Consider the following 56370-nt stretch of genomic DNA (forward strand, 5'->3'; position numbering starts at 1 on the left):
AAACAGCTCGCTGGCAGTGGCCAAAATACGCGGTTTGGCCTTCATCGGACGCCCCGGTTGCCGGTTATTCATGGTGAACTCACTCCTGCCACGCAAAGATCATGTCGAAAGGATTATTTTTTGCTTTTTAATCGTGCCAGCCCTTGTTTCACCAGCACAAAAAACAGCGGTACAAATAACAAGGCCAACAGTGTGCCAGAAATCATGCCGCCGATCACCGCAATCCCTATCTCACGTCGGCTGGCGGCTCCGGCCCCCACCGAAAGTGCCAGCGGGATCACCCCGGCGACGAAGGCCAGCGACGTCATCACAATGGGCCGCAAACGCAGACGCGCCCCCTCCAAAGTCGCCGCCAACAGTGCTTGCCCAGATTTCATCTGCGACTCGGCAAATTCAATAATCAGGATGGCATTTTTGGCGGAGAGGCCGATCGTGGTCAGCATACCGACCTGGAAATAAATGTCGTTTTCGTAACCGGCCAGCCGCGTAGCGACCACCGCACCCACAATGCCCAAAGGAATAATCAGCATCACCGCGAGGGGGATTGACCAGCTTTCATACAATGCCGCCAGGCACAGAAAAATAAACAGCACGGAGGCCAGATAAACCCACAGCGTTTGCCCCGCGGCCACCTGTTCCTGGTAGGACAACCCGCTCCACTCAAGGCCAAACCCGGCGACGTCCTGGATAATGTTTTGCATCTGGGTCATCGCCGTGCCCGAACTTTCGCCCAGCACCGCCGCCCCTTGCAGCTGCGTCGCCGAAAGTCCGTTAAAGCGTTGCAGCATTTGCGGCCCGGAAAGCCAGCGTGTGGTAGCGAAGCTCGCAAATGAAGCCATGCTGCCGCTGCTGCCGCGAACGAACCACTGGTTGATGTCATCAGGTGCCGAGCGCGAGGAGGAATCCCCCTGCATGTAAACGCGCTTCACCCGGCCGCGGTCGATAAAATCATTAATGTAAGCCCCGCCCCAGGCAGCAGACAGCGTGTCGTTAATGTCCGACTGCTGTAGCCCTTGCGCACTGGCCTTCTGCTGATCGATATCCACCTGAAGCTGCGCTTTGTCTTCCAGACCGTTAACCCGCACCGCCGTCAATAATGGGTCATCGCTCGCCGCGGCAATCACCTGCTGCTGCGCCAACTGCAATGCATCGTGACCGGCATTGCTTTGATCCTGCAGCCATAGCTCAAAGCCGCTGGATTGCCCCAGGCCACGTACGGCTGGCGGTGACAGTACGTTGACTTGCACATCACGACTGCCTTTAAAGTGCTGATTGGCGCGAGCAATGATCGCCTGCGCCGTATTTTCACTGCCGTCGCGCAAATCCCAATTTTTTAACTCCGCAAATGCCATACCGACATTCTGCCCGCTGCCGGCATTGTTGCGTCCGACCACCATAAAGATCACGCTCAGGTTTTCTTTTTCTTCGGTCATAAAGTAGTCGGCAATGGCGTCGGCGGTTTCCTGGGTTTTCGCCATTGGGGTGCCGGGCGGCATGGAGAACTGCACCATGACTGACCCCTGATCCTCTACCGGTAAAAAACCCGTTGGCATGCGGATATATTGCCATGCCATCAAGCCGGTAATCAGCAGTGCAACCAGGCTATAAAACCCTTTGCGCGCCAGAATATGCGTCAGCCAACGGCTGTAGCCCTGCTGACTGCGATCAACCGTGCGGTTAAAGCGGGTGAAAAACCATCCCCGTTTGCCGTGACCTCTTGGGCGAAGCAAACCGGCGCATAATGCCGGCGTCAGCGTCAATGCCACCACTACGGACAGCACCATGGATGAAACGATAGTGATGGAAAACTGACGATAAATAATGCCGGTCGATCCGCCCAAAAACGCCATCGGGATAAACACCGCGGACAGCACCAGAGCGATGCCAATCAGCGCGCTGTTGATCTCACCCATCGAGCGCAGCGTTGCCTCCTTAGGGGGCAATCCTTCCTCCTCCATGACCCTTTCCACGTTTTCTACCACCACTATTGCGTCATCCACCAACAGACCTATAGCTAACACCATGGCAAATAACGTCAGGGTATTAATGCTGTACCCCAGCAGCGCCAAAATGCCAAAGGTCCCCAACAGCACCACCGGTACGGTGATCGCCGGGATCAGCGTGGCTCGCCAGTTCTGCAAGAACAGATACATCACCACCACCACCAGGATAATGGCCTCGATCAGCGTCTGTACTACGCCCTCAATGGACACTGTGACAAAAGGCGTGCTGTCGCGTGGATAAGCCACTTTTAACCCATCGGGAAACTGGGGGCTCATGCGTTCAACCTCAGCCCGCACACTTTCCGCCACCGCCAGCGCGTTTGCGCCCGAGGCCAACTGAATTGAAATCCCGGCCGCCGGGTAACCATTCAGCCGGGTTTGGTTCTGATAATTCTCTGCACCAATTTCCACCCGAGCGACATCCCGTAAATACACAGCGGAACCGTCGGTGTTGGTGCGTAAAATGATGTTGCTGAACTGCTCGGGCGTTTGCAGCCTCGACTGCGCGGTAACAGTCGCATTCATGGCCTGACCGGGTTCTGTCGGCAGCGACCCCAGCTCGCCGCTGGTCACCTGGGCATTTTGCGCCTCAACCGCCGCTTGAACGTCGGACGGCATCAGGCCGTAACTGGTCAAACGTAAAGGATCCAGCCAAATGCGCATCGCATATTGCGCGCCGAATACCGTCGTCTCGCCAACGCCGTCGACCCTGCTCAGCGGATCCTGCAGTGAGCTGACCAGAAAGTCATTGATATCAACATTGTCCATACGCCCACTGGTATCGTACAGCGCCACCACCATCAGGCTGTCTCCCTGAGACTTGGTGACGGTAATGCCCTGCTGTTGCACTTCCTGCGGCAGCCGCGAGTTAGCCTGATTGACCGCATTTTGTACCTGAACCTGAGCGATATCCGGATCGGTCTGTTGATCGAAGCTCAGGCTGATGCGCGCCTGCCCGGCAGAACTGCTGGTCGAGGAGAAGTACAGCAGGCCATCGATCCCTTTGATTTGCTGTTCGATCACCTGAGTTACGCTGTCCTCTACCGTTTTGGCCGCGGCCCCAGGATAGTTGGCGGTAACGGTAACGCCGGGCGGAGCAATATCCGGATACTGCTCCACCGGCAGCGTCAGCAATGCCAAAACACCCGCCGCCATAATGCAAATAGCCAACACGGCGGCGAATACCGGTCGAAATACAAAGAAATGCGCCAGCATCGCTTACCCTCCTCTCTGAATGAAGGGGATATGGCACATCGATATACACAGATGGCCCGCTGGCTTTGGGTCGCTTTTCATTGAGAACCTCGTGACTCGCCTTAGTTTATTTACTTTACAGTAAAGTAAATAAACTAAGGAAACAAGCGAACGAATCCATCCGGTTTTATCCGTATTGCATGAAAGGAGTTGGGATCGGGTGTCCGCACGACGGGCCACCCTGTGGACTTAGACGCCGGGCTTGATCGGTTCCACGTGCCCTACCGCCCGCGATATGCTGGGATAAAGGGCGCGCAACTGACGTTCAATGCTGTCCACCGCAGCATGCGCCGACACAATAGAAGCCGCCGGGGAAACCCGACAATGAAAGTTAACGATAACGCCGTCCGCCGTTTTGCGGGCACGAACGTTATGCACATCCTGCACCATCTCGCCGTTCTCCACTGCCGTCTGCAACAACTGGCGAATGTTCGCCAGCTCGTCCAATGCCACATCTTCGCTGGCGATCCAGTGATGTGTCTGGGGTTCCAAGTGAGTTTCGATCTCCGTTTCCTCGCCAATCGCTTCTCGCAGCAGCGTTTCTATCTCGCTGGCGATATCGTGGGCCTGCGCCACGCTGGCACTGGCCGGTACCGCCAGATCCATGCTGATCGACATACGTTCAGGCAGTTGCTGCAGCGCCAAGTTTTGCACTACCGCCCCGTGGTTGGCGGCGATCACCCGGATGCGGGTCGCCATGTCTTCATCGCTACGGGTTTGCGGGTTGGCAATCACCGTGGCCTCGGCATTGGCATACTGCTGTTCCAGGCGTTCGGCAATGGCCTTTTTCAGCGTGTTGATACGCTCCAGCGGCAAGGTACGACAGACGGCGACGGTGACTTCAATAAACAGAATGGCGCCGGCGTTGCGGATGCGAATATTCTCGGTGGCCAGTATCGCGGGGAAGCTGTCGAGCAAGGCGCTGATTTCTTCCTTGGCCCCGGCGGGCGCGGTATCCATCAGCGAATCGAATGAACGTTTACCCAATTTCAGCGCTGCCACGATGATAAAGCAGGCCACAATCAATGCCGCGATGGCGTCTGCACGGGTGAACCCCAGCATGACGAACACCATCCCCAGCAACACCACGGCGGAAGCGAGCATATCGGAAAAGAAGTGCAGTGCATCAGCCTCCAGCGCCGCACTGTCGGTAGCCTTGGCCACGCGGTTCAGCGCCCTGACCCGGAAAAAGTCGACCACAATCGAGATCAGCAGCACCGCGATCACCACCGGTGCCGCGACAATTTCATGCGCTTCCCCCAGCAGGCTTTTTCCGGCTTCATAAAAAATCCAGCCTGCGGCTGCCAACAACAGCAGCACTTCAAACAACGCCGCCAGGTTTTCGACCTTACCGTGCCCAAAATGGTGGTCATCATCGGCCGGTTTATCGCTGATGCGCACCGCCAGCCAGGTAATGCTGGTGGCGATAAAATCGGTGAAAGAGTGGATCCCTTCAGAAATAAGACCAATACTGCCGGTAAAAATACCGGCAATAAATTTCCCGCTCGCCAATAGCCCGCTGGCTATCATGGAATTTCTGGCAACGGATTGTTTTTCATTTTGCATATTACGGCTCACATTCAAAGGGGCATTCATTTCTTTATTTTAGTTGAGTATTGCCAGGCTAAAGCAACCAGCAGCATACTACCCGAGAATGTCAGCATTAAACTAGAAAGAAATTCTGATTTTCCGGTTGAATAAAAATAAATCTCATTCACACCAACGGCAATCATCAAAATGGCATAGAGCAGACCAAGAATAGAAATAATCATTATCCCATACTCCCCAAAGCCGCATTAAGCGGTCAGAGTTTAATCGCATCCTCCCCGTCGCAAATAAACCACTTCGGGGAGGATGCATCCAGGCGGATCTTTAGCGTTCATTAATCATCCCATTTAGTGCTCATATAGGCGGCTAACAGGCCCAGCGAGCTGACAATGCTCAGGAATCCTACAAAAAGTGTCATATTTCCCATTATTTTTTCCTCAGTTAACGGTTATCGATAGAAACCTCTTTAATTAAAAAACGGATTAATTTCGTGTTCATGGATATTTACCTACCTCCTGTACAGTGAGCGTTAATTCCCATTCCGGCAGCGACACGGAGCGGAGAGCCTTTTATATTCCCAGTACGTACTGGGCAATTTTGAAGTAAATAATCAAACCGGTACCGTCAATAAAGGTGGCGATAAAGGGGGCCGACACCACTGCCGGATCAATACCCAACCGCTTAAGCAACATCGGGATAATCGATGAGACAATGGCACTCCAGACGGTAATCGCCACCAGCGACAGACTGACCACCAGGGTGACGTCCATGCCCACGCCCATGATCCAGGCGCGTACCCAGGCGGCGACGCCGATGGTCACGGCTATCAGCAACGAGGTCGAGACCTCTTTGCGGATCACTGCCCCCAGGTTACGCAGGCTGACCTCACCCAGCGCCATGGCACGAACCAGCGTCGAGGTGATTTGGGTGCCGCTGTTACCCCCGGTACCGATCAGCAACGGAATGAAGAACGCCAGTGCGATCGCCGCTTCCAGCTGCTCTTCGAATGCTTTGAGCACATTGCCGGTATAAGCTTCGGCGACAAACAACATCAGCAACCACACAGAGCGCTTTCGCCATAAGGCCCAGGGGCTGGTCTCCAGATAAGGTTTGTCCAGCGGCAGGCTCGCACCCTGACGCTGAGCATCCTCGGTATTTTCGTCTTCAATCAACCGGGCGATTTCTCTTTCCCCCAGCACGCCCACCAGTGTTTTATTCACCACCACCGGTACCACGTCCAGCCCGCCCTTGCTCAACAAATGGGCCACGTCATTGCGATCGTCATCGGGAGAAACCTGGAAATAGCTGTGATTGATCATCACCCCAACGGCTTTATCATCGTCTTCGCATTGCAATAATTTTTTAACCGACAGCGTACCACGCAGATGATAATCATCGGCGGTGACAAACAGCTGCGCGGGAATTTCATCTGTTTTTAGTTGAGAAAGAAAATATTCCTTGGCTTTATTCACCGTCATATTTCCAGGGACGGTAATAAAATTGGCGTTCATATAGCTTGCGACCGAGGACTCATCCAGAGTTTCGGTGTGGGCCAGCGCCGGGGATAAGTGATTTTGATGTGACTTCATTATGTTAGTCCCTATTTCTGTTTAAACTTCAACAGCGAATCGCATAGGGGCGTTAACCACAGAGGGAGTGCAGAAAGCCTATCTCCGCGTCCAGGTTTTAGCACTATACAACGTATCTGATGTGTACATCAGAAGTTACTTTGGGCTGAACCTTAATCCGATAAAGCCTGTCTTAACCTTGGGCATCTCTCGATGTCGTCAGATCAGTAACCTGTGTTTGTATAGGAGCCTCGCCAAACGAGATACTGCATATAAACTACGGGAGGCAGTATAGGCGTGGTTTTTTATCCTCGGGTGAAAATCTGGCTCGTCGTTGATGAAACATTTAGAAAAAACATTTCGCCAGAAAATAATAAAACGTGGGCCAGAACAATCCTAACCCACCTTATTCACCCTCAATGTGCGAGGATATGCACACGATTTTGTCAGCAATCCCGATGGCAAACATCGCCAAATCGCGGAGTCACTGACCAACTGGCCGGCGGCGGAAAGAACATGCCCATGCGCCCTGCCAATCAAGCCACCATCAACCATCCGTCGATTTTGTTAATTCTTCCCATTGGGCGATCTCCTGACTCAACGCGGCAAGCTTTTGCTGCACCAGGTTTAGCGCATCGCTTCCTAGCAACAAATGCGTCGGTGGATTATGGCTTTCAATCAACCTCAACATAGCCTGGGCTGCTTTAACCGGGTCGCCGAGTTGTTTACCACTTTTTTCCTCACGAGCCTGGCGAATGGGATCGAATAACGCATCATAGTCCGTGATACTACGAGAGCTGCGTATCATCGAACGACCGGCCCAGTCGGTGCGAAACGATCCCGGAGCCACCGCAGTCACATGAATGTTAAAGGGTTCAAGCTCTTTGCTTAATGTCTCCGATATCCCTTCCAGTGCAAATTTACTGCCGCAGTAATAGCTGATGCCGGGCATGGTAATGTAACCGCCCATTGAGGTGATATTGATAATATGGCCGCGACGTCGCTGTCGCATAAAGGGTAATAACGCCTTGATCATCGCTACAGCCCCGAAGACATTCACGTCAAACTGACGGCGCATTTCATCCAACGGGGATTCTTCCATTACGCCTTCATACCCGTAACCGGCATTATTGACCAGTACATCAATCGGCCCGATTTGAGTCTCGGCATCGGAAACCACGTCATCCATGTCAACGTAATGAGTGACATCCAGTACGTAGGCAAAGGCATTATTCGGATGTAAAGCTTCGAACGCCGTTTTCGCCGAGGCGGTACGCACTGTGCCGATGACCCGATAGCCATCGGCCAGCGCCGCCTGCGCCAGTGCACGACCTAATCCACTGGATACCCCGGTAATTAATATCGTTTTTGAATCAGCCATTTACTGCTCTCCGCGAATATATATGAAATGACATAATATTCTCGACACTAAAGAGTTTTAAGGCCTTATAATCTGTATTTATTGCCCAATATTATGAGTTTTAAGTTTTATGAGCAGAGAAAAATCACAACAGAAAATGGTGCAATTGCTGCAAGCCTTAGCCCCGCAGGAAGGCTACAACCTTACCGCACTACCCGATGTACGCATCTTGCGATCCGATCGTCCACTGGCACGTACGCCAGTACTGTATGACCCTGGGATCGTCATTGTATGCCAGGGGACGAAGCGCGGTTTTTTCGGTGATCAAATCTATGTTTACGATCAACAGCATTACCTGGCGGTGTCAGTGCCGGTCCCCTTTACCATGGAATCCAGCGGATCGGCGGAACATCCGCTGCTGGCGATCTATATGCATCTTGATTTCAATATTGCGACACAATTAATGTTGCAACTGGAACAGCAGGCGGTTCCTTTTGAAGCCCGGGCGGCGCAGAGCATGATGTCGAGCTCAGTCGATGCCTGTTTAGGTGACGCCATACTGCGTTTTCTTAACGTGCTGAACCATCCACTTGATGCAGTGATACTCGGCAAGTCACTGGTGCGTGAGATTTATTATCGCGTATTGACCGGCCCGCAGGGCAGCGCATTACGGGCGGCTCTGACATTACAGGGGAAATTCGGCAAAATAGGGAGAGCCTTGAGCCATATACATTCGCACTATGCGCAGCCGCTAACCTTGGGTCAGCTTGCAGCGATAGCCAGTATGAGCGTACCGACGTTTCACACTCATTTTAAAACCATCACCAACCAGTCTCCGATGCAATATGTGAAATCTGTGCGTTTGCATCAGGCACGCATATTAATGGTGCGTCAGGAAATGACGGCCGTCGCAGCCTGTTACGCTGTCGGCTATCAAAGCGCCTCGCAGTTTAACCGTGAGTTCAAACGCTTGTTTGGTTTGCCACCGGCAGAAGAAATCAAACGCATGCAATGTCATTTCGCGGTGCCGCCTGCGCAGCCGGCATCTGTCTATGTTTCGTCACATTAGTCCCGCTTTACTGGAGTGGCGTAATGGAAGCGGAACCGCGAACCACAACGATAAAACCTATCGCAACCATCGTTAAGTAAAAACCCCTTCATCAACTACGATTAGTGGGTGACCGGTGCAATCATTCACCCGTCCGGAGATAACCCACAGAGGATTATCATAATTATTCATACTGTTTAAAGCCGCCCTTCTTTAATGCGGCTAAGAAAGGTTAATTATGGCACGTACTACCCCCCTCGAACGCTACCGCAATATCGGCATCTCGGCGCACATCGATGCCGGCAAAACCACCACCACCGAGCGGATTTTGTTTTATACCGGGGTCAGTCACAAGCTGGGCGAAGTGCACGACGGCGCCGCCGCCATGGACTGGATGGCACAGGAGCAGGAACGCGGTATTACCATTACCTCCGCGGCGACCACCTGTTTCTGGAACGGCATGCAGCATAATTATCCGCAGCACCGCATCAATATTATCGATACCCCCGGGCACGTGGACTTTACCATTGAGGTTGAGCGTTCCATGCGCGTACTCGATGGCGCGGTCATGGTCTACGACTCGGTGGGCGGCGTGCAGCCGCAGTCGGAAACCGTCTGGCGTCAGGCCAATAAATACAAGGTGCCGCGGCTGGCGTTCGTCAACAAAATGGACCGCGTCGGCGCCGACTTCTTCCGCGTGCGCAAAATGATGATCGAGCGTCTTAAGGCCAATCCGGTGCCGATCGTCATCCCGATTGGCGCCGAGGACCACTTCACCGGCGTGGTGGATTTGGTGAGCATGAAAGCCATTTTGTGGGACGAAGCGACCCAGGGCATGAGTTTCAGCTTTGAGGAGATCCCGGCTGACCTGCGCGATTTGGCGCAAGAGTGGCGGGATAAAATGATCGAAGCCGCCGCCGAAGGCTCGGAAGAGCTGATGGACAAATACCTCAATCAGCTACCGCTAAGCGAAGAAGAGATCGTTCGCGGTCTGCGCCTGCGTACCGTGGCCGGTGAAATTCAGCCGATGCTGTGCGGCTCGGCATTCCGCAATAAAGGGGTGCAACGCATGCTGGACGCGGTGATTGAGCTGATGCCCTCGCCGCTCGACGTTCCGCCAATGGAGGGCCATGACGAGCGCGACAATATCGTGATCCGCCGGGCGTCTGACGATGAGAAATTCTCGGCGCTGGCGTTCAAGTTGATGACCGACCCCTTCGTCGGTCAATTGACCTTTGTGCGGGTGTATTCCGGCGTCTTGGCCAAAGGCAGCAGCGTCTACAACCCGGTGAAAGGCAAAAAAGAGCGTATTGGGCGCATCGTGCAGATGCACGCCAACGATCGCAAGGATGTCGAAGAACTGCACGCCGGCGATATCGCCGCCTGTGTGGGCCTGAAAGACGTGACCACCGGTGACACCCTGTGCGATCCCAACGCCATTATCACGCTGGAAAAAATGGTGTTCCCGGAACCGGTGATCGCCCAGGCGATTGAACCGAAAACCAAAGCCGACCAGGAACGAATGGGCATCGCGCTGCAACGTCTCTCTTCCGAGGATCCGTCATTCCGCGTGCGTACCGATGAAGAGTCGGGTCAGACCATTATTTACGGCATGGGCGAGCTGCATTTGGAGATTATCGTCGACCGTATGCGCCGTGAGTTTGGCGTGGCGACCACCACCGGCAAACCGCAGGTGTCTTACCGCGAGACTATCCGCAAGCGTGTCACCGACGTGGAAGGCAAGTTCGTGCGTCAGTCCGGCGGTAAGGGCCAATACGGCCACGTGGTGTTTACGGTGGAACCGAACGAACCGGGCAAAGGCTTTGAATTTTTCGATGAGATCAAAGGCGGCGTGATCCCCGGCGAGTTCATCCCGGCGGTGAAAAAAGGCGTGCTGGAAGCGCTGAATAATGGCGTGCTGGCGGGGTATCAGGTGGTGGATGTCAAAGTGCATCTGACCTTCGGCTCTTACCACGACGTCGACTCCTCGGAACAAGCCTTCCGCATGGCCGCCATCTTCGGCTTTAAAGAGGCCTGCCGTCAGGCGGATCCGGTGATCCTCGAACCTATCATGTCAGTAGAGGTGGAGACGCCGGAGGATTATGCCGGTAGCGTGATGGGAGATTTGTCGTCACGACGCGGTCTGGTGCAAGGAATGGAAGATATCGCGGGCGGCGGCGGCAAGGAAATTCACGCCAAGGTGCCGCTGTCCGAAATGTTCGGCTATTCAACCACCCTGCGCTCGATGTCGCAGGGCCGCGCCACCTACACCATGGAATTCAGCCACTACGCAGAGGCACCGCGTAACGTGGCCGAAGAGATCATTCACCACAGTAAAAAGTAAGCCCAAGGCCTGCCGCGCTCAGCGGCAGGCATCACTCCTTGGCTCCCACGCTGATCACCACCGGCTGCGGCTTGATCCGCATTGCATACACCACCCCAATGATCAGGCAGGCAATACCGCCCAGCGTCAACAGTGGCGGCCAGGCCTGACGCAGCATAAAGGTGTAAGCCAAGCCCGCCAGAATTTCGAACACGATCAGCGGCCCCACCAACACCGTCGGCAGGCGCTGGCTCGCCTCATTCCAGCACAGTGCACCAATCCACGAACACAGCATGCCAATAGCTATCATCAATGGAATGAACACTTGCGGTCGTGGCCCGAACGGCAACGCAAACTCCGGCTGGGTAAAAGCCAATTGGCCACACACCACCAGATAGCCGAGCAGCGCCAGCGGCAGCGTCACCAGGCCCTGCGCGGTAGCCCAGGTGGCGGGCCTTTGGCTCGGATTTTCCCGCAACCAACGGGCATTGCGCAGTGGAAACCAGGTCCAGCAGGCCACCGCCAACAGCGCCAGACCCAGGCCGCTGGTATAGCGCCAGACATCGACCGGCCCCGCGTTGCCCTGCAGTTCGGCAACGTTGACCAACGCCAGCCCGCAGGCAATCAGCACCAGCGCCGGTGCCAGTTTACGCCAGGAAAGCCGGCCATCGTGTCGGCTGTAAAACAGGTTGGCGGTGACCGAGATAACGACCGGCAGCGTGCCGATAATCATGGTGGACACCGGTGCGCCGGTGCGTTGAATGGCGCTGGCCAGGCACAGGTAATACAACAGGTTACCAATTGCCGTCAGTTTTAACGCCTCCCGCCAATCGTTACGATGTAACTTTTTCAGGCGACGGCGATCAAACCACGCCAACGGCAAGGCAATCAGGCCAAAAGCCAGGTAACGACCGGTAGACTGCAGGGCCGCAGGGTATTCAGGGATCAACACCGGGCCGACAAAAATCAGCCCCCACATCAGCCCGGCAGACAAGGCAAATAACACGCCAACAAACATAGTGACTCCATCAGAACCCGTGATTAAAACCTGAGGTCAGGCTCAAGTCCCCTCTCCTTTGGGAGAGGGAGACACCCAACTGGCAGGCGTTAGAGATCAGGCTAGCCGACTTTGGTGGAGGAATATTGTAGCAGCTTGCTGTTTTAGCGGGGGATGACCTGTTTTTGATAACGCACCGGCGTGACGCCGTAACGATTAGCGAAAGCGCGTGTCAAATGGGCCTGATCGGTCAACCCCGCGGCGGCGGCCACCTGCGCCGCGGGCATACCGCGCCCCAGCATCAATTTCGCCTGCGACAGACGAATGGCCATCAGCATTTGCTGCGGGGAGACGTGGTATTGGGCTTTGAATTTACGCAAGAAATGATAAGGACTGAGCGAAACCAGCGCCGCCAGCTGATCCAGCGTGATGGCGGAGGCAAAGTTATCGTGCAGATAGCTTTTGACGATATCAAAACGGTGCGCCGGTTCCGCTTTCAGCGGCCGGGCCGCCTGGATATGCGGACGGAAGATGGCGATGACCTGCATCAGCAAATCGTCAATGGTCAGCGGATCACGGGCTTGCCACAGCGCGGCCAACGTTGCGGACAATTGCTGCGCCGCCTGCGGATCCTCACGCACCGCATCGGTGAACCAGAACCCCTGCTCGCCGGACAGCAACTCCAGCGTGTCCGGCTCCAGATACAGCATCCGGTAGTTCCAGCCACCGGCGGTTTCCGCCTCGCCGGTGTGCAACTCGTCCGGGTTCATTAATACCAGTGAACCCGGTGCAGCCAGATGTTGCGCGCCCCGGTAGCGAAAACGCTCGGCACCAAAATCGACGGTGCCGATGGCGAAGGCATTGTGCGTGTGTGGCTCAAAAGCATAGCGCTCAATATGGGCATGATAAAGCTCAACGCCCGGCACCTGCGGCAAATGCCGAAACTGCGCGCTGTCTTTTTCAAAGGGAAACTGTTGTGGAACACCCTGCACCGTACCGCCCTGCTTCTTTGCCGCTGGTGCCGATATGATAGTCAAAGTCGCCGGTTTTGAGTAGTGCGCCACGGGGTTCTCTGGCCGCTGATGCCCATTCAGCGTAGGGTATTTTACTCGGAGTTCGGTGTCTGCAAACCAGTACCGGCGTCTTGATTATCCCGCCGCAGAATGGGAAGCCCATCTTTAACCACTTGAAAGTAAAAGGAAACAATGTCTCTATGGTCAAGTTATAGTCATACCTCTCACTGAGGGGGCGTGAAAAGTATTGCCCGATCAGTTTTCTCAAGGACCAGCAGACTGCCAGTCCAATGGAGGGATTATTTCAGTTCCAGTGCGCTTATCACCCTGGCAATATCCGCGATATTATCCGCCGACAGTGGCTGAAGAGGTCGAGGTAAACAATCCGTATCGGTCAGTCCAAGCACGCCGGCGGCAGCGGCAATAACGCGAATACTTCTGCCATGTTTACGGAACAGCGCCCACAACGGTTCCAGTCGTGTTGTCAGTGCCGTGACACGGGCATGATCCTGTGCAGCGGCTGCCTCCGTGATCTGTTTTGCTGTTTCCGGGAACAAACCTCCGCACACGGAGTACCAGACCTCACAGCCTGCATTTAATCCCAACCCGGCATAAGCATCTCCACTGATACCGATTGTCACTCCCGGACGAAGATGTTTGCGTAGCGCATCCACCCGTTCAGTGGCCGTTGCCGGGCTGCCAGGGACGCCCGGGATCTTAATAGAACGAACCCCATCCAGTGATGACAGTAGACCATGCAGTTCATCCGTAAAGGTAAAATGCGTGGTGCCCGGATTATCATAGACACAAACCGGAACAGACGCGTGCCGTGTCACCGTCTCAAAAAGTGCGAAGACCTCTTCATCACGGAGTGGCTGATAGCTGATGGCCGGAAGCAACAGGGCATCCGCGCCAGCTGCCTGCGCATCCTCTGCCAGATGCAGGATGGCATCGGTACTGACCGCCCCCACACACACCATCACAGGGATATCTCCAGCAAGCTGTTTTGCCAGAGTAGCGATGCGATTGCGCTGCTCCCGGGTCAGATACGCATAGCTTCCGGTTGAACCCAGAATGCCCATCGAATCAACACGGGCCGCCGTAAGGCGGGCCAGAATCTTACTGAACCCTTGTTCGTCGACGCCGCTGGCGGTGATCGGGGTTAACGGAAAAGAAGACAAGCCAGTGAACATTGTGTTTCTCCTGAATGATATTACTGGCATTGCTCTTCGATGAGAGCCACATCAAACCACAGACCGGGCATCATTTTTTCAAGGCCGTCGGTCAGCATCTTCCCGGCTTCGTGAAGCTTCTCCAGCGGCATCTGCGGCAGACTCTCCAGAATGAACCACATTTGCTGAGCTTTCACATCCAGGCGGGTTCTGATCCCCTGCCGCCAGTTCCAGCGGCGGCAAGTCACGCCGGTATCATCACACCAGATAACTTCGCCTGGCGAAGGATATTCAGCGGCGGTTTCACCTTCTTTTACGGTATCAAAAGGCTCAGTGCCTTTTGCCACAACCAGACGTGGTGCCCCCTGATAGGCAGCTATGTTTTCGCCACCAACCGGAACGGCGTAGCGGAGACTAACGGCATTATAAAGATCAACAATGGGATCCAGCGCTGGCATCGTTCCATCACGTAATACGCGCTTACGTAACGCATCAGCTGAACAAGGTGTGCGTTTGGGTTTAGCGCCAAACTTTTGAAAAACCTCAGCCCATGCGGCCAGATGAGATTCCGTCCATTCAGGCTCACCGGCCAGAACTGCTTCACATGCTTCTCGCAGCGCCGTGTCTCCAATACCAGGGTTCAGCACCGGCGCGGCTTTTACGTAAATACTGAGTGCCCGAAAGCCGGGAGCGATACGATAAATTTCAGGGGCAATTGACGGAGATACTGTTAACACGTGATAATCCTTTAATGACCAATTTACTCCATGATAATGACCGATGACCAAAAAAGTCAATTTAATGACCGATGCAAACACAATTGTCAGCACGGTGAATGAAGCCGTATCTCAGCGGATTAAGCTGTATCGTAAGCAAAAGAAAATATCACTCGATGAGCTGTCTCGTCGGGCGGGCGTCAGCAAGGGGGCGCTGGTTGAGATTGAGGGATGCAGGGCGAATCCGAGCATTGCCCTGCTATGTCGCCTGGCTGCCGCGATGGGAGTTTCAGTGGCTGATTTTGTGGATGTCAGTTCAAAACCAACTGTGCATCTTATTGCTGAAGATGAGATCCCAGAATTGTGGGAAGGCGAAAAAGGCGGGCGAGCAAGGCTGCTCGCAGGATCTGGTGGCCCCGATATGACGGAACTCTGGATGTGGGAAATGCAGCCGGGGGAAAAGTTTGCTTCACCTGGCCACACGGAAGGGACGCTCGAATTATTTTATGTTCAGACGGGCACGCTCACACTGGGCGTAAAGGACCACCTGTATTTGGTGAAAACCGGTTGTTCGGCAACGGCCAGAACTGACATTCCTCATTTCTATGAAAACCGGGGGGAGAACCCACTGGTATTTATCATGACAGTACATGAAAAAGCATCCTGAGTGTTGCCCAGTATATTGATATCGAAACGGTCAGGTCATCCATTCAGCACAGCCTTTGAGTAGTGCGCTACGCGGTTTTCTGGACGCTGGTGCGCATTCAGCGTAGGGTATTTTACTCGGCGTTCGGTGTCTGCAAACCAGTACCGGCGTCTTGATTATCCCGCCGCAGAACGGGAAACCCATTTTTAACCCCTTGAAAGTAAGAGGCAACATGTATCCAGATACTCAACTCTATATCGATGGACAATGGCGCAACGCGGTCGCCGGCAAAACCACGCCGGTCACCAACCCCGCTACCGATGAGGTGATCGGCAGCGTGGCGCATGCCGCCGCCGCCGATCTTGATCTGGCACTGGCCGCGACCGAACGCGGTTTTAAAGTCTGGCGCGAAACCTCCGCTTATCAGCGTGCAAACCTGATGCGCAAGGCCGCAGCGTTGTTGCGTGAGCGTGCAGAGAAGATCGCCGCCATCATGAGCCAGGAACAAGGCAAACCTGTGGCGCAGGCCAAGGTTGAAATTCTTAACTCGGCGGACGTGATCGACTGGTTTGCCGGCGAAGCCAGCCGCACCTACGGCCAAATTATCCCGTCCCGCAGCCGCGATGTTCAGCAGCAAACCCTGAAACTGCCGGTTGGACCTGTTGCCGCGTTTACCCCGTGGAACTTCCCGATTAATCAGATTGTACGCAAGCTGTCTGCCGCGCTGGCAGCAGGCTGTTCGATCATTGTGAAAGGCCCGGAAGAAACCCCTGCCTCACCGGCAGAGCTGATCAGAGCCTTTGCCGATGCCGGCGTCCCAGCCGGCGTGATCGCGCTGGTGTACGGTACCCCGGCGGAGATCTCCGAGTACCTGATCCCGCACCCGACCATTCGCAAAATCTCATTCACCGGTTCCACCCGCGTGGGTAAACATCTGGCGGCGCTGGCCGGTCAGCACATGAAGAAAGCCACCATGGAACTGGGCGGCCACGCGCCGGTGTTGGTTTTTGACGACGCCGATCTCGACGCCGCCGCCAAAGAGCTGGCGTTGGCCAAGTTCCGCAACGCCGGTCAGGTTTGTATCGCCCCAACCCGCTTTCTGATCCAGCAAGGCGTTTATGAAGCCTTTGTCGAGAAATTCACCGCCGCCGTGCGCGACATCAAGCTGGGCAACGGCTTGCAGGAAGGTGTAACCATGGGCCCGATGGTGCTGCAGCGCAGCGTTGAAGCCATTGATGCCTTTGTGAAGGATGCAATTGCTCAGGGTGCCAAAGCCACGACCGGCGGCAACCGCGTGGCGGGCGTCGGCAATTTCTTTGAACCGACGGTATTGCGCGACGTCCCCCTGAGTGCCCGTGCGATGTCTGAAGAACCCTTTGGTCCGGTGGCCCTGCTGCGTCCGTTCGCCACCTATGAGGAAGCCATCGCCGAGGCTAACCGCCTGCCTTACGGTCTGGCGGCCTACGCCTACAGCCGCAGCATCGCTACGGTGACGGCGTTGGGACGCGATGTGGAAAGCGGCATGCTCAGCATCAACCATATCGGTTTCGGCTTGCCTGAAACGCCGTTTGGCGGGGTAAAAGACTCCGGTCACGGCACCGAAGGCGGCAGCGAAGCGATCGAATCCTATCTGGAAACCCGCTTTGTTACCGTCGCCGGCCGTTGATTATCCTGCGGTGAAAAACGTGCGAACTGACCTTAGTTTGCATTAAGCGCGGCCAATGAGGCCCGAGTTCGGTACCCCACTGGACTCGGGCTTTTTCATGTCAACCGAACCCACATCAGTTCATCAAACCTGTCCAGCCGTGGAACCCCATGTAGATCCCCACGGCGGCAATCAGAATGCTTGAAAAGTAAGGGGCGCGGCGAGCCAAGGTGTTGAAGCCGCTCCAGCGCTTTGTCGCCTGCCTGACGCTATAAGCGGCAGCGACGCCCACCACCACCAGAGTGATTGCCAAACCTATGCTGAAACAGAGCACCAATGCCGCGCCCAAGGTGAATGCCTTCACCTGAATGCACAGCAGCAGGACGGTGATTGCCGCAGGGCATGGGATCAACCCACCGGTCAAGCCAAAGAGAATAATCTGGCCGGTGGTCACATTCTGATTGGCAAAGCGACGTTTGATATCGTTGGCATGCGCTTTTTCATGGGCATCCTGATATTCCTGCGAAGAGACGTCCAATCCTTCCAACGCCGAATGATCGTGATCGTGGTGATGGTCATGTTCTTTGAATTCAAGATCATAGTCGTGGGAATGCCCACCGTGGCCTAACGATAAGCGTGCCGTGAAGTTATGCGGCTCGGGAATAGCATGCACGGATTGCAGGAAGCCGTCTTTTTCCTCGAAGGCAAAAATCTGCGCCAAGCCCTTCTCGCGTAAAGTGGTCACCGTGACCGATTTCGCGCCCCAGTGTTGCCCAGCGACATTTTTCAGACGCCAATGCGGCGGCATGCCTGTTTCAAAAATCGACAGTTCGACGCGTCCATGGCCCGTATCAATCAGGTGTGATTCGTCATGCCCCTGATGCTCATGCTCGTAAGCTTGTTCGGCTTTCCACTGCTGTTCACCACGCCAGGTACGCCAAAACATCCAAAGTGCGGTGCCCAGAATAATCACAGCGGAAACCAGTTGAAAATAAGGCTCCGTCGCCTCTGCGGTAAACTGACGGCTCAAATACATGCCGCCAAAAGCTATCAACCACACTATCGCCGTATGCGAGACAGTCGCAGCCAGCCCCAACAGAACCGCCTGTTTCATCGTGCCGCGAATGGCCACAATGAAAGCGGCCATCATGGTTTTGGAGTGTCCGGGTTCAAGGCCGTGCAGAGCGCCAAGCAAAATAGCGCTGGGGACGAACAGCCAGGCGTTACCCATGCCTTGTTGCAAGAGAGCAGAAAAGTCGGTCATGGTTAATCTCAAAGATACTTGGTGATCTCTTTAAACTCACGGATGACATCCGGAGACACTTCCCCATCAGCCTTTACGGCATGGTCCAGGCAGTGATCAAGATGGTCGTGAATCAGCGTTTTTTTGGCATTGACCACGGCTTTTTCAACCGCCTGAAGCTGCTGGGCAATATCAAGACATGTCCTGCCACTTTCGAGCATGCCAATAACGCTGGCCAGATGGCCGGTCGCGCGTTTTAAGCGCTTGATGATGTCAGGGTGTGTCTCATGCATGTGCATAGCTATATCCTATCGGGGGGGATAGGATGATAGTAGATAATTTCATCCGCGACTGCACTGCCTTTCTGTCATTTTTGAGGCAAATAGAGGGGACGTGCGGCAACTTTGGCCAGGCTTCGCGGGTATACCCCCTCCGCAGAGGGGGTTGTGTCGTTAACCCGCCCGTTCGAACAACATTCGCGCGGCCGGGGTTAAACCCAGCATATGAATGCAGGCATGCACCATGCCCGGGAGCCGCTCACAACGCACTTCGACGCCCGCTTCCCGTAACCGCAGCGCATAATGATCGGCTTCATCGCGCAACGGATCGTATTCGCAACTCAGAATGGTCGCGGGGGGCAACTGCTGTAACCTTGGGGCATGCAGTGGCTCTGCGTAAGGATCCGGTTGCTCATTCGCCGTGCCCAGATACATGTTCCAACAAAACGCCATCACTTCCCGCGTCAAAAAGTACCCTTGCGCGTACTCCTGGTAGCTGGCGGACTCCATCGCCCGGCTCAATGCCGGATACAGCAACAGTTGATGCTCAATCAGAGGGCCTTTTCGGTCGCGCGCCAATAACGCCACGGCCGCCGCCAGGTTGCCGCCGGCGCTATCGCCCCCTACCGCAATACGCGCCGCGTCAATGCCCCACTCATCGGCCTGCTCAACCACGCCGCACAGTGCCTGATACACGTCCTCAAGCGGCCGTGGATAGGGATGTTCCGGTGCCAGGCGATAATCCACCGACAGGATCCGCCGCCCGGTAGCATTGGCCAATGCCTGACAAGGCCGGTCATACAACGCCAGGGATCCCAGGCACCAGCCGCCGCCGTGGGCGTACAGCATGGCGGGCAAAGGTTCACCCGGCACCGCGTCCAACGGCGTATAGGCGCGAATGGCGACAAGTTGGCCGTCGTCGGCAATCACCCCGCCATCCCGAACTTCACCACCGGCTTCCGCTTCACCCTGCAGCGCCAACAGCCCGGCCTGCGCTGCGGCCCGCATTTCACTCAGGGATCCGGGCACGGCCGCCCCCGCCGTTTCCGCCAGAAAACGGGCAATCTGCGGATCAAGCGGCATTAACCTGGCTCCCCTGCAAAAAAGGGATCACCAGCGCGATAAATTCCTCGTGGCATTCCTCGGTAATGAAATGGCCGCAGCCGGCAACGGTTTCGCCACGCAGGTCAACGGCGTTATCGCGCAGCGTGACAAAGGGGGCATCGCCGGTAGCATGTTCTGCACCAATGGTCATCACCGGCATGCTGAGCCGGGTCGCTGCTCGCCGCTGGTTTTGTCGGATGGTTTCCGGAATGGCGCGATAGTAATCAAAACCGGCTCGCAGGCTACCCGGGGCCGAATAGGCAGCGATATAGGTCTCCGCCGCCACCCGATCGCGGCGATAGGACCAGCGGTTAAAGATATAGCTGAGATATTCCCTTTCGCGGCCCAGCGTCAACGCCTCCGGCAGATCCGCCAGTTGATTGAACATGAAGTGCCACAGGAAAATATTTTGATCTGCCGGGACAAAAATCGGTGGTGCCGGGGCCAGACCAGGAATAACCGCCTCCGTCAGCACCAAGCCGGTGACCGCCTGCGGAAAATCGCTCGCCATCGCATAGCCAATCCACATGCCGATGTCATGGCCGACCAGTTGATAACGTTCATGCCCCAATTGCAGCATGGTCTGGTGCAGCGTCGCGGCAATGCTGCCGGTGTCATAACCTCCGATCGGCTTGTCCGAATCGCCAATCCCTGGCGGGTCTACCGCTATCGCTTTAAAACCGGCCGCCGCCAGCGCCGGCATCACGTGACGCCAGGTAAACCAGGTCTGTGGCCAACCCGGGATCAGCAACACCGGCGGCCCTTCGCCCAACGTGACGCAGTGAATGCGGTTGCCGTTTACCCGCGCATAGACGTGTTCCGGCTCAGGTCCATTTGGCATGGGCCCGTTATTTTGCAGTGTCATGGGTGTTCTCCGTGGTGGAATAGCCTGGCTCAGCGCAGGCCAAGCAAGGTATTGATTTGCTGCTGGTCAACCGGCGCACCGGCAAAATCATCAAACACCTTGTCGGTGACGTTGATGATGTGGTCACGAATAAAGGCGGCACCTTCGCGGGCCCCGTCCTGCGGGTGCTTCAGGCAGCACTCCCATTCCAGCGTCGCCCAGCCTGCATAGCCATGCTGTGTCAGCCGGGAAAAGATGCCCTTAAAATCCACCTGACCGTCACCCAATGAGCGGAAACGCCCGGCGCGGTCGGCCCACGACTGGTAGCCGCCGTAAATACCCTGCCGTCCGGTCGGATTGAATTCGGCGTCCTTGACGTGGAACATGCGAATGAAGTCCTTATAAATATCGAGGTAATCCAGGTAGTTCAGCTGTTGCAGCACGAAATGGCTCGGGTCGAACAGGATCTGGCAGCGCGGATGACCGCCCACACGCTGATGAAACATTTCAAAGGTCACGCCATCATGCAGATCTTCGCTGGGATGGATTTCATAACACAGGTTCACTCCCTGTTCGTCGCAGGCATTGAGCACCGGCAACCAGCGTTTGGCCAACTCATCGAAAGCCGTTTCGATCAGCCCCGCCGGGCGCTGTGGGAACGGGAATAAATAAGGCCAGGCCAACGAACCGGAAAAGGTGCCCATGTCAGTCAGCCCCAGCCGCGCAGAGGCTTTGGCGCCAGCAACAGTTGCTGATGCGCCCACTCGCTGCGCGCCCGCGGGTTGCCGCGAAGTGCTGGTGGCGCAAAGCTGTCGCACAGCGCGTCATAAGCCGGGTGCACCGCCATTAACTGCCCGAAAATATGGGTGGTCAATTCGCTGATCACCAACCCCTGTTCCGCCAACATACCGATCAGATCGTCGCAATAGGTTTGGCTTTCTGCCGCAGTGGCCAGATCAAACAGGCGGCTGTCCCATGCCGGGATTTGCAGGGCTTTAAAACCGGTTTCCGCCGCCCACCGGGCCATCGTCGGCAGGCTGTTGAACGGGGCCGCTTCGTCACTGAATTGGGCGAGGTGCAGGCTTGGACCTTTCAGGGTTTTCATCGTAAACTCCTATTGTTTGTCGATTGACAAACAATAGGCTCAAATGAATGCTTCAGCAAGCGAATTTTAAAAACTCGTTGGTATTACAAGGGATTTAAGCGATCCTGTTTCGCTGAACGACAGGTAACCAGGAATTGAACAATGGCAGGCAGACCGCGCGAATTCGACCGTGAACAGGCGTTACTGAAGGCACGAGACTTATTTTGGCGTCAGGGGTATGAAGGCACCTCGATGTCGGATTTGGTGGCCGAGCTGGGTATTGCCTCCGCGCGTATTTATAAAGCGTTCGGCTCGAAAGAGTTGCTGTTCCGCGAAGCCATCGCCTGCTACGAGAGTCACGAGGGTGGATTTGCCGAACGCGCTTTCAGTGAGGAAAACAGCGTGCGCGCAGCGATAAAACGCCTGCTGGACGAAGCGGTCACGCTCTACAGCCGTGCAGATCTGCCGCAAGGATGCATGGTGGTTTCTTCCGCCGCCAGCGTCAGCGATGAAAACAGCGGGATCAAAACCTGGCTGGCGGAACACCGCCTGCTGCGCACCCAAGGCATTATTGACCGGCTGCACGCCGCCGTAGCCAGTGGCGAACTGCCGCCCGATACCGATGCCGACGCTCTTGGCGACTATTTTGCCGCCTTCCTGCACGGTTTGTCGGTCCAGGCGCGCGATGGCGTCAGCCGGGCAAGATTAGCGGCGGCGGTCAACATTGCGCTAACGGCGCTGGATTGATCACTCCGGCAAATCAAAAATCACCAAAGTGCCGTGGCTACCCGCCAGCACCCGATGCGGCACACCTGCAGCGGCCTGATACAGTTGCCCGGCGTTGACCGTAATGGCCTCGCCCTGCACTTCCAGCCGCAGCTGCCCGGCGATCACCAATAATCCCTCGTGATAGTCGTGGACCTCATCGGCAATCTCACGCTGATCCATCCGCAACACTTTAATGTTGGCCGCGCCCACCTGCCCAAGCACGCTGGAGCGCCAGGCCTGCGGCAAGTCGGCGGCCAGCGCAGTAAGATCGAATAATGACATAAGTCCTTCATCAGCAAGCAGCGCCCTTCGCTGCCACGGCAATTTACCCCTTTGCGCGCCAACGGTTAAATAACCATTGCTTTTAACCTATAGCCAAGCGGCTCAAACCGGTACCCGGCGGCTGATCTCCACCACTTGATCGCTGGGCAAATAATAATAATCGGTCACGTGCATGCCGTTGCGCACCATCAGGGCAAAAATGTTGCGCTGCCAGGCCGGTAACCGGCCGTTGGCCTCGCGGCGCACCACGGTTTCATGCCCCAGATAATAGGTGGCGTCGTCAAAGTTCAACCCGGTTTTCCGGGCTTCCGCATGCTGCAATAAGCGTGGAATATTGGGCCGCTCCATAAAGCCATAGCTGGCGACGGCACACCAGAACCCCGGTGACAGCTGGCGTATCACCAAGCGTTCGGCATTCTCCACCCGCGGTTCGTTAACAATCATGATATGCAGCGTCAATACATTGGCATGCAGCGAACCGTTGCGCTTAACGTGCCATTTCATCACCGGCGGCGTACCGCTCAACGTGCGGGTGAGGAAGATCGCCGTCCCCGGCACCCGCGGGATGTTACGTTCCTCCAGATGGGCCAGAAAATCCGGCAACGGCAGGCTCTTCTCCCCCAAAGTACGGGAGGCCGCGAGTACCCCACGGTGCCAGATTAACATCACGCCATACACCAGCGTGGCCAGCAGCAACGGGACATAGCCGCCCTGCATCACCTTGCTGAGATTCGCCACCAGGAAGCTGAGATCGACAATGAAGAAGCCTCCGGCAACCAGCAGGCTGGCGAAGGCTCCCCAGCGCCAGACCTCGCGCATCGCCACAAACAGCAACCCGGTGGTCATGATCATGGTGAGCGAAACCGCGATACCGTAAGCGGCGGCCAAATTATCGGAAGATTTAAAGAACACCGTCAAAAACACCGTGACCGCCATCAGCAACCAGTTAATCGCGCTGATGTAGATTTGCCCGTAGCTCTCTTCGGTGGTTTGCTTCACCCGCAGGCGCGGCAGCCAGCCAAGCTGGATTGCCTGACGGGTCATGGAAAAGGCGCCGCTGATGATCGCCTGGCTGGCGATGATGGTGGCCAAGGTCGCCAGGATCACCAGCGGGATTTGCAGCATCGGCGGGCACAGGCGGAAGAAGATGTTCTGCGTCACGTCGGCACCGGAGAGGATCAGCGCAGCCTGTCCGGCATAGTTCAGCAGCAGGCTGGGGAAGACGATGCCAAACCAGGCCAGCCAAATCGGTTTTTTGCCAAAGTGCCCCATGTCGGCATACAGCGCCTCCGCCCCGGTGACGCAGAGGAACACTCCGCCCAACACCAGAAAGCTGGTCAGCCCATTGGAAAACAAAAAATTAATGCCGTACAGCGGGTTCAAAGCCAGTAACACCGCCGGATGCTGGAGGATGCCCCAAATGCCCAGCACGGCGATAGAGAAAAACCACAGCGCCATGATCGGCCCGAAGACTTTGCCGATACGTGCCGTACCCAAGGGTTGAATGGCGAACAAACTCACCAGGATCAGCACTGCCGCCGGCAAAATATAGGGTTTCGATTCGGGCAGCACGATGTTCAGCCCTTCCAGCGCCGACAGCACCGAAATCGCCGGGGTAATCGCCCCGTCGCCGTAGATCAGCGCCGCCCCGAACAGGCCGGCAAACAGCACCATCGGCCGGGCCTTTTTCTTGCTGACCAGCAACGACATCAACGCCATAATGCCGCCTTCGCCGCGGTTATCGATGCGCATGGCAAACATGGCGTATTTCAGCGAGGTGACGATCACCAGCGTCCAGAAAATCAGCGACAGCAGGCCCAGGATCACCGGCGCGGACGGCGCATCGCCCGAGAGATACAGCACGGTTTTCAGGGTATACAGCGGGCTGGTGCCGATATCGCCGAACACTACCCCCAGCGCACCACCGGCCAGCAGCGGCAGGCTCATTTTCGGCGTCTGTTCCGATTCGTTCCCTGCGGTCATGGAAGTCTCCTGAATAATCCATCGCGGTCTATTCAGGATAGTCAGTTCAGGCGGTTAGCGCGTGCTCATCTTGGCGGGGAGCACTCAGTTCCCGGCCTCTTTAAGTAGCCAGCGTTGCAAATTCAACCCCTCCGGCGACAGTTCATTGTCTTGTCGCACGCACAGGTAATAGTCGCGGCCGTCGTCAATCGCCAGATCGAACAACTTAACCAGTTCGCCGCTGTTGAGATAGGGTTCGATCAGGGGCTCGCGCATCAGCGCACAGCCTAAGCCCGCCTGCACCGCCGCCAACGTCAGCAAGCCATCTTCAAACATCGGCCCGGTACTGCGCAGCGGTCGCTTGACGCCCGCTAACTGAAACCACTGCATCCAGGTCGCACGCTCTTCGTCGTGCAACAACGGCAGCGGCGAGAGCTGATCCGGCGTGTCCAGCAGCCCGTGCAGCTTGATAAAGCCACGGCTGCACACCGGTACCATTTTGCCGGACATCAGCTTTTCGCTGCGATAACCGCTCCATTGGCCCGAGCCGAAGCGGATCGAGATATCTGCGGCATCGCTGAGGTAATTGCGGTGGTTGGCGTACACCACGTTAATGTCGATATCGGGGTTTTCGCGCAGAAAGCCACGCAGGCGCGGAATGAACCAGCCCATGCCGAACAACGGGATCAGGCTGATGGTGACCTGCCGGGAAGCCGATTGCTCGCGTACCTGCTCCGTCGCCTGACGCAGCACGTTAAATGCCGAACGGATCGAACGGTAATAATCCCGCCCTTCGTTGCGCAGGATTAACCGGCGCCCCTGGCGCTCGGTCAATGGCATTTGCAAAAAGGCCTCCAGCGTTTTGAGCTGATGGCTGACTGCCGAAGGCGATATCGCCAGCTCCTGCGCGGCGGCACTAATACTGCCCAGGCGGGCGATAGCCTCAAATGCCCGTACCGCACGCAGCGGCGGATCGTTCGGCAACGACGCATCGTATTGTTCTGTTTTTTTCATATGTTGACTATTTTGCTGAAAAATTGGCGACGGTTAAAAATTAATATACAAATAAATCAAATAATTAAAAACACACATTTTCTGTATAAGAAATTATTTTTCCGTATTTTACAATTTTTTTTAATTCTCTACTGTGAGCTTCCTGAATCATCATTTTTCGGGACTCCCTCCTATGGATACGCTGGTACAGCAGACCGTCAACGGACTGATGCTCGGCAGCATTTATGCGCTGATCGCCCTGGGTTACACCATGGTGTACGGCATTCTGCGCATCATCAATTTTGCCCACGGCGATGTGCTGATGGTCGGTGCGTTGAGCGCCCTGTCCGCCATTGGCGTGTTGCAGCATCATTTTCCTGCGCTGTCGCCGTACGTCGTGCTGTTGCTGGCGGCGCTGGTTGCCATGGCGGTCTGCGCGCTGGTGTCGATGAGCATTGAGCGTCTGGCCTATCGTCGTCTGCGCCATGCCCCACGTCTGGCCCCGTTGATCAGCGGGATTGGCGTTTCGCTGCTGTTGCAAACGCTGGCGATGCTGATTTGGTCGCGCAATCCGTTGATGTTCCCGCAACTGCTGCCGATGGATCCTATCGCCCTGACCCAGGGCAGCGCCGACCACGCACCGGCGGTGATCACCGGCACGGGTATCGCCACGCTGGCGATTGCACTGCTGGTGATGGCCGGGTTGCTGTTATTGGTTGAACACTCACGCTTTGGTCGTGCCATGCGCGCCACGGCAGAAAACCCGCAGGTCGCCGGCCTGATGGGCATCGATCCCAACCGCATCATCGTCCTGACGTTCGCCCTCGGCGGTGCGCTGGCAGCAGTGGCAGGCATCATGATGGCCAGCAACTACGGCAATGCCGGTTTCTCCATGGGGTTCCTGCCGGGCATCAAAGCCTTCACCGCCGCCGTGTTGGGCGGGATCGGCAACCTGCGCGGCGCCATGCTCGGCGGTCTGCTGCTGGGGTTGTTCGAGTCGCTGGGCACCGGGTATCTCGGTGAACTGACCGGTGGCACCTTCGGCAGCAACTATCAGGACGTTTTTGCCTTCCTGATCTTGATCGCCGTGTTGGTATTTCGCCCATCCGGGCTATTGGGCGAACGCGTCGCCACCCGCGCCTGAGGACACAAGATGAGTATTCTGACCGCCATACAGCCCACCGATACCCCACGCCGCGCCAGACTGGGCGTGGCACTGTTTATGCTCGGCCTGCTGCTGGCCCCCTGGGTGGCCGGTGCCGCCGGCGGCAACTATTGGGTGCGGGTGATTGATTTCGCCTTGCTTTACCTGATGCTGGCACTGGGACTGAACATCGTGGTTGGCCTCACCGGTTTGCTGGACATGGGATTCATCGCCTTTTACGCGGTAGGCGCTTATCTGACCGCCTTGTTGTCGTCGCCGCACCTGACCGAGCAGTTTCCCCTGCTGCTGCAATGGTTCCCGGATGGGTTGCATTTGTCGATCCTGCTGCTGATCCCGCTGGCGGCAGTATTGGCGGCGCTGTGCGGCATTCTGTTGGGGGCACCGACGCTGCGACTGCGCGGCGACTATCTGGCGATCGTCACGCTGGGGTTCGGCGAAATCGTGCGTATTCTGATGCGCAATCTGGACCGGCCACTCAACATCACCAACGGCCCGAAGGGGATTTCCGGCATCGACCCGGTTTCGCTGTTCGGCCTGAAGTTCTCGGGTATGCACCAGTGGTTTGGCATCCGCTTTTCATCGCTGTATCTCTATTACTACCTGTTCGCCGCCCTGCTGCTGCTGATCCTGTTTGTCTGCCTGCGCCTGCAGCATTCCAGGGTCGGCCGGGCCTGGACCGCCATTCGCGAAGATGAAGACGCGGCACGGGCGATGGGCATCAACACGCGTAATTTCAAGCTGTTGGCCTTTGCCATAGGGGCAACCTTTGGCGGCATTGCCGGGGCGCTGTTTGCCGCGTTCCAGGGTTTTGTCTCGCCGGAATCCTTCACGCTGCAAGAGTCGATCGCCGTGCTGGCGATGGTGGTGTTGGGCGGCATGGGCCATATCCCCGGCGTGATCCTCGGCGCGTTGCTGCTGGCCGCCCTGCCTGAACTGCTGCGCAGCACCATGGGGCCACTGCAACAGGCGCTGTTTGGCCAGGTGTGGATCGACCCGGAAATCATTCGCCAACTGTTCTACGGGCTGGCGCTGATCCTGGTGATGCTGTATCGCCCGGCGGGCCTGTGGCCGGCACGTCATCAACCAGGAGCCGCTTTATGACATCGCTACTCACACTCAGCCACGTCAGTAAACGCTTTGGCGGCTTAACCGCGGTGGACGACGTCAGCATCAGCATCCGTCAGGGCGAGATTTACGGCCTGATTGGGCCGAACGGCGCGGGAAAAACCACCTGCTTCAACCTGATTACCGGCCTGTACCGCGCCGACAGCGGTGAGTTTCGCCTGCTGGAACAACGCTACAAGCCGCAGGCTATCGACAAGGTGGTGCAGGCAGGCATCGCCCGCACCTTCCAGAATCTGCGCTTGTTCAATGAGATGAGCGTGCTGGAAAACGTGATGGTCGGCTGCCACCTGCGCACCCGCAACGGCCTGTGGGCGGCGATTTCACGCCACCGGCGTGCCCGGCAGGAAGAACAGGCCACGCGGGAAAAGTCCCACGCGCTGCTGGAGTACGTTGGCATCAGTCAGTTCGCCCATTATCGCGCCGGCGATCTGTCCTATGGCCATCAGCGACGGTTGGAAATTGCCCGGGCATTGGCCACCGACCCCAAATTGCTGGCGCTGGATGAACCCGCCGCCGGGATGAACGCCGCCGAGAAAGTGGCGCTGCGCGATCTGCTGCAACGCATCCGCGAAAGCGGCAAAACCCTGTTATTGATCGAACACGACGTCAAGTTGGTGATGGGCTTGTGCGACCGTCTGACGGTACTCGACTACGGCAAAGTCATCGCCGAAGGCGAACCGGCACAGGTACGGCGCGAGCCGGCGGTGATCCGCGCCTATCTGGGAGGGGCCGCCCATGTCTGAATCCTTGCTGACGGTCAAAGGGTTAAAAGTGTCTTACGGCGGCATCCATGCGGTGAAAGGCATCGATTTTTCCGTGAACAGCGGCGAACAGGTGACTTTGATCGGCGCCAACGGCGCAGGCAAAACCTCCAGCCTGCGCGCGCTGACCGGCCTGCAGCCGTTCGAAGGTGAAATCCTGTTCGACGGCCGTTCCATTCGCGGCGTGCCACCGCATCGCTTGCTGCAACAGGGGCTGGTGATGGTGCCGGAGGGCCGGGGAATTTTTGCCCGCATGACAGTATTGGAAAACCTGCAACTTGGCGCTTACTCACGCCGTGACAAACCGGCGGTACGACAGGATTTGGAGCAGGTGTGCACCCTTTTCCCTCGCTTGCGCGAACGGCTACGCCAGCAGGCCGGCTTACTCTCCGGCGGCGAACAGCAGATGGTGGCGATCGGTCGTGCACTCCTCAGCCGCCCGCGCCTGTTGGTGCTGGATGAGCCATCGATGGGGTTGGCGCCCATCGTGGTCGAGTCCATTTTCGAGGTGATAAAAAGCCTTTCACGTGACGGTGTCACCCTGCTGTTGGTGGAACAAAACGCCCGGCTGGCGCTGGCGTCGACCGATCGAGCCTACGTACTGGACAGCGGCAACCTGAGCCACTGCGGTCGCTCTGCCGATCTGCTGGACGATGAAAAAATCAAACAAGCCTATTTGGGCGAATAACCGTTTTTACTTTTAACCACACCGGGAGTTTTACATGCACAACATCACTCGCTTCAAGCCGCTGGCGCTGGCCGCCGCCGTTCTGGTCAGCCTGGGTGCCGCCTCGTCGGCGCTGGCCGATGAAACCATTCTGATCGGTCTGGCCGGCCCGCTCACCGGCCCTTCTGCCCGTATCGGCAAAGATTTGGAAAACGGCGCACAGTTGGCAATCGCCGATGCCAACGCCCAGAAACCGACGCTGAATGGCAAAGCGGTCACCTTTAAATTGTTGTCCGAGGATGACCAGTCCGATCCCCGCACCGCCGTCGCGGTGGCGCAACGCCTGGTGGACGAAGGCGTGGTCGGCGTCGTCGGCCATTGGAACACCGGCACCAGCATTCCGGCGGCGCGCATTTACCACGACGCCGGGATTGCCCAGGTCGCGCCGGTCGCCACCGGTCATGGCTATACTCAACAGGGGTTTGATACCAGTTTCCGCGTGATGGGCCATGACGACGATGGCGGCAATTACGCCGGGATCTATGCCGTCCAGCAGTTGAAAGCCAAGCGCATTGCGGTGATTGACGACCGTACCGCGTTCGGCCAGGGGTTGGCGGATGAGTTTATCAAGTCGCTGGCGGCTCAGGGCATACAGCCGGTAGCGCGCGAATATGTCGACGACAAGACCGTCGATTTTAGCGCGGTGCTGACCACCGTACGCAGCAAGAACGCCGATTTGATCTTCTTCGGTGGCGTCGACTCGCAGGCCGCACCGCTGGCCCGACGCATCAAGCAGTTGGGCATGAATACCCCATTGATGGGCGCCGGCGGGTTTGTCAGCCAGACCTTCCTGACGCTGGCGCAGAAAGAAGGTGAAGGCGTAGTGGCGCTGGAGCCCGGGCTGCCGCTGGAACAGATGCCCGGTGGCAAGGCCTTTGAGCAGGCTTACCGCGACCGCTACAAAACTCATATCGAACTGCATGCGCCGTTCGCCTACGACGCCACCCGGGTACTGATTGCCGCCATCGAACAGGCGGGGTCCGCCGATCCGGCCGATTACCTGCCGAAGCTGCGCGCCATTCATTATCAGGGCGTCACCGGCACCATTGCGTTCGATTCGCAGGGCAACCTGCAACAGCCGAGCTTCACCCTGTACCGGGTGGTTGACGGCAAATGGCAGCCGCAGACCGTACTGGGCGGCGCAAAAAAACCATAACAATCCGCAAGCAATGAGGAGCAAGGCGATGAGCGATGCAAAAAACGAGTTGGGCATTCTGGCCCGGCGCCGCATAGAGGCGGAAATCATCAAACCGATTTACCAGATCCTGGTGCGTGAGATCGGCAAACAGCGTGCGCAGGCGGTGATTGGCGAGGCTATCGAAAATGCCGCCATTGAAGCCGGCAAAAACTTCGCCGCGCAGGAGCCGAACGGCGCGGATTTGCAAAGTTTCGCCGCCTTGCAGTATCTGTGGGAAAAGGACGATGCGCTGCAGGTGAAGGTGATCTACCAGGACGAGCAGCATTTCGACTATAACGTCACCCGCTGTCGCTATGCCGAAATGTATCACCAGATGGGCCTGGGCGAAATCGGCCATCTGCTGTCCTGTGCGCGCGACAGCCAGTTTATCGTCGGCTATGCGCCAGAGGTCGAACTGCAACGCACCCAGACCATCATGTCCGGCGCGTCCTGCTGCGATTTCCGCTATGCAGCCAAAGCGCAGGGAGAGAAAAAATGACGCTTCGGGTCAAGGGTGAACGCCTGTGGCAAAGCCTGCTCGACATGGCGCAGTTCGGCGCTATCCCAAAAGACGGCGTGACCCGCCTGGCGCTGAGCGAAGAAGATCGCCAGGCGCGCGATCAACTGCGAGATTGGGCATTAGAGGCCGGTTGCCACGTGCGTATTGACCGCATGGGCAACATGTTTCTGCGCCGCGAAGGCACCCGCCCGGAGCTGGCGCCGGTGGTCACCGGTTCCCACGTCGATTCCCAGCCCAACGGCGGTCGTTTCGATGGCATTTATGGCGTGCTGGCCGGTCTGGAGGTGATCCGCACCCTTAACGATCGGCAAATCGCAACCGAACGTGCTGTGGAGGTCATCAACTGGACTAACGAGGAAGGGGCGCGCTTCGCCCCGGCGATGATTTCCTCCGGGGTGTTTGCCGGCGTGTTCGATCTGGAGTACGGCCTGTCGCGCCAGGATGCACAAGGCGTCAGTATTGACAAAGCCTTGCAGCAAATTGGCTACGCCGGCGAACATCCGGTGGGGAACACCCCGATCCACGCCGCCTTTGAGCTGCACATTGAACAAGGCCCGATCCTCGAAGCGGAAAATATCGAGATTGGCGTGGTGACGGCCGCGCAGGGTCAGCGTTGGTATGAACTGGAGATCACCGGTTTTAGCGCCCATGCCGGGACGACGCCGATGGATCGTCGTCGCGACGCCCTGCTCGGCTTTGCCGCCATGGTTAACGCGGTCAATGCTATCGGCAAGGATTTTATGCCGGACGCACGCGCCACGGTGGGCATGGCGCAAATCACCCCCAACTCTCGCAACGTGGTGCCGGGCAAAGTGTTCTTCAGCGTCGAGTTCCGCCACCCGCAAGAGGCGGTTTTGGCGCAGATGGAACAACGCTTGCTGGCCGCGGTGGCCGAGGTCGGTGTCGATGGGCTGAACGCCCGCGCCGAGCGCATTTTCGACTATCAGCCGATACGTTTTGATCAAGGCTGTATCGACAGGGTGCGACAGGCCGCGCAAACGCTGGGCTATTCACACCGCGATATGATTTCCGGTGCCGGTCATGACGCCTGTTACCTGAACCGGGTCGCCCCGACGGCGATGATCTTTATTCCCTGCGTAGAGGGGATCAGCCACAACGAGCTGGAAAACATCTCGCCGGACTGGTCGACCGCCGGGGCCAACGTGTTGCTCAATGCCATATTGGCGCAAACCCACGCCTGATCCCCCTGGCTCCGGCTGACCTGCCGGGGCCAGAAAAAAATATTCAACAAACTGGTTGAATATTGCCCCGCCTGTTCTATATTCAACCATATGGTTAAATTATCTTCCTCACAGCTGGACGCCATTTTCCATGCGCTTTCCGATCCGACGCGCCGCGCGATACTGCGTGCGCTGGCCGGCGGCGAGCACAGCATTGGCGAACTGGCCGCGCCGTTGCAGATGTCGTTTGCCGGCGCCTCCAAGCATATAAAAGCACTGGAGCTTGCTGGGCTGGTGCAGCGCACCGTGCAGGGAAGAAACCATATTTGCCGGCTCGAACCCGAGCCCATGGCACAGGCCATGCAATGGCTGCAAACCTACGAGCATTTCTGGACTGAGCGGCTGGACGCGCTGGAAATAGCGCTGCTGCAGCCCGAACCGAATCCTTCCAAGGAGTGAATAATGAACGACTACGGCATGATTATTGAAACCGGCACGCTGCGCATCCAGCGGCTGCTGCCCGGCCCGATTGAACGGGTCTGGGCCTATCTGACGGAATCCGACAAACGCGCCACCTGGCTGGCCGCCGGCGATATGAAGCTGGAAAACGGTGCCCAGGTGGAGCTGGTGTTCCGCAATTCCGATCTGACCGGCGAACACGAGCAAACCCCGGCCAAATACAAACACCTCAGCTGCAGCGTCAGCAACGTCGGCCATATCACCTGCCTGTTCCCGCCGCGGCTGCTGAGCTTTACCTGGGCGGAACAGGGCCAGAGTCGCCCTTCCGAGGTGACTTTTGAACTGACCGAACAGGGCAATGCGGTGCTGCTGACCGTCACCCACCGTCGCCTGGCCAACCGTGACGAAATGCTCAGCGTGGCCGGTGGCTGGCACACCCACCTGGATATCCTGGTCGATCGCCTGCACGATCGCCAACCGCAGCCGTTCTGGAGCACCCACGCCAGGCTGGAAGAGGAGTACCGGGCCAGACTGTAATCACCTCTCGTCCCGGCGTCTGAAGGCCAGATAACCGGTGACCAGCGTAAAACCGCCGACCAGCAACACCAGCAAGACAAAGCCGTGGTGATTGCTGGCCAGCGGGATCCCCCCCACGTTCATGCCGAAGAAACCGGCGACGATATTGATCGGCAACGCCAACACGGTGATCACCGTCAACGTATACAGCGTGCGGTTGTTCTGCTCCATCTGCTTGGCCCCGATCTCCTCTTGCAGCAAGCGAATGCGCTCGGTCAGGCTGGCGAGGTCGTTGAGCACCACCGTGAACTCTTCGGTGAACTGCCGCAGATCCTGCACCACGTCCCGGCTTAACCAGGTCGGCGGGCGATTTAACAGGCGAAACAGCGCCGCAGGTTCCGGCGCCAGCAGGCGTTGAAACCGCAACAGCATGCGGCGCATCCTCCCCAATTCGGTGCGGTTGCGTTTCACATGGTTGCTCAACAGGCGATCTTCGATGGTATCGACATACTGATTGGCCTGCCGTACCAGTTGTTCCAGCACCTCCTCCTGTTCTTCCAGCAGATGCGCCAACAGTTCGGTAGAAGACGCCAGTTGCAGCGGCCCCAGCCGACTCAGCAGCCGTTCGATCAACCGCAGCGGTTTGTGCCGTACCGTGACCACCAATCCGCTGCGGCAATACAGCCACAGCGTCGCTGTCTCCGGGTTGCTCTCTTTGGGGTGGAATATCACGTCATTGAGCACCGCAAACAGGTCGTCGCCCTGACGTTCTATGCGTGTGGTATGAGATCCGTGGCGGATTTCATCAAAGAAAAAGTCGGAAATCGCAAAGTGGTTCTTCAACCACTTTTCCGCCGCGGCATGATTCAGGTTGAGATGCAGCCAAAGAAATCCTTCCCCCGGTGACAGCGTCTGATAAGCCTGGCAGGCTTGCTGCGAAGAGACTCGCTGCGGCGGCGCTGCCGTACGAAAAACGTGACCGTAAATCAGCCCGGTGACTTCATCGTCAAAATCAAGTTTGTGTGCTTTTTCCGCAACCGTTTGAGCCATAAACCTTTGTCCTGAATAACCGCACTCATTAATCGATCAGCCTCAATCTTTATATCAACCTTTAAATGCCAACGTTAATTATTTTCACTGTTCCCTATGATTAATATTATCGTCATAAAAAAGTCACATTATTTCCCAATACTTTGATGGCAACACCGCAAGCACCGTCAGAAATCTAATGAAGTCTATCGGGAAGGTCCTTTATGAGTGATAACAGCGCCGTGCAAGCGGGTGCGCCATCCGCGTCAAGCCTGCCAAAAATCTACCAAAAGAACAGTCGACTCACTGTTCTTTTTTTTGTTTTTTTATTAGTGCTGGGGATAGCTTTTGCCGGAGTAAATCTATTTAACGACGTGAGCGATGCCGGTGCGGTATATACCAGCTACGTGCCGTTTCTTTTATTGGGACTGGCACTGCTTATTGCGCTGGGCTTTGAATTTGTTAATGGTTTTCATGATACCGCCAATGCGGTCGCCACGGTGATTTATACCCACTCCCTGTCGCCGATGGTGGCGGTGGTCTGGTCGGGGTTCTTTAACTTTCTCGGGGTATTACTTTCCAGCGGCGTGGTGGCGTTCGGCATCATTTCGCTGCTGCCGGTTGAGCTGATTTTGCAGGCCGGTACCGGCAACGGCTTCGCCATGGTCTATGCCCTGCTGTTCTCGGCGATCATCTGGAACCTCGGCACCTGGTGGCTCGGGCTGCCGGCCTCGTCATCGCACACGCTGATAGGCTCTATCATCGGCGTTGGGGTGGCCAATGCGCTGATCCACGGCCGCACCGGCACCAGCGGCGTCGACTGGGGACAGGCCATCAAGGTGGGTTATGCCCTGCTGCTTTCGCCGGTGATCGGTTTTGTGTTTGCCGCCTTGCTGCTGCTGGCGCTGAAGGTGTTCGTCAAAAACCGCCAGCTGTATACCGCCCCCAAAAATGACTCGCCACCGCCGTTGTGGATCCGCAGCCTGCTGATCCTCACCTGTACCGGCGTTTCCTTTGCTCACGGCTCCAACGATGGGCAAAAAGGCATGGGTCTGATCATGCTGATCCTGGTCGGTACCATGCCGATTGCCTATGCGCTGAACCGCTCGATGCCACCGGAACAAATCCCGCGCGTAGCGGCGTTGGCGGAGGTCACTAAAAACCAACTGCTGCACCAGTTCCCGGCGGTCAGCCCGATCCCCCCGCGTGAGGTGCTGACCGGCTATGTGCGCACCAGCGAGCTAACGCCGGACGTGGTGCCCGCACTGGCCCAACTGACCGGAGCCATTGGCGATCAAATCCGTCAGTACGGTTCGGTCGACAAGATCCCCGCGCAGGCGGTGTCCAACACCCGAAATGATATGTACCTGACGTCGGAAGTCATTAAGCACCTGAAGACGGAAAAACAGCTGCAAATCTCCGCCGATTCGCAGCGCAATCTGGACGCGCTGAAAGGCGAACTGGACAGTGCCACCCGCTTTATTCCGTTCTGGGTCAAGGTGGTGGTCGCCATTGCCCTCGGGCTGGGCACCATGGTCGGGTGGCGGCGCATCGTGGTCACCGTCGGGGAAAAGATCGGCAAAAGCCACCTCACCTATGCTCAGGGTGCCAGCGCCGAGTTGGTGGCGATGACCACTATCGGGGCGGCGGACGCCTTCGGCCTGCCGGTTTCCACCACTCACGTTCTGTCGTCCGGTATCGCCGGGACCATGGCGGCCAACCGCTCCGGCCTGCAAATGTCCACCCTGCGCAATCTGTTGATGGCCTGGGTGCTGACGCTGCCGGTCTCGGTACTGCTGTCCGCCGGGCTGTACTGGATCTTCACCCATTTCTAAAACCGGGGAAATGCTTCACGGACCTCCCTCAAGGCTTCGGCTCTGAGGGAGAAATTCCCCCGCCATTTATTCTTTGTTTAGCTGCCCTTGCTATGATGCGCCCTGGTCAATCGGAGGCATTTTGAGCAAGTTAAAATTTATACTCGTTACCCTGATCTGCGTCTCTGGCGCAGTGGCGCTCTATATTCTTGCCTATCAGAAACTGGGGGACTTCTGGACGGATGGCAAAGATCCCAATATCAAAATAACCATTGAGCGCTATTGAATCAGCGCATCCGAACGATGGGTTGCCCTCCGTTGATGGATAATGGTTCCCGTTCGTCATCACCCTATTTTCTCCACATTTGCTGTGCAGACTCTTGCTGATATTTATTCATCAGTCAGAAACATAGTCACGGTTGCCATGTATTTATTGAATTCTATTTTTCGCTTTTCCGCCCGCCGCTTCGGCGCCATTCTGGTTCTCGTTTTACTGTTCATTCACCCCGCTGCACAGGCCGCGGCACCGCTGGCGCTGCACTCTAAAGCGGTATTGGTGGTCAATCAACGCACCGGCAAAACGCTGTACCAGAAACAGGCCAACCGCGTGCTGCCCATAGCTTCGTTGAGCAAGTTGATGACCGCCATGGTGACGCTGGACAGCAAACGTCCGCAAGGCAATAAGATAAAGGTCGTCCCTGCCGACCGTGATCTGCTGAAGAAAACCCACTCGCGGCTGACCATAGGCTCCACCCTCAGCCGTCGCGATATGCTGCACATCGCGCTGATGTCGTCGGAAAATCGGGCGGCGGCGGCATTGAGCCGTAACTACCCCGGCGGACGCAAAGCCTTTGTGGCGAAAATGAATCAGAAAGCGCGTGCCATCGGCATGAAACACGCGCGCTTTTACGATCCCACCGGACTGACGCCACGCAACGTGGCCAGCGCCAACGACCTGCTGAAGATGGTGAATCACGCCTACCGCTATCAGAGCATTCGCCGTTTCAGTACCGACAAACAGCAAATCGTGCGTCCTGGCCGGGGCCAGTTGGTGTACCGCAGCTCCAATGGGTTAATCAACAATCCCGCCTGGAAAATTCAGCTGCAGAAGACCGGTTTTACCAACGAAGCCGGTCACTGCCTGGTGATGCGTACCCTGATCAAGGGGCAGCCGGTGGTGATCATCCTGCTCGGTTCGCAGCAGCGCTATGGTCACTACAGTGACGCGATCCGTCTGAAAGCCTGGCTGGAGTCCTGATCTGACCCGGGCGCGTTAACCACGCGCCCTTTTACCGCCTCGCGCATATCTAAATCCGTTTTTTATCAATGGAATATCCTATCTCCAATCAATATTACGCCCGCGACGTCCTGCATGCTATTTGTCATCAATAATTGGTGATAAATAAAGGAGCAGGAAAATGGCTTATGCCCTGAGCGTGTTGGAAAAAAGTCCGATTGCCGAAGGAGAAAGCGCCGCCCAGGCGCTGACGCGCACGCTGCATCTGGCACAGCAGGCGGAAGTCTGGGGCTACCGCCGATTTTGGCTGGCGGAACACCACAATACCGCTCAACTGGCTTGCCCTTCGCCTGAGGTGCTGATCGCCTATTTACTCGGGCAAACCTCGCGCATTCGTATCGGCTCGGGTGGCGTCATGCTGCAACACTACAGCGCCTATAAGGTGGCTGAAAACTTCAATCTGCTGGCCACGCTGGCACCGGGGCGGGTCGATCTGGGCGTGGGCAAAGCCCCCGGCGGGTTACCGCTCTCTACCCAGGCGCTGCAGGCTGCGCACGATCAGCAAAATAAGCCGGACTTTCCCCAGCAGCTCGCGCAGCTTAACGCCTACCTGAATGATGATGCGCAACCGGGGCTGAGTGCCACGCCACAACCCGCACAGCCTGCGCAGCGTTTCCTGCTGGGCGCCAGTCGCGAAAGTGCTCAACTGGCAGCCGAACACGGCTGGGCTTTTGTGTTTGCCGCCCATCTCAATGGCAATCCGCAGGATATTCGTCAGGCGCTGGCTCATTACAGTGAGCAAAGCGGTGGCCGCAAAGCCCTGTTGGCGGTGGCAGCGATCGTCGCCGACAGCGAAAGCCAGGCCAAGGATCTGGCGGCCGGGATCCAGCAGTACCGCGTGCACGTGACCGGCGGGCAAAGCGTGACCGTCGGCAGCCTGGAGCAGGCGGAAAGCTTTGTGCAGCAGGCCGGTGCGACCGATTACCGCATCGAACCGCGAGAGAGCCATATTCTGCTAGGCACCGCCCATCAGGTGCGTCAGCAGTTGGATCAATTGCACCAGCAGTACGGCGTGGAAGAGTTTGTGATTGATACGCCCATCAGCGAGCCCGCCGCCCGCCTCGCCTCTTTGCACCTGTTGGCGCAGGGCTGAACGGCAAACTGCCGAAGGGAATCAACGCCCGATTCAGTTAACCAAAGTGCCGGCGACGATGGCAACGGCCAGATCCTGAACCAGCGTCTCCAGCTGCTCCGGGATCAGGTTAGCCAGACTGACGCGGATCGCCGGGCTGCTTTTCAGACGGAACGGCTCACCGCTTTGCACCAGCCAGCCGCGCTGCGCCATCATTTGGCTGGCGGCGGCTTCTGAACGCACCGGCAACCAGATATGTACCCCCTCTCCCGGCGGTAACGGCACGCCAGTCAATGCACGCAGCCGTTCCGTCAACTGATCCCGCCGTTGCTGATAGGTTTGCTGCGCGCGCTCGAGCAGGCCGTCACGCTGCGCCTGCGTCCACAATTTGACGCCAATCTGCTGCAAGATATGGCTGACCCAGCGCTCGCGAATGTATTGATCCGCACGCATCGTCTGTAGCAGCTGCGGCTTGCCGCAGGCCAGCGCAATTCGCAGGTCCGGGCTAAGAAATTTGCTCAGCGATAATACATACAGGCCATTGTCGGCGCTAAACGGCAAATGCAGCGGCCGTTGCGACAGCGGCCCCCAGAAGTCATCGACGATCGCCAGACAGCCTGGGTTTTGCGCCAGGAATTCACGCCAGCTTTTGGCCCGGGCGGCACTCAGTGACATGCCGGTCGGGTTTTGCGCGCGCGGCGTCAGGATCACCGCAGCGCCCTGAGGCCCGGCGTCCTTTTCCGGCAACCGGCACCCTTGCTCATCGACGGGCAACGGCAAAGGTTTGAGTCGAAGATGCCGCAGCAGCGTCAGTAACGGCGGCCAGCAGGGATCTTCCACCCACACCGAAGCCCCCGGCGCCGCATGCATGCGCAGCGCCTTTTCGATAGCGTCCAACGCCCCGGAAAACACCGCCATCTCGCCTAAAGCCGCACCCTGCTGGCTCAGCCATTCTTCGGCCAACCGGCACAATGCAGGTAAATCCCCGCTGACGTCATAGCCCGTCTGCTGTTGGAAAACATCATCTGCGCCCAGCGACAGGGTCGGCAGCAGCCTGGCATCCAGATTGCCACTGGCCAAATCGCGCATGCCTTCCGGCACCTGCCGGACATTGCGCATCGCCATCAAAGGTTGCTCAAGCACCTGCGTTCCCGCTCGTCCCCGGGTGGCGACCAAACCGGCGTCCCGCAGCTTGGCATAGGCGCTGGCGACGGTATTCGGATTCACTCCCAGTTCCCCGGCCAGTTGGCGCACCGGCGGCAGCAAGTCGCCCGGCTGTAATTCACCCTGCTTGATCTGCGTGCTGATCTGTTCAGCAATCTGGACAGCGCTGCCGCCTTTTGCATACAATGAACCCATACATAAAACCTTTTTGTATTAGTTCAAATAAGAATAGCTGTTTCGAACGAAAAAGTTAAGGGGTAAAAATGGAAAAACATTACGTGCTCGATATTCAACATAGCGGGAAAGCGTTTGCCCGCTTGCAGATGTTCACGCCCTGGGCCGCCGACCAGCTGCAACAGGCCCAGGCGCTGTTCCCCGCCGAACAGGGCTATCAGTTACAGATCAGTCAGGTCAAAGATCGCCGGATTATTTATCAAAGCGGCATTGGCGGTATCACCATTTTAGGCGATGCGCTGGAACTGGCACCTTGTTCCCCGACCCAAGAGGTATAACAATGAAAAAAGTTGTCGCTATCAGACATGTCAATTTTGAAAACCTGGGTATTCTGGGTTCACTGCTTTCATTACGTGGCTATCAGATTGATTATTACGACGCCGGCCGTGACGATATCCGTGCCATCAATAATGACGAAACGGATCTGCTGGTGGTGCTCGGCGGGCCGATCAGCGCCGCCCAGCATTTTGCCGGTCAACAACACTATGCGTTTCTCAATGACGAATTAGCACTGGTTACCCAGCGGTTACAGCAAAAACGGCCTACGATCGGTGTCTGTCTGGGCGCGCAGGTGATTGCTCAGGCCCTGGGCGCCGAAGTCGTTTCGCTTGGCGTGAAAGAGATCGGCTACGCCCCGCTTGCGCTGACGGGCGATGAAGACTCGGTGCTGGCCCCATTGGCGACCACGCCGGTGCTTCACTGGCACGGCGATATGTTTATGATCCCGGAAGGCGCTACCCGCCTGGCCGGCACCGAAATTTGCCCTAATCAGGCTTTTGAATATCAGGATTTTGCCCTTGGGTTGCAGTTCCATCTGGAAGCCGATCACCGCGATCTTGAACGCTGGCTGGTGGGCCATGCCTGTGAGCTGGAACTGGCCGGTATCCTGCCGCAGCGCTTGCGTCAACAGGCCGCGCGCTACGGCACCGAGTTGGAGCAACGCGCCCGTCAGGTGTTTGCACGCTGGTTGGACAAAATCGAACCAAGGAAGTGATAGATGCAACAGGTTTCTCAATTACAGCCACCGCAGATTGATGTGATCAGCATTCAATCGCAAGTGGTGTATGGCAGCGTCGGTAATGGCATAGCCTACCGCACGCTGTTGAAAAAAGGGCTCGAAGCGCTGCAAGTCCCCAGCGTGCTGTTCGGTTGCCCCCCTTATTACGGCGCGCCCAGCGGCGGCGTGATTTCCGCCGAGTGGTTCGGCGGTTTTCTGGCGGATTTGCTGACCCGCGGCGTGATGACGCGCACCCGGGCGGTGATTGTCGGTTATCTGGGCAATGTCGACCAATGCCATATTCTGGATATCTGGTTACAACGTGTGCGCGCGATCAATCCGCAGATAAAGATTTATATCGATCCGGTGATGGGCGATTACGGCGAAGGGGTTTATGTCGATAAGCGTATCGTCGAGTGCTATCGCTCCCCCTTCCTGCAATTGGCCAATGGCCTGACCCCCAACGGCTTCGAACTGGAGCAGCTTTGCGGGCACCCTCTGACCACCCAGGAACAGACGCGGCAGGCCGCTCAGGCGTTGTTGAACGACACCACCGAGTGGGTGTTGGTCACCAGCGCGCCAGGCGTGGCGGAAAACGACGATCAGGTGGGGTTACTGCTGGTCAGCCGCGATAAGGTGCAAAGCTATACCCATTCCAAAATTCAGTCGAAGGTCAAAGGCACCGGGGATATGTTTACCGCGTTGCTGGTCAGCCATCTGCTGCACGGAAAGAGCCTCAATGAAGCGATCCTGACCGCCAGTGGCGAAGTCTGTGATGTGTTGGTGGAAGCGGAGCATTTCGGTTTGGAGGAAATTGGCAGTCTGCGCGCCTTGAAATAGGCCGGGAGTGATGGGGCAGCCTGCTGCCCCTCGCGTCTTGCTTAGCGTTTTTTCTTTTTGTTGAAATCCAGTTCGAACGCAAATACCGCACTCTGAATTTTTCTTTCCAGCGCCAAACCCAGTTTTATAAAGCGGCACGACAGGCGCGAGAAATGCACCATTTTGTCGTCGTCATCCAGCTCATGATCGTCGTTGATCACCACCAGTTCCATATTGACCTTGAAACTGCCGTAGCTGCCAAGATCCAACAACGCTTTTTTGAACAGGAAACCGGGCTGAAGGTTTTCCGGCAGTGGGCCGTCAACGCGTAACCCTACGCCGCCGGCGGAAAGATCGTGGATCCTTAACTGGTACTCGCTGCCGTCGGCATATTCACCGCTACAGAGGAATTGGCGCCAATGGGGCGTGGTCACGCGGAACTGACGGCGGCGCTGGATATATACCAGCTCTTTCGGCAAGTGAGTTGAACAGACGTTGACGCCTTGCTGGTGGGTGAATTCGGCCCGACCTACAGAGAATTCGATCTTCGCATCATGGCTTTCAATCACGATGGTACATTCGCCCTCGACCGTTGCATCGGCTTCATTACCGCTAAATACGATGTTATCCGGCCCAACGCTCAATAACAGGCTTTGAAACTGCTGTTTCTCATTAACGACCCGCAGCGGGGTACGCTGTTTACAAATTTCACGCAGAATCGCCAGTACTTCAAAACGCTCCTGCTTGATAAACAATCCATTATCACTCTGCTCCATTTGGCGCTCCTAGCACATCCCAATGACGTTAACACTTTCCTTACAGATATCATCACTGGGAATATTCCTAAAGTCAAATTTGCCAGCGATGCCAGGCTTGTGGTAACAGTCTGGCGAAGCGTTTTGCCCAGGCCTGTTGGCCTTGTTGATCGGCTATCAGATCCTGGCGGATTTCGATGCCGACATAAGGCAGGTGGCGCCGCTCCGCATGCACCGGCAGGGTGTAATCCGTCGCGTCGGTCATGGCGTAGGGTTCATTGACGCCCACCTGCAAGTCCCCTTCCTCACGCAGCAGTTCTGCCAGTAACAGCGCGAACTCCGGCTGGCGATTAAACAGCAGCCCAACCTGCCACTGACGCGCGTTGCCTTTAAATACCGGCGTGAAGCTGTGCATGGCAATAATGGCGGTCGGCTTTTCACGGATTTGGCGATCGCCCAGCGTGTCGTCAATCGCGTGGTGATAAGGCAGGAAAATTTCGCGTTCGCGTGCCAGGGCGTGTTCGGTATCAATGCCGATATTGCCGGGGATCGGCGTTAACTCCGACATATGGGGGATGGAACTGGCGATACCGGGCGCCCGGTTGCAATCAATGACCAGGCGCGAGTAACGCTGATGGATCAGCGTGGCGTCCAGATGACGGCTGAGGTGGCGCGAAACCTGCAACGCCCCTATATCCCAACCGATATGGCGGTCGATTTCACCGGGCGGCAGACCAAGATCGCCCAAACGTTGCGGTATCGCCTGCCCGGCGTGATCGCACAACAACAAGAACGGCGCTTTGCCTTCAGGCGTTTCCACCGCCACGGCGGGAGGTTCATCGGCAGAAAGCAAAGCAGGGACAAACGACTGTGACATGAAAGACTCCACGGTGGGATAAACCTTAATCCTAGCGCTATCCCACCGTGCTGCCCAAGTCTGGGCTTAGATCAAATACGCATGAATGCGTGTTCGATCACTCTATGCAGGTCTCTTGCGGCTGATGCACCGCAATGTAGCGCTGGAAACGCGTCGGTTTAAGCCGGGTGAGGTCAACCAGCACCAGGCCATCGATGCAGTTATTGAAGGCCGGGTCGGTACCGAAATCAATAAACTGCACCCCGCCCGGCTCGCACAGTTCGGTATATTGTTTATACAACGTCGGGATAGAGCAACCGATGTTGCTCAACAGGCTTTTCAGCCGCACCAGGTCTTCCTGATAATTGTCGCCGGCGAACTGCGCCAGATCCTGCGGCAGAGAGGCCGGATAAGGCTGACGCGACTTGGCCAGCGCACTGTCCGGTGAGAAGTACAGCCGGTAGAAGGCGATCAACAGGTCACGCGCCGTCACCGGCATCCCGCCGGAAATGGAGACCGGGCCAAACAGATAGCGGTATTGCGGGTATTTTGCCAGGTAGGCGCCAATGCCCAACCACAGGTAGTCCAGCCCGCGCTTGCCCCAGTAAGCCGGTTGAATAAAGCTGCGCCCCAGCTCGATGCCCTGCGCCAGGATCGGCGCCATATCGCGGTCGTAATGAAACAGACTGTTGCTGTAGATGCTTTCCAGCCCTTTGCGTTCCAACTGCTCGGCGGTGGGAATAAAACGGTAAGCGCCGACAATTTCCAGCTCGTCCGCATCCCACAGTACCAGGTGGTAATAATCGTCGTCGTAACTGTCCAGATCGCGACGGCGACCCGAACCTTCACCCACCGCACGGAAGGCGATTTCACGCAGACGCCCGAGTTCGCGCAAGATAGGCGTGCGCGCCTCATCCTGACGGCGATACAGGAAGATGATTTTCCCGTCCGGCGTGACTCCCAGACGTTCACAGTTTGCCAGCGCTTTCTTCAGCTCCAGTCGGTCTTCCGGCAAGGCGATCGGTGATTCGCTGGCGAACAACCCTTCTTTACCCTGCCCCAGACGGTAGACGTGGCGACGGAAGCGTTCCGCCAGATCTTTCGCGCTGGTGTGGCCGTCGTGCCAATTGGCGAAGGGAATGCGCCCACCCACACGGATTTTGATGCGTCCGCCCTGCTGCTGGAACATTTCGCGCACCAGTAATAGTGTCGACAGCGGCCGATAAACCAAAGAGGTGAAATAGAACAGGTTACTGTTACGCGCACTGATGTGGATTGGCACAATCGGTGCGCGCGCCTTGGCAGCCAGACGCAAGAATCCGGTATGCCAGTGGCCGTCGCGGATGCCTTTCGGGCTCATGCGCGACACTTCGCCGGCGGGGAACAGGATCAGCGCGCCCTGCTTGTCCAGTTGGGCCTGCATACCTTCAATTTGCTTGCGGTTGGTCTTATAGGCGACGTTGTCCACCGGCACAAACAAACTGCGCAGCGGTTCGATGTAGGTCAGCAGTTGGCTGGCCACCACTTTGACGTCCGGGCGCACCGCCGCCACCGCGCGCAGCAGCACCAGTCCGTCAAGCGAACCGATCGGGTGATTAGCCACCAGCACCACCGGTCCCTGACTCGGGATGTTTTCCAGATCGCCATCCACCAGTTCGCAACTGAGATGGAAGTAGTCCACCACCTGCTCGATCAGATCCAGCCCTTTCAGGTGGGGATAATCGGCGGCAAACTGTTTGAATTCTTTTTCGAAGAGTAAAGTTCTCAGCAGGCTACGCTGCCAGGCAGGGGTCTTGCGGTGTGGAAATGCATCATGCAGCAGAGAGTCCAAGCTAAACATCGCGTTATCTCCTGGCTTAGTCGCTGCAAACTTAAGCCAGCGCCATGACCCTAACATGTCAGTAACATGACAAAAAAATGAATCCCTCACCTATCAGGTATAGCAAATTATTGAAAACCTGGTGGCGACACTCTGCTCATCGCCACCCGCGCCGCATTTTATGCCACTGAAGTCAGGGCCTCGATACGCTGATTGACCGCTTCCCGCAGCCGTAATAACGGGGCCGCCTGATGCGGATAACGTTTAAAGGTGATGCGCATCCCCAGTTCCTGTTCAATCAACCTCTCCACCGTCTCGCGATCCGTCAGGCTTTCCAGCAGTTGCAGAGCACGCATGTCTTGCAAGCCCTGGTGCAACACCCGCAACCGCAGCGACTCCACCGCCGTCAGGTTCTCGCCGGGGTAAACCACAAAGGCGTCGCCGGAGGGGAACGCATTGCGGCAGTCAGTCACCGCATAGGGGTTGAGCTTTTCCCGCGAATGGCCGCTGTTATAGAAGTTGAACCCCCAGTGCAGAAAGCCGGTGATGTTGTACAGGTAAAGCTGGATGCCCAGAATCCGGTTGCGCGCCGAAGGTTGGGCGAAGAAACGGTTAGCCACCTCGGTCTTTTGTACGCAACAGTAATAGGCCCACAGACCCGGTACCTGGTTATCGATAAAGGGTTCAATATGGTCGGTGGCGGCCACCGGCGTTTCCACCAGCCCTTGTTGGTAAAAGGCATAATCAGACAGCGCATCGAAAGTGCGAAAACCGGCCAGCAACGGGCGCAAGGCGGCGCCGGCACGCTGATAAACGGCGATATTTTCCAGCGTAGGTTCATCCGAGATGTGGAACCAAACCTGCTGTTGTAACTGACGCTGACGGAACCACTCGGTTAACGCCGGCAACAGCGCCTGCAAAAACTGCTGATACTCCTGCCCGTGGGCGTCGGTGTGCCAGCCGAACAGCGGACGAAGCGCCCCGTCGACCTCCACCAGAATTTTTGGCGCATGCGCCGCCCCCCACTGGGTGAACAACGGGGCAATCTCAAAATGCTCAATCCCTTCCTGCTGCGCCATGTCCACCCACTGGGCCAGGCGCTGGAAATCAAAGCGGTGACCCTGTGCCGAGCGCTGCACGCCCACCAACTGCACCGTGGTTCGTTCACCGCCCACGGCGGTATCCAACGGTGGCGTGAAGATCGGCGTCAGCAGCATGTTTACCCCGCTGTTGACCGCAGTACGGACAAAGTTGCGTACCGCCAGCCAGTATTCGGGGCTGAATACCGCCACCCGGTAATAATCCGCCAGGCAGTCGGAATGCAGCCATTCGGTGTGCAGCAAGGTTTGCGGCGGCAGTGCCGCCGGAACGATATGCAGCATCAGGGCGGCACTGGCCAGATCTTCCCCGCTCGCCACATCAAACAGGGTCAGCTCCAGCGGGTAATCCCCACCGGCTACCGGCGTCGTTGGCGGGGTCAACGTCAGCCACAGGCTGGCGTAATAATTATTGGCGGCAAAGAAACGCCGCTCGGTCAGCGGTACCAGCGGATCGGGAAATAACCCCGGCTCGGTACGCAGATAGTTCTCATCGACCTCGGCGTAACAGGGAAAGTGGCTGGGTACCGATTGCACCTGACGCACGCTGATATACTCCGCCAGGGCGCCCTCAAGACGGTAGCCTAATTCACACCGCGTTTCGTTATCTGCCCGGTGCAAACAATAAACCCCCTGCCATGAAATCATTTCGTTGCTCAGACCGCTTAACTTATTTATTTGCTCAATCTGTGGCGCATTATGACTGTGGAATATCTTTTCCAGACTGTGAGTAAAGGTCAATGAAAGACGCATAACAGTAAGCTCGCTTTAATTTGAAAATAAAACCGGGTGATTTTTAAGCTAACTCCTTTTATCACCGCAAACAATAGTCACCCATCAAAAAATGACGACAACGCCGTTCCGACGCCGTCATAGATAATTTTTTTGTTTATTTGCATCACAAAAATGAAAGATACCCAGGCATGCACAATAAAAATGTTTTTAATCCCCATTATGGTGCAGGGGTTATCACTTATTCCTATGACCCCAGCAACCCGGAATTGCCGCACGGCAGGGCCAAAACCGGCGTGAAAGGTTAATGAGTTGTGAACAAGTAACGCTTTCGGTTTACGCTGCAACCCTTTCGGTTTTAACAACAACGAAACATTTACGCCCCATTTTTGGGCAGATCGGGGTGTATTGACACATTGAAAGTTAAGGGATAGAAAGAAATCACGTTACGAAAATATTTATTCGTCGTCCACCGAGGGGAAAGCAATGTCACCGATAAAAAATACCGGCCGTTTTCTGGCGCATTCTGCCATCGCGGCTGCATTATTATTGCCGACCATGTTATATGCCGCCGATCAAATAACCCTGCGTTATGCCGTGTGGGACAGGAATCAATTACCCGCCGAGCAAGAAATTGCCAAACGCTTTGAAAAAGAAAACCCGAATATTAAAATAGCGATAGAATTAACGCCGTCGGCGCAATACTTTGTCAAATTGGATTCCGCCGCCGCGGGCGGTGTAGCACCGGATATATTCTGGATTAACATGCCTTATTTCGTGCAATATGCCAAGAATGGCATATTGCAACCCTTGACGCCTTATATTAGCGGCAGCAGCGTGAAGTTAAATGACGTGGTCGCCAGTTCGGTAAAAGCCTATCAATATGATGGCCAACAGATGGCCATCCCCCGCGACGTGGACTCTATCGCGGTGTGGTACAACAAAAAGCTGTTTGATCAGGCCGGCGTCAGTTACCCCACCAACGACTGGAGCTGGGATGACCTGAAAACCAGGGCCGCTGCGTTGAAAACCGGTTTGAAAGGCAGTGCCTTCCCGCTGGTGATGGATCTCAGCATCGACGGTCAGGACAGCTATATGAACCTGCTGTTCCAGAACGGCAACCACATAGTGCCGAAAGACGGTCAGCCGAGCGATATCGCTAACGACAAATCGATCTGGGTTTATCAGCAGTTGCAGTCAATGATGAAAGACGGGTTGATGCCCAGCGCCCAGCAGATGAGCGAAGTCAAAACCGAGAACATCTTCCAGTCCAACCGCGCGGCAATGGTGTATGCCGGCTCGTGGTTAGCGGCCCCCTTTGCCAACAACCCGCTGATTAACGACCATATCGGCGTGGTGATGATGCCGAAAATCGAACGTCAATCCGGTGTTGCGCACAGTCTGGCATTCGCCATGTCCGCCAACAGTGCCCACAAGCAGGAAGCCTGGAAATACATCGAGTTTATGAGCAGCGAAGCCTCGCAAACCGAGTTGGCGAAAGTGGTGATCCCGGCCAACAAGGTGGCGGCCAAAGCCTGGGCGGCGGAGATCAAAAAGGTCGATGTCACCCCTTATATCGACACCCTCAACGTGACCGAGGCCTACCCGACCGCCGGTACCAACACGCCGAAATGGCAGAACATGTGGATTGCCAGCCTGAAGAAAATCTTTATGGGTGCAGATGCCAAACCAGAGATGGATAAGTCGGTCAAGAAGATCGAACGCATCATGGAGCAGTAATCGCCCCGTGCCGGTGGTGCCTGCCCGAAGGCGCGCCGGCTGCGGAACACCGCAAAGCAGTCACAGGTGAGGAATGGCAACATGTCGTTGGCAGATACCTACGGTGCCCTAAAACAACAAAAAAGCGTCCCACGACCGGCGCTCAGCCGCCTGGAGCGCGCCGAGCGTTTTTGGGGCTGGGTGATGATTTTACCGTTGCTGATTGGGCTGACGGTATTTTACTTCATCCCTTTTATGCAGAATATCTTTTACAGCTTTACCGACCTCAACCAGTTTATGCGCTGGAGCACCCTGAGCGTCGATAACTACGTCAATCTGTTTGAAGACGATGATTTCTACACCGCCGCCGGCAACACCCTGTTCTATGTGGTGGTGTGCGTGCCGGTCAGCCTGAGCCTGTCGTTGCTGCTGGCCATTGGCCTGAATCAGAACATTCGTGGCAAAGCCCTGCTGCGCACCCTGCTGTTTCTGCCGGCGGTCACCATGCCCGCCGCGGTGGCGATGGTTTGGCAGTGGCTGTTCAACAAGGACTTCGGCCTGATTAACCAGGCGATTGGCCTGCTGGGCATTTCGCCGGTGGCCTGGTTGTCCGATCCGGACGTGGTGCGCATCAGCGTTTCCATCATCATTATCTGGTCGTCGCTGGCGCTGAAAATCATCATTTTGCTGGCCGGGCTGCAAAGCATTCCCCGTCAGCTGTATGAGGCTGCCGACATCGACGGTATCAGCACCCTGCGCCGCTTCTTCTGTATCACCCTGCCGATGATGGTTCCCACGCTGTTCTTCGTTTCGGTGATGAGTTTTATCGAGATCCTGCAAGTCTTCGACGTGGTGTTTTTGATGTTCGATCGCGCCCTGGTGGAGAGCGACGTGATGACCGTCACCAACCTGTTCTACAAATACGCCTTTTACCTGCAGGAGAAAGGTTACGCCTCCGCCATCACCGTGGTGCTGTTCGCCGTCACCCTGCTGATCACCCTGATTCAAATGATGATTGGCAAACGCCTGAAAGTCAGCTGAGGAGCCACGACGATGAGCATAAGTAAAAAAACGCTGGTGTATCTGTTTATGGTGCTGGCGGCGTTAGCCTCGGTAGTGCCGTTTATCTGGATGTTGGTGACCTCGCTGAAAACCCAGGCCGAGAGTATCCAGATCCCGCTGACGCTGCTGCCGACCCACCCCAGCCTGCAGGCCTACGGCAAGATCATGCGTGAAATTCCCTTCGCCGATTTTTACCTGAACTCGCTGCTGGCCACCTTTTTCACCGTCACCCTGCAAATGGTGATCGCCACCATGGCCGCCTACGGTTTCTCGCGCCTGCACTTTCGCGGCCGCGATGCGGTATTCCTGGTGTGCATCTCCATCCTGATGGTGCCCGGCCAGGCCTTTTTGATCCCGCAATTTCTGGTGGTGCAAAAACTGGGGCTGGTGAACAGCATTACCGGGCTGGTGCTGCCGGGCATCTTCAGCATTTACGCCACCTTCCTGCTGCGCCAGTTCTTCCTGGCGGTGCCGAAAGAGATGGAGGAAGCGGCGCTGATTGACGGTTACAGCTACTTCGCCATCTTCTGGCGCATCATGCTGCCGCTGATCCGCCCCGGCATTATCGCCTGCATCATCATCAACGGCCTGTGGAGCTGGAATAACCTGATGTGGCCGCTGATCGTCAACACCACCACCGAGAAACTGACGCTGCCGGTCGGGCTGGCGTCGCTGTCCAGCCGCGCCGGGGTGGAATACCCGCTACTGATGGCCGGGGCGTTGATGGCGGTGATCCCCATGCTGATGCTGTTCATTCTTTTCCAACGTTACTTCATCCAGGGCATCGCCAGCGCTGGGGTAAAAGGCTAACCGCGAACACAAGGTAAATAACATGGCCGGTATTCAGTTAAACAATGTGAAGAAGGTATACCCCAACGGATTCAATGCGCTGCACGGGGTCGATCTGGACATTAAAGATGGCGAATTTATGGTTTTCGTCGGACCGTCCGGCTGCGCCAAATCCACCCTGCTGCGGATGATCGCCGGGCTGGAGAGCGTCAGCGAAGGCCAGATCCTGATCCACGACCGCTGCGTCAACGACACCATGCCAAAAGATCGCGGTATCGCCATGGTGTTCCAGAACTATGCGCTGTACCCGCATATGACGGTCTACAAGAACATGGCGTTTGGCCTGATCGGCAAGGAAAGCAAGGCCGAGATCGACCGTCGGGTGCGCGATGCCGCCGAAAAGCTCGAGATCACCAATCTGTTGCAGCGCAAACCGGGTCAGTTGTCCGGTGGGCAATGCCAGCGCGTGGCGGTCGGCCGCGCCATCGTGCGCAAACCCAAGGTGTTTCTGTTCGATGAACCGCTTTCCAACCTGGATGCCAAGCTGCGCGTGTCGATGCGCGTCCAGTTGATCGAACTGCATAACCAACTGAAACAGGAAGGTGCCGCCGCCACCATGGTGTATGTCACCCACGATCAGGTGGAGGCGATGACCATGGGCGATCGCATCTGCGTGATGAACCGTGGCGCCATTATGCAGGTGGATAAACCCATCAATCTGTACCACCAACCGGCCAACCGCTTCGTCGCCGAGTTTATCGGCAGCCCGTCGATGAACCTGCACGATATGGCGGTGACCCGTGGTGCGCGGGGTATTGGACTGCGCATCGGCAATCAATATCCGCTCGAACTGCCGCCGGCGTTGCAACAACAGTTGGAAAGTTATCCGCACCCGCGGGTGTGTCTGGGCATCCGTCCGGAGTCTCTGCGGTTGTGCGCGCCCGGCAGTGGCAATTGCTTCCCGGCGAAGATTGTCACCATCGAACGCATGGGCAACGAGGAGTTGCTGCACTGCGAACTGGCCGAGCTGCGCTTTGTGCTGCGTATGGCGTCGCAGCCGGACTGGGAGCCGCGGCTGGGGGAACAGATCCACCTGGCTTTCGATCTGACCCGCGCGCACCTGTTTGACGAAATCAGCGGCCAAAACCTCAAATAACAAGATCGGAGAACGTGCAATGTCGTCTGCTCAACAAAATGATTATGCCGGTCGCCCGGTGCGGGTACTGGTGATTGGCGCCGGGGCGCGCGGTGAAATTTACTCGCGCTACGCGTTGGCGCACCCGGATTTAATGCAGGTGGTGGCGGTGGCCGAGCCGCGGGATGTCTATCGGCAGCAGTTTGTCGAACAACACGCTATCGCGGCGGATAAGGTGTTCACCGATTGGCGGCAGGCCGCCGATGCCGGAAAACTGGCCGATGCGGTGTTGATCTGCACCCAGGACACCCTGCACCTCGAACCGGCACTGGCCTTCGCCAGACAGGGCTATGCCATGCTGCTGGAAAAACCGCTGTCGCCGGTGGCGGCCGAATGCCGCACCATCGTTGAAGAAGTGGTATGCCAGAAGCTGATTTTTTCGGTCGGCCACGTGCTGCGCTATACGCGTTACACCCAAAAGCTCAAGCAACTGCTGCGCGATAACGTGATTGGCGACATCGTCAGCCTGCAGCATCTGGAGCCGGTGGGCTACTGGCATCAGGCGCACTCCTTTGTTCGCGGCAACTGGCGCAACGACCATGAAGCCGCCTTTATGCTGTTGCAGAAGTCCTGCCACGACATCGACTGGATCCGCTACATCATGGAATTGCCCTGCGAGCAGGTCAGTTCGTTCGGCGGCTTGCGCCATTTCCGTCAGGAAAACCAGCCGGCCGGTGCGGCGGACAACTGTCTGGACTGCGCCGTGGAAGCCACTTGCCCCTACTCCGCCAAGCGCATCTATCTTGGCGACGACCACAAGGCCACGCCGGGTTTCCTGCGGGTATTGACGCCAGAAGTCAGCCAACCACAGCTGCAGGCAGCGCTGCGCAACGGTCCCTATGGCCGCTGCGTCTACCGCTGCGACAATAACGTGGTCGATCATCAGGTGGTCAACATGCAGTTCGCCGGGGGCCGTACCGCCTCCTTCACCATGACCGCCTTTACCCGGCTGGAAGATCGCAAAACCCGCATTTTCGGCAGCCATGGCTGTCTCGAGGGGGATGGCCGTTATATCCGGATCACCTCGTTTGTCGACGACAGCGAAAAAGTGTACGACGTCGAAGAGGCCGAAGAACTGCATGCCATGTCCGGTCACGGCGGCGGCGATTACTACCTGATGCAGCATTTTATCCACGCCATTCGCACCAACGATCCGTCACAGGTGCTGTCCGGCCCGGCGGAAACGCTGGAAAGCCACCTGATGGTCTTTGCCGCGGAACGCGCACGCCGCGAGTCTGCGGTGATCACCCTGAGCGGAGCCTAAACGTGGAAATATCACAGATGCGTTACGGTTTCGACATCGGTGGCACCAAAATCGAAATGGCGGCTTACGACCGCCAACTGAGACAGGTGCTGTGCCAGCGGGTCAGCACGCCCACCGGCGATTACCGTCAGTTTTTATCCTGCATCCACCAGTTGGTCGACCATGCCGATCGCCAACTGCACACCCAGGGCAGCATCGGCATTGGCTTACCGGGGGTGACCGATCCGCGCAGCCGCAGACAACTGGCGGTCAACGTCCCGTGCCTCACCGGGCACTGCCTGGCGGACGATCTGGCTCACGAACTGGCGCGGCCGGTTGAAATTGAAAACGACTGCCGCTGCTTTGCCCTGTCCGAAGCCAGTACGCCGCAAACCGAGCACCTGGCGCTGGTTTTCGGTGCCATCATCGGCACCGGGGCCGGGGGTGGGCTGGTGATGAACAAGCAGTTGCATAAAGGCCGCAACGGACTGGCCGGTGAATGGGGCCACACACCGATTTCCGCCCAGTTGGCTCAGCGATACGATTTGCCGCTGTTCACCTGCAACTGCGGCCTGACCGGTTGCTTTGAACGCTACGTTTCAGGCAGCGGGCTGCTGGCGCTCAGCCGGCACTTCGGCCACCCCGCCGACAGCGTACCGGCGCTGATTGCCCGTTACCGACAGGGAGACTCGCTCGCACAACGGCTGCTGGCCATGTACGTCGATATTCTGGCCAGCGCGCTGGCCGGGCTGCAATTGCTGCTGGACGTCGACGCCTTCGTGCTTGGCGGCGGGTTGTCTAACGTCGGCGAGTTGTACACCCTGCTGCCCCCGGCCATGAGCCATTGGTTGCTGCCCGGTACCGAACCGGCGGCAATCTACCCGCCGGTGCACGGAGACAGCAGCGGCGTACGAGGTGCCGCGTTATTACGCCAAAACTGGCAATAAAAAACAGTGAAACACCGGGCAGGAAAAAAACAATGGCGCAGCTTTCATCCTGCTTTCGGCAAATTAACCCCGGCGGTAAGTTGCCGCCTGATAAATAACGGATTACCGCTTTTCACTTTATTTCCCGGCAGCTTTCGGTTGATGACCAATCGAAAGAAAAGATAAACATAACCAATTGATACATATAGTTTTTTATAAATTTATCGGTTGCATTTCATTGTTTCGTTTGCTGTAATTTGCCACGAACAACTGAAAGCACTCCTGTCAGATTAGCTGCGGCGCATTGCGCCGCGGCCGGGTATGACTACAGCCAAATCGGGAGTCACGCATTAATGATCAATACCGTAAAACGACGGGAATTAATTATCGACCAGCTTTGTCGCGAAGGCTCGGTGCGCGTCGAGCAACTCAGCACCCAGTTTTCGGTTTCCAGCGTCACCATCCGCAGCGATCTGCGCCAGCTGGAAAAAAGTGGCTGCGCGGTGCGTGCCTACGGCGGCGCGATGCTCAATAAACAGTTCGCTTTCGACCGCCCGTTGCAAGACAAGGGCCGTATCAATCGCGACGTGAAATACGCCATTGCCTGCGCGGCGGCGGAATTGGTCAACGACGGTGACGCCATCATCCTCGACTCCGGCTCCACCATCAGCCAAATGGCACAGCAGTTGGTCGGCAAGAAAGACCTGGTGGTGATGACCAATGCGCTGAACATCGCGTTCGAACTGGCCAACAACGAACAGGTCGATCTGATGGTGGTGGGCGGCAGCGTGCGGCGTAAATCCTGGTCACTGTATGGCCCGGCTGCGGAACAGCACATGCGCCAGTTTCGTTTCGACAAGCTGTTTCTCGGCGTCGACGGCTTTGACTTGCACAGCGGTATTACCACGCCGGACCCCGGCGAAGCGCAACTCAACCGCGCCATGTGCGACGTGGCGCGCGAAGTGATCGCCGTCGCGGACGCCAGCAAATTCGGCCGCACCAGCTTTTGCATGATCCGTGAAATCGGCCAAATCCAGCGTTTGGTCACCGACAGCCGCATCCCGGAAAGCTACCTGAATGCGCTGAACCATTTAGGCGTCGACGTGATTATCGCCGACCGTTAACCGAGGTTTTTTAAGGAGTTTTCAACATGAACGGTTATTTTGCTTACGAGGCGGGCTGGCTGGAACAGCGGCATGCGCTGCATACCGCACGTGAGATCTGGCAGCAGCCGGATTTATGGGAGGCCCTGCACCGACAGCTACAGGAGCAACAGGCCTCGTGGCAGCCTTTCCTTGCCCCGCTGCTGGCTAACCCTCGCCTGCAGATTGTGCTTTGCGGCGCGGGCAGCTCGGCCTTTGCCGGCCGTGCGTTAGCCCCCTGGCTGCGCGAGAAAACCGGTCGCGACGTGGTGGCCTATGGCACCACCGACATTGTCGCCAATCCGCACCAATACCTTGATCTGACACGCCCCACGCTGCTGGTGTCTTTCGCCCGTTCCGGCAACAGCCCGGAAAGCGTGGCGACGGTGGAACTGGCCGACCAACTGCTGCCGGAAAGTTACCACCTGATGCTGGTATGTAATCCGGACAGCCAACTGGCGCAATACGCGCACCAGCGCGATAACGTCTGTTCACTGGTGATGCCGCAAGGATCCAACGATCAAAGCTTCGCCATGACCTCAAGCTTCAGCTGCATGATGCTGTCCGCCGCCTTGTTGCTCGGCCCGCACTCCCTTGCCGAGACCCAGCGGCCATTGGCGGCCATGGTGGCCCGTTGCCGTGAACTGCGTGTAACGCTGCAACCGCAGGTAAAAGCGCTGTCCGCCAGCGGTTTTCGCCGCTACATCACGCTGGGCGGCAGTTGTTTCACCGGGCTGGCGGAAGAGGCTTCACTGAAAATGCTGGAGCTGACCGCCGGGCAGATCGTCACCCGCTACGACTCGCCGCTTGGCTTGCGACATGGGCCGAAGTTTATGGTCGATGACCAAACGCTGGTCCTGCTGATGTTCTCCAACGGCGACTATGCCCACCAGTACGATCGCGATTTGTGGAACGAGTTGCATCGCGATGGTCTGGCAATGCAGATAGTCGGCTTGACCGGCAGCACGCAGCCGTTGTCCGACATGATGCTGAGCCTGCACCCTGCCGAGGACGATATCTGGCTGCTGTTCCCTTACCTGTTATTCACCCAAATGCTGGCATTTGAAAGCTCGCTGGCGCTTGGTATGACGCCGGACAACCCGTGCCCGACCGGTGAGGTTAACCGG

54 protein-coding genes, 1 pseudogene and 1 riboswitch (2 of these 56 running past the window's edge) are annotated in these 56370 nt (G+C 56.9%); of the genes and pseudogenes, 29 read left to right on the top strand and 26 right to left on the bottom strand.

Annotated elements, in window-relative coordinates; all coding sequences use genetic code 11:
- The 7 genes from ACGS9J_RS00465 to ACGS9J_RS00495 form a co-directional block, all read right to left on the bottom strand.
- Nucleotides 1–72 carry the start of a TetR/AcrR family transcriptional regulator gene (locus ACGS9J_RS00465; RefSeq protein WP_442229155.1) on the bottom strand. The gene continues 576 nt to the left of window position 1, outside the view, so only the first 72 of its 648 coding nucleotides appear in the window; it begins with the start codon at nucleotides 70–72; the stop codon falls past the left edge of the window.
- 41 nt (nucleotides 73–113) lie between these two features.
- Complete coding sequence (locus ACGS9J_RS00470; protein ID WP_442229156.1) at nucleotides 114–3218, bottom strand: multidrug efflux RND transporter permease subunit; 3105 nt, start codon at nucleotides 3216–3218, stop codon at nucleotides 114–116.
- 228 nt (nucleotides 3219–3446) lie between these two features.
- Nucleotides 3447–4823, bottom strand: a complete 1377-nt coding sequence (locus tag ACGS9J_RS00475; RefSeq protein ID WP_442229157.1) for a cation diffusion facilitator family transporter — start codon at nucleotides 4821–4823, stop codon at nucleotides 3447–3449.
- Between the two features lie 26 nt (nucleotides 4824–4849).
- Nucleotides 4850–5029: a hypothetical protein gene (locus tag ACGS9J_RS00480; RefSeq protein WP_442229158.1), complete on the bottom strand. Its 180-nt coding sequence runs from the start codon at nucleotides 5027–5029 to the stop codon at nucleotides 4850–4852.
- A 110-nt stretch (nucleotides 5030–5139) separates the two neighbouring features.
- A complete protein-coding gene (gene mgtS / locus ACGS9J_RS00485) occupies nucleotides 5140–5232 on the bottom strand; it encodes a protein MgtS (RefSeq protein ID WP_442229159.1) in 93 nt (30 codons plus the stop codon).
- A 142-nt stretch (nucleotides 5233–5374) separates the two neighbouring features.
- A complete protein-coding gene (locus ACGS9J_RS00490) occupies nucleotides 5375–6394 on the bottom strand; it encodes a magnesium transporter (RefSeq protein WP_442229160.1) in 1020 nt (339 codons plus the stop codon).
- Nucleotides 6395–6469: 75 nt separating this feature from the next.
- Nucleotides 6470–6643, bottom strand: a riboswitch (M-box (ykoK) riboswitch).
- A gap of 277 nt (nucleotides 6644–6920) precedes the next feature.
- Nucleotides 6921–7754 (bottom strand): oxidoreductase, encoded by an 834-nt coding sequence (locus ACGS9J_RS00495; protein WP_442229161.1) that lies wholly within the window; start codon nucleotides 7752–7754, stop codon nucleotides 6921–6923.
- 109 nt (nucleotides 7755–7863) lie between these two features.
- Between ACGS9J_RS00495 and ACGS9J_RS00500 the strand changes: the two genes are divergently transcribed.
- Both ACGS9J_RS00500 and fusA read left to right on the top strand, forming a co-directional pair.
- The gene (locus tag ACGS9J_RS00500; RefSeq protein ID WP_442229162.1) at nucleotides 7864–8802 is read left to right on the top strand and encodes an AraC family transcriptional regulator N-terminal domain-containing protein; all 939 of its coding nucleotides are present in this window, start codon (nucleotides 7864–7866) and stop codon (nucleotides 8800–8802) included.
- Nucleotides 8803–9019: 217 nt separating this feature from the next.
- Nucleotides 9020–11125 (top strand): elongation factor G, encoded by a 2106-nt coding sequence (gene fusA, locus ACGS9J_RS00505; protein ID WP_442229163.1) that lies wholly within the window; start codon nucleotides 9020–9022, stop codon nucleotides 11123–11125.
- A 31-nt stretch (nucleotides 11126–11156) separates the two neighbouring features.
- Here fusA and ACGS9J_RS00510 read toward each other — a convergent pair whose 3' ends face one another.
- The 4 genes from ACGS9J_RS00510 to ACGS9J_RS00525 form a co-directional block, all read right to left on the bottom strand.
- Nucleotides 11157–12122: a DMT family transporter gene (locus ACGS9J_RS00510; RefSeq protein WP_442229164.1), complete on the bottom strand. Its 966-nt coding sequence runs from the start codon at nucleotides 12120–12122 to the stop codon at nucleotides 11157–11159.
- Nucleotides 12123–12265: 143 nt separating this feature from the next.
- A complete protein-coding gene (locus ACGS9J_RS00515; protein WP_442229951.1) occupies nucleotides 12266–13093 on the bottom strand; it encodes an AraC family transcriptional regulator in 828 nt (275 codons plus the stop codon).
- 320 nt (nucleotides 13094–13413) lie between these two features.
- Nucleotides 13414–14307, bottom strand: a complete 894-nt coding sequence (locus ACGS9J_RS00520) for a dihydrodipicolinate synthase family protein (RefSeq protein ID WP_442229165.1) — start codon at nucleotides 14305–14307, stop codon at nucleotides 13414–13416.
- Nucleotides 14308–14327: 20 nt separating this feature from the next.
- Nucleotides 14328–15023 carry a B3/B4 domain-containing protein gene (locus ACGS9J_RS00525; protein WP_442229166.1) on the bottom strand — a complete coding sequence of 232 codons (696 nt, stop codon included), beginning with the start codon at nucleotides 15021–15023 and terminating at the stop codon, nucleotides 14328–14330.
- A gap of 43 nt (nucleotides 15024–15066) precedes the next feature.
- On the opposite strand from ACGS9J_RS00525, the gene ACGS9J_RS00530 reads away from it, so the two are divergent.
- On the top strand, nucleotides 15067–15669 hold the full coding sequence (locus ACGS9J_RS00530; protein WP_442229167.1) for a helix-turn-helix domain-containing protein: 603 nt from the start codon (nucleotides 15067–15069) through the stop codon (nucleotides 15667–15669).
- 211 nt (nucleotides 15670–15880) lie between these two features.
- A complete protein-coding gene (locus ACGS9J_RS00535) occupies nucleotides 15881–17314 on the top strand; it encodes an NAD-dependent succinate-semialdehyde dehydrogenase (RefSeq protein ID WP_442229168.1) in 1434 nt (477 codons plus the stop codon).
- A gap of 115 nt (nucleotides 17315–17429) precedes the next feature.
- On the opposite strand, the gene ACGS9J_RS00540 is transcribed toward ACGS9J_RS00535, so the two are convergent.
- The 5 genes and pseudogenes from ACGS9J_RS00540 to ACGS9J_RS00560 form a co-directional block, all read right to left on the bottom strand.
- Nucleotides 17430–18557, bottom strand: a complete 1128-nt coding sequence (locus tag ACGS9J_RS00540; protein ID WP_442229169.1) for a nickel/cobalt efflux protein RcnA — start codon at nucleotides 18555–18557, stop codon at nucleotides 17430–17432.
- Between the two features lie 8 nt (nucleotides 18558–18565).
- Entirely contained in the window at nucleotides 18566–18835 is a 270-nt protein-coding gene (locus tag ACGS9J_RS00545; protein WP_442229170.1) for a metal-sensing transcriptional repressor, read from the bottom strand.
- A gap of 153 nt (nucleotides 18836–18988) precedes the next feature.
- Complete coding sequence (locus ACGS9J_RS00550) at nucleotides 18989–19897, bottom strand: alpha/beta hydrolase (protein ID WP_442229171.1); 909 nt, start codon at nucleotides 19895–19897, stop codon at nucleotides 18989–18991.
- Nucleotides 19887–20783 (bottom strand): alpha/beta fold hydrolase, encoded by an 897-nt coding sequence (locus ACGS9J_RS00555; RefSeq protein WP_442229172.1) that lies wholly within the window; start codon nucleotides 20781–20783, stop codon nucleotides 19887–19889. Before ACGS9J_RS00555 ends, ACGS9J_RS00550 begins: the two co-directional genes overlap by 11 nt.
- Nucleotides 20784–20812: 29 nt before the next feature.
- Nucleotides 20813–21867, bottom strand: a pseudogene (locus tag ACGS9J_RS00560) (sugar phosphate isomerase/epimerase family protein).
- 141 nt (nucleotides 21868–22008) lie between these two features.
- On the opposite strand from ACGS9J_RS00560, the gene ACGS9J_RS00565 reads away from it, so the two are divergent.
- Nucleotides 22009–22593, top strand: coding sequence for a TetR/AcrR family transcriptional regulator (locus ACGS9J_RS00565; RefSeq protein WP_442229173.1), 585 nt, complete (start codon nucleotides 22009–22011; stop codon nucleotides 22591–22593).
- Here the strand turns inward: ACGS9J_RS00565 and ACGS9J_RS00570 are convergent, their stop codons facing one another.
- From ACGS9J_RS00570 to ACGS9J_RS00580, 3 genes are all read right to left on the bottom strand, one after another.
- Nucleotides 22594–22896, bottom strand: a complete 303-nt coding sequence (locus ACGS9J_RS00570; protein ID WP_442229174.1) for a cupin domain-containing protein — start codon at nucleotides 22894–22896, stop codon at nucleotides 22594–22596.
- Between the two features lie 102 nt (nucleotides 22897–22998).
- Nucleotides 22999–24879 carry a potassium transporter Kup gene (locus tag ACGS9J_RS00575; protein WP_442229175.1) on the bottom strand — a complete coding sequence of 627 codons (1881 nt, stop codon included), beginning with the start codon at nucleotides 24877–24879 and terminating at the stop codon, nucleotides 22999–23001.
- Nucleotides 24880–24963: 84 nt separating this feature from the next.
- Complete coding sequence (locus ACGS9J_RS00580) at nucleotides 24964–25872, bottom strand: LysR substrate-binding domain-containing protein (protein WP_442229176.1); 909 nt, start codon at nucleotides 25870–25872, stop codon at nucleotides 24964–24966.
- Nucleotides 25873–26044: 172 nt separating this feature from the next.
- On the opposite strand from ACGS9J_RS00580, the gene ACGS9J_RS00585 reads away from it, so the two are divergent.
- The 9 genes from ACGS9J_RS00585 to ACGS9J_RS00625 all read left to right on the top strand — a co-directional run bounded on the left by ACGS9J_RS00585 (nucleotide 26045) and on the right by ACGS9J_RS00625 (nucleotide 33503).
- Nucleotides 26045–26995: a branched-chain amino acid ABC transporter permease gene (locus ACGS9J_RS00585; RefSeq protein WP_442229177.1), complete on the top strand. Its 951-nt coding sequence runs from the start codon at nucleotides 26045–26047 to the stop codon at nucleotides 26993–26995.
- Between the two features lie 9 nt (nucleotides 26996–27004).
- Nucleotides 27005–28117, top strand: coding sequence for an ABC transporter permease subunit (locus ACGS9J_RS00590; RefSeq protein ID WP_442229178.1), 1113 nt, complete (start codon nucleotides 27005–27007; stop codon nucleotides 28115–28117).
- Nucleotides 28114–28884: an ABC transporter ATP-binding protein gene (locus ACGS9J_RS00595; RefSeq protein WP_442229179.1), complete on the top strand. Its 771-nt coding sequence runs from the start codon at nucleotides 28114–28116 to the stop codon at nucleotides 28882–28884. The genes ACGS9J_RS00590 and ACGS9J_RS00595 overlap by 4 nt, the downstream gene beginning before the upstream one ends.
- Complete coding sequence (locus tag ACGS9J_RS00600; RefSeq protein ID WP_442229180.1) at nucleotides 28877–29590, top strand: ABC transporter ATP-binding protein; 714 nt, start codon at nucleotides 28877–28879, stop codon at nucleotides 29588–29590. Before ACGS9J_RS00595 ends, ACGS9J_RS00600 begins: the two co-directional genes overlap by 8 nt.
- A gap of 34 nt (nucleotides 29591–29624) precedes the next feature.
- Nucleotides 29625–30785, top strand: coding sequence for a branched-chain amino acid ABC transporter substrate-binding protein (locus ACGS9J_RS00605; RefSeq protein ID WP_442229181.1), 1161 nt, complete (start codon nucleotides 29625–29627; stop codon nucleotides 30783–30785).
- Nucleotides 30786–30813: 28 nt separating this feature from the next.
- Nucleotides 30814–31305, top strand: coding sequence for an L-2-amino-thiazoline-4-carboxylic acid hydrolase (locus ACGS9J_RS00610; protein WP_442229182.1), 492 nt, complete (start codon nucleotides 30814–30816; stop codon nucleotides 31303–31305).
- Nucleotides 31302–32528 carry a Zn-dependent hydrolase gene (locus ACGS9J_RS00615; protein WP_442229183.1) on the top strand — a complete coding sequence of 409 codons (1227 nt, stop codon included), beginning with the start codon at nucleotides 31302–31304 and terminating at the stop codon, nucleotides 32526–32528. The genes ACGS9J_RS00610 and ACGS9J_RS00615 overlap by 4 nt, the downstream gene beginning before the upstream one ends.
- A gap of 90 nt (nucleotides 32529–32618) precedes the next feature.
- Nucleotides 32619–32966 carry an ArsR/SmtB family transcription factor gene (locus ACGS9J_RS00620; RefSeq protein WP_442229184.1) on the top strand — a complete coding sequence of 116 codons (348 nt, stop codon included), beginning with the start codon at nucleotides 32619–32621 and terminating at the stop codon, nucleotides 32964–32966.
- A gap of 3 nt (nucleotides 32967–32969) precedes the next feature.
- On the top strand, nucleotides 32970–33503 hold the full coding sequence (locus ACGS9J_RS00625; protein WP_442229185.1) for an SRPBCC family protein: 534 nt from the start codon (nucleotides 32970–32972) through the stop codon (nucleotides 33501–33503).
- Here the strand turns inward: ACGS9J_RS00625 and ACGS9J_RS00630 are convergent, their stop codons facing one another.
- Complete coding sequence (locus ACGS9J_RS00630) at nucleotides 33504–34532, bottom strand: transporter (protein ID WP_442229186.1); 1029 nt, start codon at nucleotides 34530–34532, stop codon at nucleotides 33504–33506.
- A 203-nt stretch (nucleotides 34533–34735) separates the two neighbouring features.
- On the opposite strand from ACGS9J_RS00630, the gene ACGS9J_RS00635 reads away from it, so the two are divergent.
- The 4 genes from ACGS9J_RS00635 to ACGS9J_RS00650 all read left to right on the top strand — a co-directional run bounded on the left by ACGS9J_RS00635 (nucleotide 34736) and on the right by ACGS9J_RS00650 (nucleotide 38715).
- On the top strand, nucleotides 34736–36346 hold the full coding sequence (locus ACGS9J_RS00635) for an inorganic phosphate transporter (RefSeq protein ID WP_442229187.1): 1611 nt from the start codon (nucleotides 34736–34738) through the stop codon (nucleotides 36344–36346).
- 121 nt (nucleotides 36347–36467) lie between these two features.
- A complete protein-coding gene (locus ACGS9J_RS00640; RefSeq protein WP_442229188.1) occupies nucleotides 36468–36611 on the top strand; it encodes a hypothetical protein in 144 nt (47 codons plus the stop codon).
- Between the two features lie 138 nt (nucleotides 36612–36749).
- Nucleotides 36750–37583, top strand: a complete 834-nt coding sequence (pbpG, locus tag ACGS9J_RS00645) for a D-alanyl-D-alanine endopeptidase (RefSeq protein WP_442229189.1) — start codon at nucleotides 36750–36752, stop codon at nucleotides 37581–37583.
- 160 nt (nucleotides 37584–37743) lie between these two features.
- A complete protein-coding gene (locus tag ACGS9J_RS00650) occupies nucleotides 37744–38715 on the top strand; it encodes an LLM class flavin-dependent oxidoreductase (RefSeq protein WP_442229190.1) in 972 nt (323 codons plus the stop codon).
- A 33-nt stretch (nucleotides 38716–38748) separates the two neighbouring features.
- Here the strand turns inward: ACGS9J_RS00650 and ACGS9J_RS00655 are convergent, their stop codons facing one another.
- The gene (locus ACGS9J_RS00655; RefSeq protein WP_442229191.1) at nucleotides 38749–40053 is read right to left on the bottom strand and encodes an aminotransferase class I/II-fold pyridoxal phosphate-dependent enzyme; all 1305 of its coding nucleotides are present in this window, start codon (nucleotides 40051–40053) and stop codon (nucleotides 38749–38751) included.
- A gap of 68 nt (nucleotides 40054–40121) precedes the next feature.
- On the opposite strand from ACGS9J_RS00655, the gene ACGS9J_RS00660 reads away from it, so the two are divergent.
- From ACGS9J_RS00660 to ACGS9J_RS00670, 3 genes are read left to right on the top strand one after another with little or no spacing between them, the layout of a single operon-like run.
- A complete protein-coding gene (locus tag ACGS9J_RS00660; protein ID WP_442229192.1) occupies nucleotides 40122–40370 on the top strand; it encodes a hypothetical protein in 249 nt (82 codons plus the stop codon).
- Between the two features lie 2 nt (nucleotides 40371–40372).
- Nucleotides 40373–41086, top strand: a complete 714-nt coding sequence (locus ACGS9J_RS00665) for a glutamine amidotransferase (RefSeq protein ID WP_442229193.1) — start codon at nucleotides 40373–40375, stop codon at nucleotides 41084–41086.
- Nucleotides 41087–41089: 3 nt separating this feature from the next.
- The gene (locus ACGS9J_RS00670) at nucleotides 41090–41929 is read left to right on the top strand and encodes a PfkB family carbohydrate kinase (RefSeq protein ID WP_442229194.1); all 840 of its coding nucleotides are present in this window, start codon (nucleotides 41090–41092) and stop codon (nucleotides 41927–41929) included.
- A gap of 41 nt (nucleotides 41930–41970) precedes the next feature.
- On the opposite strand, the gene ACGS9J_RS00675 is transcribed toward ACGS9J_RS00670, so the two are convergent.
- The 5 genes from ACGS9J_RS00675 to ACGS9J_RS00695 form a co-directional block, all read right to left on the bottom strand.
- The gene (locus tag ACGS9J_RS00675; protein ID WP_442229195.1) at nucleotides 41971–42684 is read right to left on the bottom strand and encodes a flagellar brake protein; all 714 of its coding nucleotides are present in this window, start codon (nucleotides 42682–42684) and stop codon (nucleotides 41971–41973) included.
- Nucleotides 42685–42757: 73 nt separating this feature from the next.
- Nucleotides 42758–43540, bottom strand: coding sequence for an N-formylglutamate amidohydrolase (locus tag ACGS9J_RS00680; protein WP_442229196.1), 783 nt, complete (start codon nucleotides 43538–43540; stop codon nucleotides 42758–42760).
- Between the two features lie 97 nt (nucleotides 43541–43637).
- On the bottom strand, nucleotides 43638–45359 hold the full coding sequence (gene olsF, locus ACGS9J_RS00685) for an ornithine lipid synthase OlsF (RefSeq protein ID WP_442229197.1): 1722 nt from the start codon (nucleotides 45357–45359) through the stop codon (nucleotides 43638–43640).
- Nucleotides 45360–45517: 158 nt separating this feature from the next.
- Nucleotides 45518–47188 (bottom strand): DUF4091 domain-containing protein, encoded by a 1671-nt coding sequence (locus ACGS9J_RS00690; protein ID WP_442229198.1) that lies wholly within the window; start codon nucleotides 47186–47188, stop codon nucleotides 45518–45520.
- 77 nt (nucleotides 47189–47265) lie between these two features.
- Nucleotides 47266–47532, bottom strand: coding sequence for a hypothetical protein (locus ACGS9J_RS00695; protein WP_442229199.1), 267 nt, complete (start codon nucleotides 47530–47532; stop codon nucleotides 47266–47268).
- Between the two features lie 121 nt (nucleotides 47533–47653).
- Here ACGS9J_RS00695 and ACGS9J_RS00700 point away from each other — a divergent pair, with 121 nt between their 5' ends.
- The 8 genes from ACGS9J_RS00700 to ACGS9J_RS00735 form a co-directional block, all read left to right on the top strand.
- A complete protein-coding gene (locus tag ACGS9J_RS00700) occupies nucleotides 47654–48907 on the top strand; it encodes an ABC transporter substrate-binding protein (protein ID WP_442229200.1) in 1254 nt (417 codons plus the stop codon).
- Between the two features lie 81 nt (nucleotides 48908–48988).
- Nucleotides 48989–49927: a carbohydrate ABC transporter permease gene (locus tag ACGS9J_RS00705; protein ID WP_442229201.1), complete on the top strand. Its 939-nt coding sequence runs from the start codon at nucleotides 48989–48991 to the stop codon at nucleotides 49925–49927.
- A gap of 12 nt (nucleotides 49928–49939) precedes the next feature.
- Nucleotides 49940–50758 (top strand): carbohydrate ABC transporter permease, encoded by an 819-nt coding sequence (locus ACGS9J_RS00710; RefSeq protein ID WP_442229202.1) that lies wholly within the window; start codon nucleotides 49940–49942, stop codon nucleotides 50756–50758.
- Between the two features lie 22 nt (nucleotides 50759–50780).
- Entirely contained in the window at nucleotides 50781–51893 is a 1113-nt protein-coding gene (locus ACGS9J_RS00715; RefSeq protein WP_442229203.1) for an ABC transporter ATP-binding protein, read from the top strand.
- 19 nt (nucleotides 51894–51912) lie between these two features.
- Nucleotides 51913–53196 carry a Gfo/Idh/MocA family protein gene (locus ACGS9J_RS00720; RefSeq protein WP_442229204.1) on the top strand — a complete coding sequence of 428 codons (1284 nt, stop codon included), beginning with the start codon at nucleotides 51913–51915 and terminating at the stop codon, nucleotides 53194–53196.
- Between the two features lie 17 nt (nucleotides 53197–53213).
- Nucleotides 53214–54122 carry an ROK family protein gene (locus ACGS9J_RS00725; protein ID WP_442229952.1) on the top strand — a complete coding sequence of 303 codons (909 nt, stop codon included), beginning with the start codon at nucleotides 53214–53216 and terminating at the stop codon, nucleotides 54120–54122.
- A gap of 332 nt (nucleotides 54123–54454) precedes the next feature.
- Nucleotides 54455–55225 (top strand): transcriptional repressor AgaR, encoded by a 771-nt coding sequence (agaR, locus tag ACGS9J_RS00730; protein ID WP_442229205.1) that lies wholly within the window; start codon nucleotides 54455–54457, stop codon nucleotides 55223–55225.
- Nucleotides 55226–55251: 26 nt separating this feature from the next.
- A protein-coding gene (locus ACGS9J_RS00735) for an SIS domain-containing protein (protein WP_442229206.1) crosses the window boundary here: on the top strand, nucleotides 55252–56370 show its 5' portion. 48 nt of this gene lie beyond the right edge of the window; the window shows 1119 of its 1167 coding nt (coding positions 1–1119); the start codon lies at nucleotides 55252–55254; its stop codon lies beyond the right edge, outside the window.

This window comes from Serratia quinivorans (assembly GCF_052113645.1).
In the GTDB taxonomy this organism is placed as follows: Bacteria; Pseudomonadota; Gammaproteobacteria; order Enterobacterales; family Enterobacteriaceae; genus Serratia; species Serratia quinivorans_B.

Bases quoted from the DNA above. Each gene is read 5' to 3' on its own strand.
- ACGS9J_RS00675 (WP_442229195.1), bottom strand. From the start codon at position 42,684: ATGGAGCAGAGTGATAATGGATTGTTTATCAAGCAGGAGCGTTTTGAA.
- ACGS9J_RS00585 (WP_442229177.1), top strand. From the start codon at position 26,045: ATGGATACGCTGGTACAGCAGACCGTCAACGGACTGATGCTCGGCAGC.
- ACGS9J_RS00530 (WP_442229167.1), top strand. From the start codon at position 15,067: ATGACCAAAAAAGTCAATTTAATGACCGATGCAAACACAATTGTCAGC.
- ACGS9J_RS00620 (WP_442229184.1), top strand. From the start codon at position 32,619: ATGGTTAAATTATCTTCCTCACAGCTGGACGCCATTTTCCATGCGCTT.
- ACGS9J_RS00520 (WP_442229165.1), bottom strand. From the start codon at position 14,307: ATGTTCACTGGCTTGTCTTCTTTTCCGTTAACCCCGATCACCGCCAGC.
- ACGS9J_RS00630 (WP_442229186.1), bottom strand. From the start codon at position 34,532: ATGGCTCAAACGGTTGCGGAAAAAGCACACAAACTTGATTTTGACGAT.
- ACGS9J_RS00555 (WP_442229172.1), bottom strand. From the start codon at position 20,783: ATGACACTGCAAAATAACGGGCCCATGCCAAATGGACCTGAGCCGGAA.
- fusA (WP_442229163.1), top strand. From the start codon at position 9,020: ATGGCACGTACTACCCCCCTCGAACGCTACCGCAATATCGGCATCTCG.
- ACGS9J_RS00670 (WP_442229194.1), top strand. From the start codon at position 41,090: ATGCAACAGGTTTCTCAATTACAGCCACCGCAGATTGATGTGATCAGC.
- ACGS9J_RS00615 (WP_442229183.1), top strand. From the start codon at position 31,302: ATGACGCTTCGGGTCAAGGGTGAACGCCTGTGGCAAAGCCTGCTCGAC.
- ACGS9J_RS00720 (WP_442229204.1), top strand. From the start codon at position 51,913: ATGTCGTCTGCTCAACAAAATGATTATGCCGGTCGCCCGGTGCGGGTA.
- ACGS9J_RS00680 (WP_442229196.1), bottom strand. From the start codon at position 43,540: ATGTCACAGTCGTTTGTCCCTGCTTTGCTTTCTGCCGATGAACCTCCC.
- ACGS9J_RS00625 (WP_442229185.1), top strand. From the start codon at position 32,970: ATGAACGACTACGGCATGATTATTGAAACCGGCACGCTGCGCATCCAG.
- ACGS9J_RS00470 (WP_442229156.1), bottom strand. From the start codon at position 3,218: ATGCTGGCGCATTTCTTTGTATTTCGACCGGTATTCGCCGCCGTGTTG.
- ACGS9J_RS00590 (WP_442229178.1), top strand. From the start codon at position 27,005: ATGAGTATTCTGACCGCCATACAGCCCACCGATACCCCACGCCGCGCC.
- ACGS9J_RS00540 (WP_442229169.1), bottom strand. From the start codon at position 18,557: ATGACCGACTTTTCTGCTCTCTTGCAACAAGGCATGGGTAACGCCTGG.
- ACGS9J_RS00635 (WP_442229187.1), top strand. From the start codon at position 34,736: ATGAGTGATAACAGCGCCGTGCAAGCGGGTGCGCCATCCGCGTCAAGC.
- ACGS9J_RS00510 (WP_442229164.1), bottom strand. From the start codon at position 12,122: ATGTTTGTTGGCGTGTTATTTGCCTTGTCTGCCGGGCTGATGTGGGGG.
- ACGS9J_RS00565 (WP_442229173.1), top strand. From the start codon at position 22,009: ATGGCAGGCAGACCGCGCGAATTCGACCGTGAACAGGCGTTACTGAAG.
- ACGS9J_RS00495 (WP_442229161.1), bottom strand. From the start codon at position 7,754: ATGGCTGATTCAAAAACGATATTAATTACCGGGGTATCCAGTGGATTA.
- ACGS9J_RS00605 (WP_442229181.1), top strand. From the start codon at position 29,625: ATGCACAACATCACTCGCTTCAAGCCGCTGGCGCTGGCCGCCGCCGTT.
- ACGS9J_RS00725 (WP_442229952.1), top strand. From the start codon at position 53,214: ATGCGTTACGGTTTCGACATCGGTGGCACCAAAATCGAAATGGCGGCT.
- mgtS (WP_442229159.1), bottom strand. From the start codon at position 5,232: ATGGGAAATATGACACTTTTTGTAGGATTCCTGAGCATTGTCAGCTCG.
- ACGS9J_RS00655 (WP_442229191.1), bottom strand. From the start codon at position 40,053: ATGGGTTCATTGTATGCAAAAGGCGGCAGCGCTGTCCAGATTGCTGAA.
- ACGS9J_RS00480 (WP_442229158.1), bottom strand. From the start codon at position 5,029: ATGATTATTTCTATTCTTGGTCTGCTCTATGCCATTTTGATGATTGCC.
- ACGS9J_RS00710 (WP_442229202.1), top strand. From the start codon at position 49,940: ATGAGCATAAGTAAAAAAACGCTGGTGTATCTGTTTATGGTGCTGGCG.
- ACGS9J_RS00500 (WP_442229162.1), top strand. From the start codon at position 7,864: ATGAGCAGAGAAAAATCACAACAGAAAATGGTGCAATTGCTGCAAGCC.
- agaR (WP_442229205.1), top strand. From the start codon at position 54,455: ATGATCAATACCGTAAAACGACGGGAATTAATTATCGACCAGCTTTGT.
- ACGS9J_RS00700 (WP_442229200.1), top strand. From the start codon at position 47,654: ATGTCACCGATAAAAAATACCGGCCGTTTTCTGGCGCATTCTGCCATC.
- ACGS9J_RS00490 (WP_442229160.1), bottom strand. From the start codon at position 6,394: ATGAAGTCACATCAAAATCACTTATCCCCGGCGCTGGCCCACACCGAA.
- ACGS9J_RS00610 (WP_442229182.1), top strand. From the start codon at position 30,814: ATGAGCGATGCAAAAAACGAGTTGGGCATTCTGGCCCGGCGCCGCATA.
- olsF (WP_442229197.1), bottom strand. From the start codon at position 45,359: ATGTTTAGCTTGGACTCTCTGCTGCATGATGCATTTCCACACCGCAAG.
- ACGS9J_RS00665 (WP_442229193.1), top strand. From the start codon at position 40,373: ATGAAAAAAGTTGTCGCTATCAGACATGTCAATTTTGAAAACCTGGGT.
- ACGS9J_RS00575 (WP_442229175.1), bottom strand. From the start codon at position 24,879: ATGACCGCAGGGAACGAATCGGAACAGACGCCGAAAATGAGCCTGCCG.
- ACGS9J_RS00690 (WP_442229198.1), bottom strand. From the start codon at position 47,188: ATGCGTCTTTCATTGACCTTTACTCACAGTCTGGAAAAGATATTCCAC.
- ACGS9J_RS00595 (WP_442229179.1), top strand. From the start codon at position 28,114: ATGACATCGCTACTCACACTCAGCCACGTCAGTAAACGCTTTGGCGGC.
- ACGS9J_RS00600 (WP_442229180.1), top strand. From the start codon at position 28,877: ATGTCTGAATCCTTGCTGACGGTCAAAGGGTTAAAAGTGTCTTACGGC.
- ACGS9J_RS00660 (WP_442229192.1), top strand. From the start codon at position 40,122: ATGGAAAAACATTACGTGCTCGATATTCAACATAGCGGGAAAGCGTTT.
- ACGS9J_RS00650 (WP_442229190.1), top strand. From the start codon at position 37,744: ATGGCTTATGCCCTGAGCGTGTTGGAAAAAAGTCCGATTGCCGAAGGA.
- pbpG (WP_442229189.1), top strand. From the start codon at position 36,750: ATGTATTTATTGAATTCTATTTTTCGCTTTTCCGCCCGCCGCTTCGGC.
- ACGS9J_RS00535 (WP_442229168.1), top strand. From the start codon at position 15,881: ATGTATCCAGATACTCAACTCTATATCGATGGACAATGGCGCAACGCG.
- ACGS9J_RS00550 (WP_442229171.1), bottom strand. From the start codon at position 19,897: ATGCCGCTTGATCCGCAGATTGCCCGTTTTCTGGCGGAAACGGCGGGG.
- ACGS9J_RS00580 (WP_442229176.1), bottom strand. From the start codon at position 25,872: ATGAAAAAAACAGAACAATACGATGCGTCGTTGCCGAACGATCCGCCG.
- ACGS9J_RS00475 (WP_442229157.1), bottom strand. From the start codon at position 4,823: ATGCAAAATGAAAAACAATCCGTTGCCAGAAATTCCATGATAGCCAGC.
- ACGS9J_RS00545 (WP_442229170.1), bottom strand. From the start codon at position 18,835: ATGCACATGCATGAGACACACCCTGACATCATCAAGCGCTTAAAACGC.
- ACGS9J_RS00715 (WP_442229203.1), top strand. From the start codon at position 50,781: ATGGCCGGTATTCAGTTAAACAATGTGAAGAAGGTATACCCCAACGGA.
- ACGS9J_RS00705 (WP_442229201.1), top strand. From the start codon at position 48,989: ATGTCGTTGGCAGATACCTACGGTGCCCTAAAACAACAAAAAAGCGTC.
- ACGS9J_RS00570 (WP_442229174.1), bottom strand. From the start codon at position 22,896: ATGTCATTATTCGATCTTACTGCGCTGGCCGCCGACTTGCCGCAGGCC.